The 57,671-nt window shown below is 36.2% G+C and carries 58 protein-coding genes (1 of these 58 only partly in view); 41 read left to right on the forward strand and 17 right to left on the reverse strand.

Annotation, left to right across the window (positions count from 1 at the left end; translation table 11 throughout):
• The 7 genes from MKX67_RS11020 to MKX67_RS11050 all read left to right on the forward strand — a co-directional run.
• A protein-coding gene (locus MKX67_RS11020) for a LysM peptidoglycan-binding domain-containing protein (protein ID WP_342489226.1) crosses the window boundary here: on the forward strand, positions 1-494 show its 3' portion. Its footprint begins 454 nt before the window's first position; the window shows 494 of its 948 coding nt (coding positions 455-948); its start codon lies off the left edge, out of view; its stop codon occupies positions 492-494.
• Between the two features lie 180 nt (positions 495-674).
• The gene (locus MKX67_RS11025) at positions 675-1,829 is read left to right on the forward strand and encodes an acyl-CoA dehydrogenase family protein (protein ID WP_322909272.1); all 1,155 of its coding nucleotides are present in this window, start codon (positions 675-677) and stop codon (positions 1,827-1,829) included.
• Positions 1,826-2,908, forward strand: coding sequence for an acyl-CoA dehydrogenase family protein (locus MKX67_RS11030; RefSeq protein ID WP_322909273.1), 1,083 nt, complete (start codon positions 1,826-1,828; stop codon positions 2,906-2,908). Before MKX67_RS11025 ends, MKX67_RS11030 begins: the two co-directional genes overlap by 4 nt.
• Before the next feature lie 13 nt (positions 2,909-2,921).
• Positions 2,922-3,728, forward strand: a complete 807-nt coding sequence (locus MKX67_RS11035; RefSeq protein WP_322909274.1) for an enoyl-CoA hydratase-related protein — start codon at positions 2,922-2,924, stop codon at positions 3,726-3,728.
• 25 nt (positions 3,729-3,753) lie between these two features.
• A complete protein-coding gene (locus tag MKX67_RS11040) occupies positions 3,754-4,941 on the forward strand; it encodes a CaiB/BaiF CoA-transferase family protein (RefSeq protein ID WP_095373413.1) in 1,188 nt (395 codons plus the stop codon).
• A 298-nt stretch (positions 4,942-5,239) separates the two neighbouring features.
• Positions 5,240-6,013, forward strand: coding sequence for a sporulation protein (locus MKX67_RS11045; protein ID WP_342489227.1), 774 nt, complete (start codon positions 5,240-5,242; stop codon positions 6,011-6,013).
• 306 nt (positions 6,014-6,319) lie between these two features.
• The gene (locus MKX67_RS11050) at positions 6,320-7,342 is read left to right on the forward strand and encodes a zinc-binding dehydrogenase (RefSeq protein WP_322909276.1); all 1,023 of its coding nucleotides are present in this window, start codon (positions 6,320-6,322) and stop codon (positions 7,340-7,342) included.
• A 181-nt stretch (positions 7,343-7,523) separates the two neighbouring features.
• Here MKX67_RS11050 and MKX67_RS11055 read toward each other — a convergent pair whose 3' ends face one another.
• The 3 genes from MKX67_RS11055 to MKX67_RS11065 are packed head-to-tail and all read right to left on the reverse strand — an operon-like array spanning position 7,524 to position 10,207.
• A complete protein-coding gene (locus MKX67_RS11055; protein WP_095373410.1) occupies positions 7,524-8,336 on the reverse strand; it encodes an ABC transporter permease in 813 nt (270 codons plus the stop codon).
• Positions 8,337-8,350: 14 nt separating this feature from the next.
• On the reverse strand, positions 8,351-9,151 hold the full coding sequence (locus MKX67_RS11060) for an ABC transporter ATP-binding protein (protein ID WP_307314180.1): 801 nt from the start codon (positions 9,149-9,151) through the stop codon (positions 8,351-8,353).
• 18 nt (positions 9,152-9,169) lie between these two features.
• On the reverse strand, positions 9,170-10,207 hold the full coding sequence (locus MKX67_RS11065; RefSeq protein WP_095373408.1) for an ABC transporter substrate-binding protein: 1,038 nt from the start codon (positions 10,205-10,207) through the stop codon (positions 9,170-9,172).
• Positions 10,208-10,471: 264 nt separating this feature from the next.
• Between MKX67_RS11065 and MKX67_RS11070 the strand changes: the two genes are divergently transcribed.
• Genes MKX67_RS11070 through MKX67_RS11085 form a run of 4 tightly spaced genes read left to right on the forward strand, consistent with a single transcriptional unit; the run spans position 10,472 to position 14,189 of the window.
• Entirely contained in the window at positions 10,472-11,383 is a 912-nt protein-coding gene (locus MKX67_RS11070; RefSeq protein WP_342489228.1) for a DoxX-like family protein, read from the forward strand.
• Positions 11,380-11,970, forward strand: a complete 591-nt coding sequence (locus MKX67_RS11075) for a DUF4166 domain-containing protein (protein ID WP_322909278.1) — start codon at positions 11,380-11,382, stop codon at positions 11,968-11,970. The genes MKX67_RS11070 and MKX67_RS11075 overlap by 4 nt, the downstream gene beginning before the upstream one ends.
• The gene (locus MKX67_RS11080) at positions 11,963-13,570 is read left to right on the forward strand and encodes a YndJ family protein (RefSeq protein ID WP_322909279.1); all 1,608 of its coding nucleotides are present in this window, start codon (positions 11,963-11,965) and stop codon (positions 13,568-13,570) included. Before MKX67_RS11075 ends, MKX67_RS11080 begins: the two co-directional genes overlap by 8 nt.
• Before the next feature lie 52 nt (positions 13,571-13,622).
• Complete coding sequence (locus MKX67_RS11085) at positions 13,623-14,189, forward strand: GNAT family N-acetyltransferase (RefSeq protein WP_322909280.1); 567 nt, start codon at positions 13,623-13,625, stop codon at positions 14,187-14,189.
• 40 nt (positions 14,190-14,229) lie between these two features.
• Here the strand turns inward: MKX67_RS11085 and MKX67_RS11090 are convergent, their stop codons facing one another.
• A complete protein-coding gene (locus MKX67_RS11090; RefSeq protein WP_095373403.1) occupies positions 14,230-14,406 on the reverse strand; it encodes a CsbD family protein in 177 nt (58 codons plus the stop codon).
• A gap of 139 nt (positions 14,407-14,545) precedes the next feature.
• Between MKX67_RS11090 and MKX67_RS11095 the strand changes: the two genes are divergently transcribed.
• The 5 genes from MKX67_RS11095 to MKX67_RS11115 all read left to right on the forward strand — a co-directional run bounded on the left by MKX67_RS11095 (position 14,546) and on the right by MKX67_RS11115 (position 19,353).
• Positions 14,546-15,091 carry a M15 family metallopeptidase gene (locus tag MKX67_RS11095; protein WP_322909674.1) on the forward strand — a complete coding sequence of 182 codons (546 nt, stop codon included), beginning with the start codon at positions 14,546-14,548 and terminating at the stop codon, positions 15,089-15,091.
• A 24-nt stretch (positions 15,092-15,115) separates the two neighbouring features.
• Positions 15,116-15,913 carry a PHP domain-containing protein gene (locus tag MKX67_RS11100; RefSeq protein ID WP_157733994.1) on the forward strand — a complete coding sequence of 266 codons (798 nt, stop codon included), beginning with the start codon at positions 15,116-15,118 and terminating at the stop codon, positions 15,911-15,913.
• Positions 15,914-16,438: 525 nt separating this feature from the next.
• On the forward strand, positions 16,439-17,530 hold the full coding sequence (gene wecB / locus MKX67_RS11105; protein WP_307314169.1) for a UDP-N-acetylglucosamine 2-epimerase (non-hydrolyzing): 1,092 nt from the start codon (positions 16,439-16,441) through the stop codon (positions 17,528-17,530).
• Entirely contained in the window at positions 17,523-18,509 is a 987-nt protein-coding gene (locus MKX67_RS11110; protein ID WP_095373400.1) for a polysaccharide biosynthesis protein, read from the forward strand. Before wecB ends, MKX67_RS11110 begins: the two co-directional genes overlap by 8 nt.
• Positions 18,510-18,540: 31 nt before the next feature.
• Positions 18,541-19,353, forward strand: a complete 813-nt coding sequence (locus MKX67_RS11115) for an SDR family oxidoreductase (protein WP_324837539.1) — start codon at positions 18,541-18,543, stop codon at positions 19,351-19,353.
• A 135-nt stretch (positions 19,354-19,488) separates the two neighbouring features.
• On the opposite strand, the gene MKX67_RS11120 is transcribed toward MKX67_RS11115, so the two are convergent.
• From MKX67_RS11120 to MKX67_RS11135, 4 genes are all read right to left on the reverse strand, one after another.
• Entirely contained in the window at positions 19,489-20,685 is a 1,197-nt protein-coding gene (locus tag MKX67_RS11120) for a glycosyltransferase family 4 protein (RefSeq protein ID WP_341055414.1), read from the reverse strand.
• Positions 20,686-20,707: 22 nt separating this feature from the next.
• A complete protein-coding gene (locus MKX67_RS11125; protein ID WP_095373397.1) occupies positions 20,708-21,625 on the reverse strand; it encodes an NAD-dependent epimerase/dehydratase family protein in 918 nt (305 codons plus the stop codon).
• A gap of 12 nt (positions 21,626-21,637) precedes the next feature.
• Positions 21,638-22,828, reverse strand: coding sequence for a glycosyltransferase family 4 protein (locus MKX67_RS11130; protein WP_095373396.1), 1,191 nt, complete (start codon positions 22,826-22,828; stop codon positions 21,638-21,640).
• 171 nt (positions 22,829-22,999) lie between these two features.
• Positions 23,000-23,440 carry a hypothetical protein gene (locus MKX67_RS11135; RefSeq protein WP_095373395.1) on the reverse strand — a complete coding sequence of 147 codons (441 nt, stop codon included), beginning with the start codon at positions 23,438-23,440 and terminating at the stop codon, positions 23,000-23,002.
• Between the two features lie 167 nt (positions 23,441-23,607).
• Between MKX67_RS11135 and MKX67_RS11140 the strand changes: the two genes are divergently transcribed.
• On the forward strand, positions 23,608-24,525 hold the full coding sequence (locus tag MKX67_RS11140; RefSeq protein ID WP_157733992.1) for an NAD-dependent epimerase/dehydratase family protein: 918 nt from the start codon (positions 23,608-23,610) through the stop codon (positions 24,523-24,525).
• A gap of 2 nt (positions 24,526-24,527) precedes the next feature.
• On the forward strand, positions 24,528-25,241 hold the full coding sequence (locus MKX67_RS11145) for a glycosyltransferase (RefSeq protein ID WP_342489230.1): 714 nt from the start codon (positions 24,528-24,530) through the stop codon (positions 25,239-25,241).
• 443 nt (positions 25,242-25,684) lie between these two features.
• Here the strand turns inward: MKX67_RS11145 and MKX67_RS11150 are convergent, their stop codons facing one another.
• On the reverse strand, positions 25,685-26,767 hold the full coding sequence (locus MKX67_RS11150; RefSeq protein ID WP_095373392.1) for a glycosyltransferase: 1,083 nt from the start codon (positions 26,765-26,767) through the stop codon (positions 25,685-25,687).
• A 108-nt stretch (positions 26,768-26,875) separates the two neighbouring features.
• Here MKX67_RS11150 and MKX67_RS11155 point away from each other — a divergent pair, with 108 nt between their 5' ends.
• The gene (locus MKX67_RS11155) at positions 26,876-27,595 is read left to right on the forward strand and encodes a glycosyltransferase (RefSeq protein WP_342489231.1); all 720 of its coding nucleotides are present in this window, start codon (positions 26,876-26,878) and stop codon (positions 27,593-27,595) included.
• Positions 27,596-27,672: 77 nt separating this feature from the next.
• Here the strand turns inward: MKX67_RS11155 and MKX67_RS11160 are convergent, their stop codons facing one another.
• From MKX67_RS11160 to MKX67_RS11170, 3 genes are all read right to left on the reverse strand, one after another.
• A complete protein-coding gene (locus tag MKX67_RS11160) occupies positions 27,673-28,722 on the reverse strand; it encodes a M42 family metallopeptidase (RefSeq protein WP_342489232.1) in 1,050 nt (349 codons plus the stop codon).
• Positions 28,723-28,797: 75 nt separating this feature from the next.
• Positions 28,798-29,253: a hypothetical protein gene (locus MKX67_RS11165; RefSeq protein WP_307314148.1), complete on the reverse strand. Its 456-nt coding sequence runs from the start codon at positions 29,251-29,253 to the stop codon at positions 28,798-28,800.
• A gap of 47 nt (positions 29,254-29,300) precedes the next feature.
• Positions 29,301-30,395, reverse strand: coding sequence for a glycosyltransferase (locus MKX67_RS11170; protein WP_342489233.1), 1,095 nt, complete (start codon positions 30,393-30,395; stop codon positions 29,301-29,303).
• Positions 30,396-30,550: 155 nt separating this feature from the next.
• On the opposite strand from MKX67_RS11170, the gene MKX67_RS11175 reads away from it, so the two are divergent.
• The 7 genes from MKX67_RS11175 (at position 30,551) to sdaAA (ending at position 36,338) form a co-directional block, all read left to right on the forward strand.
• Positions 30,551-30,850, forward strand: coding sequence for a DUF2642 domain-containing protein (locus tag MKX67_RS11175; protein ID WP_342489234.1), 300 nt, complete (start codon positions 30,551-30,553; stop codon positions 30,848-30,850).
• A 12-nt stretch (positions 30,851-30,862) separates the two neighbouring features.
• A complete protein-coding gene (locus MKX67_RS11180) occupies positions 30,863-31,099 on the forward strand; it encodes a hypothetical protein (protein WP_342489235.1) in 237 nt (78 codons plus the stop codon).
• Positions 31,100-31,278: 179 nt separating this feature from the next.
• On the forward strand, positions 31,279-33,207 hold the full coding sequence (locus MKX67_RS11185; protein WP_342489236.1) for an LTA synthase family protein: 1,929 nt from the start codon (positions 31,279-31,281) through the stop codon (positions 33,205-33,207).
• 95 nt (positions 33,208-33,302) lie between these two features.
• On the forward strand, positions 33,303-33,536 hold the full coding sequence (locus tag MKX67_RS11190) for a group-specific protein (protein ID WP_095373384.1): 234 nt from the start codon (positions 33,303-33,305) through the stop codon (positions 33,534-33,536).
• 519 nt (positions 33,537-34,055) lie between these two features.
• Positions 34,056-34,724: a PAS domain-containing protein gene (locus MKX67_RS11195; protein WP_095373383.1), complete on the forward strand. Its 669-nt coding sequence runs from the start codon at positions 34,056-34,058 to the stop codon at positions 34,722-34,724.
• A 36-nt stretch (positions 34,725-34,760) separates the two neighbouring features.
• Positions 34,761-35,423, forward strand: a complete 663-nt coding sequence (sdaAB, locus tag MKX67_RS11200; RefSeq protein ID WP_095373382.1) for an L-serine ammonia-lyase, iron-sulfur-dependent subunit beta — start codon at positions 34,761-34,763, stop codon at positions 35,421-35,423.
• A 24-nt stretch (positions 35,424-35,447) separates the two neighbouring features.
• Complete coding sequence (gene sdaAA, locus MKX67_RS11205; RefSeq protein WP_322909291.1) at positions 35,448-36,338, forward strand: L-serine ammonia-lyase, iron-sulfur-dependent, subunit alpha; 891 nt, start codon at positions 35,448-35,450, stop codon at positions 36,336-36,338.
• Between the two features lie 339 nt (positions 36,339-36,677).
• On the opposite strand, the gene MKX67_RS11210 is transcribed toward sdaAA, so the two are convergent.
• Both MKX67_RS11210 and MKX67_RS11215 read right to left on the reverse strand, forming a co-directional pair.
• Positions 36,678-38,708: a catalase gene (locus tag MKX67_RS11210; RefSeq protein ID WP_342489237.1), complete on the reverse strand. Its 2,031-nt coding sequence runs from the start codon at positions 38,706-38,708 to the stop codon at positions 36,678-36,680.
• 56 nt (positions 38,709-38,764) lie between these two features.
• Positions 38,765-38,986, reverse strand: coding sequence for a hypothetical protein (locus MKX67_RS11215; RefSeq protein WP_095373379.1), 222 nt, complete (start codon positions 38,984-38,986; stop codon positions 38,765-38,767).
• A gap of 267 nt (positions 38,987-39,253) precedes the next feature.
• Between MKX67_RS11215 and MKX67_RS11220 the strand changes: the two genes are divergently transcribed.
• Positions 39,254-39,529, forward strand: a complete 276-nt coding sequence (locus tag MKX67_RS11220; protein WP_095373378.1) for a hypothetical protein — start codon at positions 39,254-39,256, stop codon at positions 39,527-39,529.
• Between the two features lie 75 nt (positions 39,530-39,604).
• Here MKX67_RS11220 and fetB read toward each other — a convergent pair whose 3' ends face one another.
• On the reverse strand, positions 39,605-40,372 hold the full coding sequence (gene fetB, locus MKX67_RS11225; RefSeq protein WP_095373377.1) for an iron export ABC transporter permease subunit FetB: 768 nt from the start codon (positions 40,370-40,372) through the stop codon (positions 39,605-39,607).
• On the reverse strand, positions 40,369-41,091 hold the full coding sequence (locus tag MKX67_RS11230; RefSeq protein WP_340974756.1) for a phosphate ABC transporter ATP-binding protein: 723 nt from the start codon (positions 41,089-41,091) through the stop codon (positions 40,369-40,371). The genes fetB and MKX67_RS11230 overlap by 4 nt, the downstream gene beginning before the upstream one ends.
• A 257-nt stretch (positions 41,092-41,348) precedes the next feature.
• On the opposite strand from MKX67_RS11230, the gene MKX67_RS11235 reads away from it, so the two are divergent.
• The 12 genes from MKX67_RS11235 to MKX67_RS11290 all read left to right on the forward strand — a co-directional run bounded on the left by MKX67_RS11235 (position 41,349) and on the right by MKX67_RS11290 (position 54,646).
• Entirely contained in the window at positions 41,349-42,413 is a 1,065-nt protein-coding gene (locus MKX67_RS11235; RefSeq protein WP_340974758.1) for a tartrate dehydrogenase, read from the forward strand.
• Between the two features lie 23 nt (positions 42,414-42,436).
• The gene (locus tag MKX67_RS11240; RefSeq protein WP_341058618.1) at positions 42,437-43,294 is read left to right on the forward strand and encodes a CoA ester lyase; all 858 of its coding nucleotides are present in this window, start codon (positions 42,437-42,439) and stop codon (positions 43,292-43,294) included.
• A gap of 169 nt (positions 43,295-43,463) precedes the next feature.
• Positions 43,464-44,129: a GntR family transcriptional regulator gene (locus tag MKX67_RS11245; RefSeq protein ID WP_095373373.1), complete on the forward strand. Its 666-nt coding sequence runs from the start codon at positions 43,464-43,466 to the stop codon at positions 44,127-44,129.
• Positions 44,130-44,220: 91 nt separating this feature from the next.
• On the forward strand, positions 44,221-45,582 hold the full coding sequence (locus MKX67_RS11250) for an MmgE/PrpD family protein (protein WP_342489238.1): 1,362 nt from the start codon (positions 44,221-44,223) through the stop codon (positions 45,580-45,582).
• Positions 45,583-45,584: 2 nt separating this feature from the next.
• Positions 45,585-46,430, forward strand: coding sequence for a fumarate hydratase (locus MKX67_RS11255; RefSeq protein ID WP_095373371.1), 846 nt, complete (start codon positions 45,585-45,587; stop codon positions 46,428-46,430).
• Between the two features lie 11 nt (positions 46,431-46,441).
• Entirely contained in the window at positions 46,442-47,008 is a 567-nt protein-coding gene (locus MKX67_RS11260) for a Fe-S-containing hydro-lyase (protein WP_095373370.1), read from the forward strand.
• Between the two features lie 163 nt (positions 47,009-47,171).
• Positions 47,172-48,386, forward strand: a complete 1,215-nt coding sequence (locus MKX67_RS11265) for an acyl-CoA dehydrogenase family protein (protein WP_340974765.1) — start codon at positions 47,172-47,174, stop codon at positions 48,384-48,386.
• 3 nt (positions 48,387-48,389) lie between these two features.
• Complete coding sequence (locus tag MKX67_RS11270; protein ID WP_307314116.1) at positions 48,390-49,604, forward strand: CaiB/BaiF CoA-transferase family protein; 1,215 nt, start codon at positions 48,390-48,392, stop codon at positions 49,602-49,604.
• Between the two features lie 27 nt (positions 49,605-49,631).
• Positions 49,632-50,693: a TRAP transporter substrate-binding protein DctP gene (gene dctP, locus MKX67_RS11275; RefSeq protein WP_233435258.1), complete on the forward strand. Its 1,062-nt coding sequence runs from the start codon at positions 49,632-49,634 to the stop codon at positions 50,691-50,693.
• A 22-nt stretch (positions 50,694-50,715) separates the two neighbouring features.
• Entirely contained in the window at positions 50,716-51,231 is a 516-nt protein-coding gene (locus MKX67_RS11280; protein WP_095373365.1) for a TRAP transporter small permease, read from the forward strand.
• Positions 51,221-52,525 carry a TRAP transporter large permease gene (locus tag MKX67_RS11285; protein WP_095373364.1) on the forward strand — a complete coding sequence of 435 codons (1,305 nt, stop codon included), beginning with the start codon at positions 51,221-51,223 and terminating at the stop codon, positions 52,523-52,525. The genes MKX67_RS11280 and MKX67_RS11285 overlap by 11 nt, the downstream gene beginning before the upstream one ends.
• A gap of 15 nt (positions 52,526-52,540) precedes the next feature.
• The gene (locus MKX67_RS11290) at positions 52,541-54,646 is read left to right on the forward strand and encodes an acetate--CoA ligase family protein (RefSeq protein WP_342489240.1); all 2,106 of its coding nucleotides are present in this window, start codon (positions 52,541-52,543) and stop codon (positions 54,644-54,646) included.
• A 62-nt stretch (positions 54,647-54,708) separates the two neighbouring features.
• Here MKX67_RS11290 and MKX67_RS11295 read toward each other — a convergent pair whose 3' ends face one another.
• A complete protein-coding gene (locus MKX67_RS11295; RefSeq protein WP_095373362.1) occupies positions 54,709-55,617 on the reverse strand; it encodes a LysR family transcriptional regulator in 909 nt (302 codons plus the stop codon).
• A gap of 157 nt (positions 55,618-55,774) precedes the next feature.
• Here MKX67_RS11295 and MKX67_RS11300 point away from each other — a divergent pair, with 157 nt between their 5' ends.
• Positions 55,775-56,569: an IclR family transcriptional regulator gene (locus MKX67_RS11300; protein ID WP_095373361.1), complete on the forward strand. Its 795-nt coding sequence runs from the start codon at positions 55,775-55,777 to the stop codon at positions 56,567-56,569.
• Positions 56,570-56,740: 171 nt separating this feature from the next.
• Complete coding sequence (gene fabG / locus MKX67_RS11305; RefSeq protein WP_095373360.1) at positions 56,741-57,481, forward strand: 3-oxoacyl-ACP reductase FabG; 741 nt, start codon at positions 56,741-56,743, stop codon at positions 57,479-57,481.
• Positions 57,482-57,671 lie beyond the last annotated feature (190 nt).

The raw sequence follows: 57,671 nt of genomic DNA on the forward strand, positions 1-57,671 counted from the left end.
ATCAGTTATCAGTGGCGCAGTTAAAAAATATGAATAACTTAACAACGGATGTAATCCGTCCAGGTCAGGTATTAAAAGTGATTTCATCTAACTCCTCGGCTGGTGGAAATCAAACTAGTAATAACCAACATTCACAGGTAAATCAATTAATAAAAGAAGCGAAAAAACATATCGGTGTTCCTTATACTTGGGGAGGAAATTCACCGTCTTCAGGGTTTGACTGTAGTGGATTTCTAAAATATGTTTTTAATCAAATCGGTGTTTCCATACCACGAACAGTGGAGACGATTTGGCAAGCGACTACATCTGTTTCATCTCCACAACCAGGTGATATTGTTTTCTTTGAAACGTATAAAAAAGGACCATCACATGCCGGTATTTATTTAGGCAACAATCAATTTATTCATGCTGGAACAAGTACAGGTGTAACAATTGCTGATATGTCTTCAAGTTATTGGAAACCGAAATATTTGGGTGCTAAAACGGCATTATAAAAACTGGATTTAAAAGAGCATTTGGGAGACAGTTCCTAGGTGCTCTTTTTTAGGTTAAAACACTGAATTACTCTGTAAATATTCTAAATATTTAAAATTGACAAAAAAGACTATTTTAAATAAAATATTATATATAGATATATAGTATCGAATACCGATAAAATGAGAGGGTGAAAAGTATTGGTTAAATTAGAAGTGCCAACTGTTCAATTGACATCAGATCAGCAGTCATTTAGAAATGAAGTCCGTGCATTTTTAAGAGAAGAAATACAATCCGGGCATTTTACACCTACATGTGATTCATGGCTAAGTGGAGAATCATCTACTTTTTCGAAAAAGCTAGGTGATAAAGGTTGGATTGGAATGACATGGCCGCAAGTGTATGGTGGAAGTGAAAAGAGCGCCATTGATAGATATATTTTAACAGAGGAGTTGCTTGTAGCAGGTGCACCCGTTGCTGCTCATTGGTTTGCTGATAGACAAACGGGGCCATTGCTTCTAAAATATGGGACGGAAAATCAAAAAAAGACTTTTTTACCGCAAATCACAAAAGGGGAATGTTTCTTTGCTATTGGTTTAAGTGAACCGAATGCTGGCTCTGATTTAGCTGCCATCAAAACTCGGGCAGTACGAACGGATGGCGGCTGGCTACTCACTGGTTCAAAGATATGGTCAAGTGGTGCTCATATCGCTCACTATATGGTCGTACTATGTCGTACATCACCAGAAGATGAAGAAAATCGCCATGATGGTATGAGTCAGTTAATTGTTGATTTACATGTTAATGGTGTGACCATTCGCCCAATCACTTTTTTAACAGGTGAGCATCATTTTAATGAGGTATTTTTTGAAAACGTTTTCGTTCCAGATGAACAAGTGGTCGGTCAAGTCGGGAATGGTTGGAAACAAGGAATGGCAGAACTTGCTTATGAAAGAAGTGGACCAGAGAGAATACTCAGTACATACCCATTATTTTCAGGTGTAATTGATGAACTAAAAAGGATAAATGATCGAGAAGGATTAACAGAAATGCTCTCGCTCCTTCCAGAGCTATGGAGCATTAGAAATTTATCTATTGGTGTGGCAAAGTATCTTGACGAGGGGAAGGATGTTTCATTTATTGCCTCACTTGTTAAAGATAGAGGAACAACTTTTGAAACAAAAGTGGCAGAGACGGTGAGGTTAGTATTGTCTAAGCACCCTGATTTATTAAATAGTAAGTCTATCGGTGAGCTGTATACACAATCTATTTTGCATGGCCCAGGTTTCACTCTAAGAGGGGGAACAACGGAAATCTTACGAGGAATTATTGCCAAAGGGGTTGTATCAGAATGAGTGAAATAAAAGAGTATATTTATGATTCGGCCAGTAAATTTTTGAAGAAACAATCTACACAGGACTTACTTGAAAAGGGACAAAAGGGTTTATTTGATGATGAGTTATGGGCATCCCTAAATGACATGGGTCTAACAGGAGTAAATATACCGGAAGCATATGGTGGAGTGGGTGGAGATTATGAAGATGGTTTTACAGTTATTAGATTAGTTGGTCAATACCCAATTCCTCTACCTTTACCTGAAACTTTAATTAGTAAATGGATTCTGTCACAGTACGAGATGAAGATCACTCATGATCAACCGTTATCATTCCATTTTAATGAACAAAACCCTTTGGAAGTTAGGAAACATAACGGTAACTATATTTTAAGCGGAGAGGCTTTAAATGTACCTTGGGGAAGGGTAGCAAAAGAAATCGTTGCCCTCGCTAAATGTCAAAACGAGTGGATGATGGTCCTCTTACCAGTAAACGAGTCAAAGATACATGAACAGGTGAATCTAGCCGGTGAACCACGTGATTCCTTGATTTTTCATGACATTCATATTGGAGATTCAGCCATCAAAATAATAGAAGATTGTGAGAGTAAGAAAATAGTAGAGCAACTGTATGCATTGGCTAAAGCGGCGATGCTTGCTGGCATTAGTGAACGAGTAGTACAGGAGTGCCTGTCTTATGCAAGTGAGCGTAAACAGTTTGGCAAGAATTTATATCGTTTTCAAGCAGTGCAGCAACATATCTCACTTCTAGTAGGAGAAACCGCTGCTTGCTTAGCTGCTGTTAACAATGCAGTGGAAATGCTTCAGGGTAGCTATGATTCGTTGTCTATCATGTTGACGAAGATAAAGGTGAGTGCCGTTGCAGGCGATATTGCGATGACCGCCCATCAGCTCCATGGAGCTATTGGGATGACATATGAACATACGCTGCATCATTTAACAAAACGGTTATGGTCATGGCGTGATGAAGCTGGAAATGAGCGCTATTGGCAAGGGGAATTAAGCACTTATATAGCACACAGTCCAGTCACTATTTGGTCACTATTAGTGGATAATCACGAAGTTAAATCCATTTTATAAGGAGGTAAAGAAAATGTCTGATTTACATTTTGAGGTAAGAGAAGGAATTGCACAAATTATATTAAACCGCCCAAATGCAATGAATGCGTTTAGTGAGGAAATGCTAGATTTATGGATTGACGCACTACAGACTGTGCGAGATTCTAATGATATACGTGTTGTGATTGTTAAAGGAAATGGAAAAGGTTTTTGTGCTGGTGGAGATATGAAAGAGATGGGCGCAGGCAGGGGATTTTATCGTTCTGATGAAGATCGTGTAACCACTGGTCTTGCAAGAAAAAATTCACTATGGAAAAAGGTACAACGGATCCCTTTATTATTGGAAGAGATTGATCAACCTGTTATTGCACAAATTAATGGAGCGGCATTTGGAGCAGGTCTTGATATGGCATTAATGTGTGATATCCGCATAGCCGCAGAAGGAGCGAAGCTATCTGAAAGTTATACAAAAGTCGGCTTAGTTCCTGGGGATGGTGCTGCTTATTTTCTTCCGAGAATAGTTGGAATAGACAAAGCTTTAGATATGCTTTGGACAGCGAAAGTATTGACGGCTAATGAGGCGAAAGAAATGGGATTGGTCACATTTGTAATTGCTGATGATGAGTTGGAAGGTTTTACAGAGAACTATGCCAAAAAATTAGCAAATGGACCACAAACGGCCATTCGCTTCATTAAAAGAGCTGTCTATCAAAATCAAACAATGAGCCTAAGGTCATCATTAGATATGATTTCTTCGTTTATGGCAATCACAACCGAATTAGAAGATCATCGTGAAGGAGTAAAAGCGGTAACAGAGAAGAGAAAACCGAAATTTCAATGAATGGATGTGAAGGGGGGAGGTAGTCATGGATAGAGCCTTGGATGGAATTAGAGTATTGGATTTATCAAGAGTTTACGCTGCACCGGCTGGTTCAATGATATTAGCTGATTTAGGTGCCGATGTAATTAGAATAGAATCACCTATGGGTACTGATAGCATGCGAGATTGGGGGCCGTTTGTGAATGGTCACAGCAGCTATTATTTTACAGCCAATCGGAATAAACGTTCTATTACCCTTAATTTAAAATCTCATGAAGGATTGACTATTTTTAAGCAGTTAGTAGCGAAAGCTGATATCGTCCTTGAAAACTTTAAAACAGGGACATTGAAAAAGCTTGGTATTGACTTTGATGAATTAAAAAAAATCAATAATAGGATTATACTTTGTTCTGTAACAGGCTTTGGACAAACAGGTCCAATGCGTACAGAACCAGGTTTTGATCCAGTTATTCAAGCGATGAGTGGATTAATGGATGTGACAGGTCACCCTGATGGTGAGCCAACAAAAGTGGGGATTCCAATTGCGGATATTCTTACCTCTAAATATGTCGCTATAGGTATCTTAGCCGCTTTAAGGATGCGAGATAATAATGGTGTGGGTCAGCATATCGACTTATCTTTACTAGATGTGCAAATCAGCTCAATGGCCAATATTGCGAGTGGCTACCTAAATACTGGTATGGAATCTAAAAGATTAGGCAATCAACATAATAATGTTGTTCCCTATCAAGTTTTTGATTGTAAAGACCAACCGCTAATGATTTGTGTAGGAAATAACCATTTGTTTAGACAATTATGCATACTATTAGATAAACCAGAATGGGTAAGTGATCATAGGTTTCAAACAAACGAAAAACGCTTAGAGTATAAAGATATCTTAGTCCCATGGATAGCTGAACAAATGTTAGCAAATACAGCAGACAATTGGTTAGAGAAGTTTTCCCAATACGGTATTCCTGCTGGAAAAGTTAATAGTATTACGCAAGCCTTTAATGATCCGCAAGTAATTGCAAGAGAAACGGTTGGAACAATGTTACATCCAGTGATGGGAGAGGTGAAATTAACGAAAAGTCCTTTACGTTTTTCTGGATTAAACATAAGGTGTGATCTGGCACCACCAATCCTCGGAGAGCATACAAATTTGTTCTTACAAGAGGAATTAGGTTTGGATGAGGGAGAAATAGCAGCATTAAAAAAACAAGGGGTTATATGAGAAAGATTTATATTTTAAAACATTCGTATAATTGAATTGCTCATCTACCTATTCTCATTTGAGTAAAATAACACTTTTTTACCGATGTGTTGGCACCAGAAAGATACTTCATTAGATATTCTATTTTACATGGATGAGAAACTCCTGTTTTTTCTCATCATTCCTTACCAAATTACCTGGCAAATGTGAAGCAGGATATGTGTCGGAAGTAGTAAAAGCCAAGTAAAATATGTGTTGATATCTATCACTACATGGTAAAATATAGATGAGGATGAATATGATGAGGAGGAAGAAATGAATGAGTTTCTTTTCTAAAGTTTTAGCTAGTGTGGGTATAGGTGGCTGTAAAGTGGATACAAAACTTGCAAAAGCATCTTTTGTGCAAGGCGAACAAATCGACGGTGTCATTGCAATCACCGGTGGGAAAATAGATCAACAGATTGAACATTTATATATAGAAGTATGCTGTAAATATGATGTCGAAAATGATGATAATGGGGTAAGCACACAAACAGCAGTTCTGAGTCGCCAATTGATTACACAAAATATAACCGTTTTAGAAGGTGAAGAAAAAGAAGTGCCTTTTTCTTTTCAATTACCTTATGATACACCGATGACTTACGGAAAAACAAAGGTTTGGTTACAGACTTCAGGGGATATTAAGAACGCTATGGACCCTAACGACACAGATTTTATAAAGGTTGAGCCTAATCAATTATCTTCTTCCATTTTACATAGCATGGAGGATATTGGATTTAGGTTAAGAGAAGTAGTATGCGAGGAAGTACCTAGAAGATTAAGAGATAAATATCCGTTTGCTCAAGAGTGGGAATTTGTTCCTGCTAGTGGAGAGTTTCGAGGCCGGTTGGATGAAATAGAATTGATCTTCATGAAGCAAAGTGAAAGTAATGTGGAATTACTCATTGAAGTCGACCGTCGAGCAAGAGACTTTGGCTCCTTTCTTTCAGAATTTATGGAAACAGATGAGACGAAATTAAGGGTCTGTTTGTCTGTAAATGATATCCCTCAAATGGAAGCGAAACTTACAGAGCTTATTCGCAAATATGCTTAAAATGTAACAATATTTACTGGTTATATGCTGGAAGTAAGTAGAATAATAGCCTAATAGAAGCTTAACAAGACAATGATTTTAGCTATTATGTTTATTTATGAATGTGATTTTATGCGAACATATCAGAGGATAATCTTCATTGGATATGTTCGCATTTGTCGTTTCAAGCATATTAAGTCAATCTATAGATGTTCTAATAAATCAGAATTTTTGAATTAATCACTTGGTTTGGTATACTTGTATTATGTTTAATTAAGTAAAATAATTGCTTTACATACAGGAGAGGTTTGGAAAGGGGTAGAATAAATGAAAGCGGTTGTATTAAAAGACAAAATGAAAAAAGGAAATATGATTGCTCCATTATATTATGAAGAAGTAGAGACACCACAGCCCAAAAAAGGTGAAGTGCTCGTGAGATTACATTATGCTGCTGTTAATCGTCGTGATGTATTTATCCGATATGGTGCTTATCCTGGAATCGCGGTTCCTTCTGTTTTAGGTTCTGATGGGGCAGGTGTCATTGCAGCATTAGGTGAAGGGGTTTCAGGTATCGCTCTAGGTAGTGAAGTTGTCATCAATCCAGGGCTTGATTGGGGAGATAACATTGACTATCCTCAAGCTAAACATACAGTACTTGGTGTTCCCTCAAACGGGACTTATGCACAGTATGTGACAGTACCTGCTGAGAATGTGCTACAAAAACCTTCTCATTTAACATTAGAAGAAGCAGCTGCCATTCCATTAGGCGCACTTACAGCATACCGAGCCGTTGTCACAAAAGGTGAGGTCAAACCATCTGATACCGTTATTATTCCGGGTATTGGAGGAGGTGTTGCGACTTTTGCATTACAAATTGCTGTAGCAAAAGGAGCGACGGTCTTTGTTACTTCAAGCAGTGATGAGAAAATTGCTTATGCTAAGGAACTAGGGGCTACTGATGGAGTAAACTACCGCAATGAGGATTGGGTGAAGGAATTAAAAGCACTATCAGGTGGTGCCGATTTAAGTATTGATAGTATTGGTGGATCTACCTTTAATGATCTCATCTATTTGGCTAAACCTGGTAGTAAAATCGTCTCCTTTGGTGCGACATTAGGACCGGTAGAGCAAGTTGTGATGCCAAGAATCTTCTTTAAGCAATTACATATTCTAGGGACAACAATGGGTAGTGCTTCTGAATTTAAATCAGTGATTGATTTCTACGGGGCTCATAAGTTAAAGCCAGTAATTGATGGAGTATATGATCTACAAGATATTGAAAGTGTCCATGAGAAAATGGATAAAGGAAAGGTATTTGGGAAAATGGTTTTAAAAATACCGCATGACTAAGAAGGAAAAATGGTATTAAACATGATTTATCGTTGCCAGGCCAGCTATGAAATTATCATCCACTCATCAAAGATATCAAATCCCAACTGACATGCAAAAATGAAAAACATATAAAATAAATAGCAAAAGGTTGATCTTATCATTACTATAAGTTCAACCTTTTTATGCTGCTTATTGATAATTATTCAGGTTTCCATGAGCTAAATCTTTTTTCAATCAAGCCGATAATGCCGGTGAGAATGACACCAGAAACAGCGATTACAACGACACCTACAAACATTTCCGCAGTTTTTAAATTTTGGCCTGCATGTGTGAGATGATAACCAATACCAGCTGTAGATGCATACATTTCACCAACGACAATTGCGATTAATCCCTGTCCTAGCCCTAAGCGAATACCGTTTAGAAGAAAAGGAACTGTGGAGGGGAGAGCAATCGTTTTAAATATTTGGAATTCAGATGCGGTAAAACTACGAGCTGCTTTAATTAAGTTTTGATCTAGAGTGGACATGGCCTTTTGTGCACTCATGACAATAGGAAAAAATGCCATTAAAAATACGACGACGATTTTAGATGCCACACCAATCCCAAAAGCAATGATGATTATGGGTAATAATGCAACTTTTGGCGTAACGTATAGAGCGGATACAAATGGACTAATTATACTGTTGAAAATACGATTCCACCCTGCAAATATGCCAATCGGAATCCCTATCGCCATAGCCAGTATAAACCCAAGTGAAAATTCATAAGCACTAACACCTAGATGTTGCCAATACCTAGGATCTGCAAAAAGTGTCGTAGCCGCTTCAACAATTTTAATAGGTGAGCTTATAAATAGTGGGTTAATAAGCTTATAATAAGAAATCAATTCCCAAGAAATTAAAAATAGAATAACGGAAGTTACACTAATCCAGACGGTGCTTTTTTTTGTTTTTATTTTTAGCGATTTATTTTTCACTGGAATGGTGGATGTCATTTCGGTTTTACTCACTGAATGTCTCCTCCTTAGGCGAATCCTTGTTTTGCTGACTCATTTTCTATTAACTGCCAAATACGGTCAACATATTGTAGAAAATGTGGTTCTCTTTTTATCTTCAATTCTCTTGGTCTTACTAAATCAATCGAAATATCTTCTACTAAATGGCCAGGTCTTGCACCAAACACAAAAACGCGATCAGCTAAAAAAACAGCTTCGTCGATTTGATGGGTGATAAAAATACTTGTTTTTTTCGTTTCACTCCATATTCTCACAAGTTCCTGTTGCATAAATTCTCTTGTTTGTGCATCAAGAGCGGAGAATGGTTCATCTAAAAGTAGTAAGGAGGGTTCCACTGTTAAGGCTCTTGCAAGGTTTACTCGTTGTTGCATACCACCAGATAGTTCATGCGGATAATGACTTTCAAATCCTTTGAGGCCAACCATTTCGATATATGTTTTCGCTAGCTCTCTTGTAACAGGACTCAGTCTCTTTTGTAATTCTACCCCATATAAGACGTTGTCCATTACATTTCTCCATGGAAGGAGACTCGGAGATTGAAAGACCATAGAGCGATCTTTCCCAGGTCCGACTATTTTCTTATTATCTAAAAGAATGGACCCATTACTCGGTTCAATAAAACCGATCACAGTATTTAAGAAAGTTGTTTTTCCACAACCTGATGGACCGACAATACAAATAAATTCTCCTTCTTGAATGGCGAGGTTAATATTTTTTAAAGCAGTTACCTCTTGACCGGTTTTATGGTTCATATAAGTGACATCGAGGAATTGACTTTGCAGTTTAGGTATTGATTGTGTATCTTTCATCGTACCCTTCCTTTCCTATTATTTTGGGAAAGCCTCTTTTAAGTAACGATTTGTCCAAAGTTTTTCTTCAGCCGTATCATGAGTTTGGCTTACACCAGAAATTTCACTTAATTCAACTAAAGGGTCTTGTGCGTGATCCCATGCAGCTTGAGTCATTTCACCATACCCGACATAGGTTGGTTTTAATGAAGTGAGTGATTTTTCTAATATTTCTTGATCAACTCCTTCAAAATACCCTGTAATTAATCCAGCAGCTTCACCTGGATTGTCCCGAGTAAATTCAATCGCTTTTCCTAATGCCCTTACAACTTTTGTAGTAAGTTCAGGGTTGTCTTCGATATAGTCTCTTTTCGCAAAAACAATCTCCCAAGCTAGTTCAGCGTACATTTCTTCTTCACTTAGTTCGAGTGCAAGTGAACCACCATCTTCTGCTTCAACCAGTGCAGAGAATGGAGGTGACGCAATTCCACCATCAATAATACCTTCTTGCATTCCACCGACTTTTGATCCTGTTCCTTCCATTTTTACTGTTTCAAGGGTCGATTGATCTTGTCCATACTTTTCCATTAAATAACGTAAATAAACATCGCCGGAATCTCCCACTTGATTAGAGCCAATTTTTGCACCAGCTAATGCTTTTACTTTCTCCTCAACAGTGGATTCCTTTGTTATGCCTTTTTCTTTCATAAAGGCTTCAGACAGCGCTACTTCATATGTGAGAGCAGAATTTAATCCTTGGATGGCTACAAGGTCTTCTCCTGCCTCAATGGCAGATAACATGGCACGTGGTGCAGCTAGCGCAAATTGTGTATCTCCTGAAAGAATAGTCGCTGTTACTTGGGAACCACCACCACCTGAAGCAATATTTGCCTCGATCCCTTCGTCTTCAAAATATCCATTTTCAATTGCCACATAGAGAGGGGCGAAGGAAAGAATTCGTGCTGGCTCTGCAAAAGTAAGTGCGGTCTTCCCATCCTCTGTAGTAGAAGAAGCATTTCCACAAGCTGTCAGAAGGAGCAGTGTTGACAGTAATAAAGTGAATAAAGTGCTTTTCATGTTAATTCCTCCTTTGTTTTATATATAATACATAGTTTTAAATATACAAAAAATATTTGATTAATGTCAATATTATTTGAATATTTTATTTATTTTGATGAGTTCGATATATCTTTTGCCGATTCTAGAGTAGAAAGATAGTCGAAGGAGAATTTCGTCTTTTAATCTAATTAAAGAATCCTATGTATGAATTGATTATTCTCCAACATTTGGTGATTCAACCGTTTATTATCAGTTATAATGGTAAATAAGGGAGGTGGGTTGATGAAGCCTAAACCGATTTATGTGGAGATTGATATCTATCGTGCGCTAGATGACGTTTGGACATACACACAAGAACCTACTAAGCATGTGGAATGGGATATCAGGTTCTCAAGCATTCACTATGAAGAAATACTGGATGATGATGTACAAACTTTTACATATAAGCGAAATATCCCACCACTTTTAGAAATAATAGGATGGGGGAAAACAAAAGGTAGCGTAGATAGGGATGGAAAAAAGACTTCATCGCTTCATTTCGGTACCGATTATTCGTTTTCGCCAATAAGGGAAGGTAGAGGATACTGGAAATATGAACCTAAAGGAGAAAATAAGACATTATTTATTACCCAATATGACTATGATGTCCCATTAGGTAAGTTTGGTATGTTGCTAGATAACTATTTTTTCCGACCTTTATTAGGATGGTCAACGGCCCTTAGTTTCGATGTATTGCGAAGATGGTTAGAAAAAGGGGAAAGTCCTCAGACGCAATATCGAAATTTTATCATTCACTGGATAGTTACTTTTCTATTTGCTTTTATATGGATCTATCACGGTTTGGTTCCTAAATTGATTACACAACATCCCCTAGAGGTGCAAATGATTACTGATGTATTGCCAGTCTCATATGCGCATGCGAAAATATTGACGGTAATAGCTGGTGTAGGTGAGATTGCCTTTGGCTTGAGCTTTTTATTTATTCAGCGAAAAGGGAAGCTGTTTATAATAGCCCTCTTGCTTTTATTTGCTTTAGGCATAGCGGCAATTGTCGGAATTCCATCTTTAATGACTGCCCCCTTTAATCCTTTTACGTTTAACACTAGTTTAATTATACTTGCCCTGATTGGGTGGTTAAGTTCGGCTCATCTACCGTCTGCTAAAAATTGTAGGAGAGTGAAAAAGCGTAAATGACTATGTATGAGCAAGTATTAGGTGAACATTTTGAAAGATTACATAAGAGAATGCAGCAAAGATACCGTTTCAAAGAGGCAACTTTTATAGGAAAAGGGAAAATGGACATGATTGAAAATAAATGGTGGCTACGCCCTTTTTTATATTTAGCGACAAAAAGACGTTTAATGTTCCCTGAACATGGTAAAAATATTCCGTTTGAAGTGAAAAATACGTTGAATATAGAAAAAAACGAAGTGTATTGGGAGCGGAAGTTTTTCATTGGTGGGAAAGTACGTTTTTTTGATGCAAACATGAGGTGGAATGAACAGACGAGAGAAGTGGATGATTTTTTAGGATATCCGTCCCCTTTATACTCATCACTATGTTTTCAAGTACAACCTTGTGGTGGTCTAAAGATTGTGTCGGGTCGGCAAAAGTTGCTTATTGGTAAACACGAGGTAGAGATTCCCTCTTTCTTTCAAGTGAAAGCAGAGGTGTATGAACAATTTGATGAGAAAATTGGCCGGTTTCGAATTAAAGTAAAAGTAATGAATCGGTTTTTAGGTACATTGTTTACATATGAAGGGACTTTTATTGATGAATAGACAGAAGAAAACATTACTTCTCCTATACATCATTTTATTTATTATCACACTTATCGTATCAATCGATAGTGGCTATTTTTTACTTTTGACCGTAGCACAAATGATTTATGTCCCGACAATGATCTTGCTTATTGTTGAGAAAGGGGATTGGATAGACAGATTCGGATGGCTATTCATTACAATTGGTGTCCTTTCGATTTTTATACTAACGGTTTTCACTTCAGTTGAGACCAATTGGATTTTCTCTACAATTTACCTGTTTTATACGGTTTTCATATGTTTTTATGGGGTATGCCGCTTTCTAAACCGAGGTTTCACTCTCTTTGAAGAATTTTTGATTGATGTTGGCTTGATTTATTTAGCAATTGGAGGATTATGGACATTTGCTCATTATAATGGAATTGATACTGGTTTTTCACCAATGATTACTTGGTTAACGAGTATCCATTTTCATTATGCTTCTTTTTTATTACCGGTTTTTGCTGGTTTTTTAGGACGCGTACTAAAAGGGAAGCGAAGGGGTTTTTATTACTGTAGCACAGCCGTCCTTATTGCACCGCTTCTTCTTGCAATTGGCATTGCTGTTTCTTATTGGTTAGAAGTAGTATCCGTCGTTCTTTATATATATGGAATCTATGGACTGATTTATTATGCATTAAGTGCACGAATTCATAGATTGTTTTACAAATCCTTAGCTGTCATTTCATTTGCTTCCTTAGGTGTAACCATTTTATTTTCTGTTGCCTATATCATAAGTCGATTTGGTGGAAATGAAGGGATTACTATTCCTTTTATGCTTCAATTTCATGGTATAACGAATAGTGTCTTTTTTGCTTTATGTGGTTGCTTAGCTTGGTTTTTTATCCGACCCCAAAGTCGTTTCGTTAAGCATAATATCCCATTGAGTCATGTGAGAGGTGGCATGATGGTTGGTGAAGAAGTTTTAACTAAAGTGAAAGACAATAGACAAGTAGAGGGACTTGTTGAAGAACTACAAAGTTATTCATCCCGTTCGATTCCAAAACCATACCGAGATTTTTATGAACATACAAGCGAGTTTCGCTTGTATGCAACTGTACATTGGGCTAAATGGTTTAAACCATTTGCTTTCTGTTATTACCAAGTGAGCCGCTTCGTTAAACAAATCCATTTACCCCTCCATAGCAATAAAATAGAAATGAACGGTGAGTTGGTATCGGTCTCATCTAAAGTCGATGGGCGAACAAATCCCCGAGCGTGGGTGAGAAAAATAAACAATGACGTTTGCTTTATTGCTTTATATGCAGCACATGAACATTTAGGGAAAAAATATATGAATATAAGTCTACCCCTTCCTTTCTCTGCTATGACCGGTATTCTTTCACTGAAGATGGATAAAGAGAACTTAGTATTAACTAGTTTTCAAGAAAATGAGCAGTCGCATGAAGGGATATATTTTCAATGGAGAAATGACTTCTTCCGTTTGCCATTAAATGAAAAATTTACGATGTTTGTTTCAAAAGATGGCAAGTTAATGGCGAATCATCATATGTGGATATTCGGAATCTCTTTTCTATTTATCTCCTATGAGATTGAAAATAGGCAGGAAAAAAATACTTAGAGTAGAATTATATTAGCATGATTAAATGATAGGTTGCTAAGGAGTGCCTTAAATGGGAGAGATGTTAATAAAAGGATTTCGGATGTTAGATGGGAAGAAATTTTATATACGACATGCTGAAAGCTCGGATGCCAATGAGTTGCTACTGTTTACTAAGGATGTCATAGAGCAATCTCCCTATTTATTGATTGAGCCCAATGAATATCAAGTTTCCTTCAAACAGCAACAGCAAAAGGTTCAGCAAGTACTTGAAGATCCAAGTAAGTTATTGTTAATTGCTGTTTTTGGAGAGGAGATTATTGGCAGGTTAGATTTTAGTGTAGCCAGTCGCAAGAAAATTGCGCATACAGGAACTTTCGGGATGAGTGTGAGTCAATTTTTTCGTGGAAAAGGGGTAGGAAAAGCGTTACTTTCAAGTTTACTTTTATGGGGGAGACAACACCCAAAAGTAGAAAAAATAGAGTTAGAAGTGCTGGCTGAAAATAAAGCTGCTATCCACTTGTATGAGAGTGCTGGTTTTGCAGTTGAAGGTGTTAAAAGGCAGGCAGTGAAAAATCGTTTTAATGAGTATGATGATCTCATCTTAATGAGCTATTTTTTCGATAATAGCAGCATGTAAAGAAGAAAAAAGGTGATGAAAGGAATCATCACCTTTTTTCTTACTTTTGTTTGTTAAAAGCTTCCTTCACATCGCCGAACTTTTCTTTAACTGTTCCTTTCACTTGATCCATCTTACCTTCAGATTTTTTTGATGTATTATTTGTACTATCACCATATTCTTCTTTCATTTTTCCTTTTACTTTATCTTTAAAACCATCCATTTGCTCTTTATTCATTTGTACCACTCCTTTTGAAGTTTGTTACATTTATTCCCTTTATCAAAAAACTGAAACCTTTTTCTTCGATTATTCGTTTATGAAACTGATAAACTATTGAAAAGAGACAACTTTGTGTGGGGGAAAAGAAAAGGTGAAGATGGTGAAAGTTTTTAGGGCGTTTGTATTTGTGCTCATATTAATTATTATTCTATTATTATTTATCCAATATTTATTTGGTTCATTATTTAAGTATAAAGATGTACCTTTACCAGTTGAGGTTCATCCCGAAGTAAGAGCTAAGACAGAACAGCTAATCACATCATTAGAAGACAAAGGAATCAATATATTGATTACAGATGATTATCGCAGTTTACATGAACAAGATGAGCTGTATGCAAAAGGGCGAACTGAAGAAGGACAGATTGTCACACATGCCAAAGGTGGAGAATCTTATCATAATTATGGGTTAGCTGTTGATTTTGCACTAGTCACAAAAGGTGGAGAGGTTGTATGGGATATGACATATGATGGGAATGGAAATGGCCAAGCTGACTGGGATGAAGTAGTTGCAGAAGCGAAAAAGTTAGGATTTGAATGGGGTGGGGATTGGCAGCATTTTAAAGATTACCCGCATCTGCAATATGACTTTGGTTTATCGATTAATGAATTACAAAGGGGGAAAAGACCACCAGAAGAAGAATAATTATCGTTAAGGGAGGGATTGAGTGTGTTGGATATTGCTGCTGTAACTAAAGAGGAAGGTTTTGATCTGCATTTGCATACGACTGCCTCAGATGGTGAACTAACACCTCTTGAGTTAATGCAATATGCTGTTGAAAAAAGATTAAAGACTATCAGTATTACAGATCACGATACGATTAATGGTGTGGAAGAGGCATATAGCATCTCCCACAATCTCCCTATTCAACTTATTAGAGGGATTGAGCTATCATCATCATATAAAGACAGAAGAATTGATATATTAGGTTACGGTATTCACCCAACTAATCATCTTAAAAAAAAGCTTGCATTAATTTTTGAAAATCGGTTAGATCGTGCCAACAAGATGTTAAAACTGTTAAACTCTTATGGCGTGCATATTAATATGAGAGATATTAGAAAACAGATGGTAGGAGAGCTTATTTGTCGTCCCCATATTGCCATGGCTATAGTTGAAAAGGGCTATGCATCGTGTAAGATTGATGCTTTTCGGCGATACATCAGTGATGATAGCCCAACGCATGTTCCACTCGATACGATGTCTGCGGAAGAGGCGATTGCCACTATTCATGAGGCTGGTGGACATGCTGTGCTAGCTCATCCCCGGCTCATAAAAGATGACCAATTAGTGTTAGAATTACTGCATTTAGGTCTCGATGGTATTGAAGTTTGGCATCGCAGGCATACGAGTAAAGATGTGAAAAAATACAAAAGAATGGCAAAAAAATATGAGATTCTGCAAACAGGCGGATCAGATTTTCATACATACGCCCACTATTTGGGTGAATTTGGTTATAAACGATAATGGAATTATGGAGGTTTGTCATGCCTATTTGTCAACATTGCCATCACAAGTGGAGTTGGATGCAAACATTTAAAAGGCTATTTACTATTAGAAGGGCAATAAAGTGTATGTATTGCGGTGAAAATCAATATCAAAGTGTAAGGTCAAGAAAAGTTACTTTCTTTTTACCGCTCGTTTCCTCATTTATGATCGCTTTTATTTATCTTTTTAACCCTTCGCAAACCATTGTATATCTATTCAGTGGCTTCATATTTATCCTTATTTGTCTTGTCATGCCTTTTTTTATCCGATTCATTAAGGATGATGATGTAATGTAATTTTGCTTGCTATGATGATATGGTAAATACCATTGCATCATAGCTTTTTTTCATTATATATACTCCACTGCCTTCGCCCCTTTTAGGTATATGTTTCAATTTTATCTTTCAAAGACTTGCCTATAGCAAAGTCGAGATACAAGCATAAATTAATATTAGATAAAAAAAGTGCTATGGTCTAGTAATGGAAAGGAAAGGGAGTGAAGGGATGAAGATCATGACAATTTTGGGGACAAGGCCAGAAATTATTCGCTTAAGTTTAATCATAAAAAAACTCGATCAATTAATTGATGAACATCTTATTGTACACACTGGTCAGAATTTTACAAACGAATTAAGCGATATCTTTTTTAAAGAACTAGGCTTAAGACAACCTGATTATATATTAGCATCAAAACAGCAATCACTAGGGAAACAATTAGCCAAAATGTATAGCGAGCTAGAAGGTATATTACAAGATGAGGCACCAGATAAAATTCTCGTATTAGGAGACACCAATAGTGGACTCAGTGCTATTTTAGCTGAGCGCATGGGAATTCCAGTATACCATATGGAGGCAGGAAATCGTTGTTATGATTTAGAAGTGCCTGAAGAGAAAAACCGCCGTGTAATTGATGCGATTTCAACAGTTAACCTTCCTTATACACCAGGAAGTAAAGAAAACCTATTAAGAGAAGGGATTGCCCCACAAAGAATTTATACTTCAGGCAATCCGATTAATGAAGTCATCCAACACTATTCGGTCCAAATTAATCAAAGTAATATCTTAACCTCATTATCACTACAAAAAGGAAATTATTTGTTACTTACTGCACATAGAGCTGAAAATGTCGACCATCAAGAAAGGCTGCTTGAGATATTAAATGGCGTTAATCAAGTAGCTGACCATTTTAATAAACGTGTCATTTGCAGTATTCATCCCCGCACAAAATCCAAAATCGATCACCTTACCGATTTCGTTTTACATCCATTAGTCGAATTCCATCAGCCATTTGGTTTTTTTGATTTTGTACAGCTTGAGAAAAATGCTTTCTGTGTATTAACGGATAGTGGAACAGTCCAAGAGGAGTGCTGTTTATTCTATATTCCAACTGTAACGATCCGCCATACAACAGAAAGACCTGAAACATTAGCCTGTGGAAGTAATATGATTTCTGGTATTGATGCAGAAAGAATACTTTCCTGTGCAAAAATAATGACGAGTCAGCCGACAAGTTGGAAATTGCCTGAAGGCTACGAAGCAGAGGATGTTTCAGATAAAGTAATCAAACTACTATTAGGGGGACTGACAGTTGTTTAAAGATAAAATCATCTTAGTAACCGGCGGAACAGGGTCATGGGGCTATGAACTCGTCGAGCAATTACTTTTCTTACAACCGAAAGAGATAAGAATACTATCTAGAAATGAGTCTAATCAATTTTCAATGAAAGAAGCATTTGATCATCATCCTTCATTACATTTTTTAATTGGAGATATAAAAGAAAAAGATGCAATGATTGAAGCAACACAAGGAGTACATTATGTTTTCCATCTTGCGGCACTTAAGCATGTTCCTGTATGTGAAGACCAACCGATTGAGGCATTAAAATCCAATGTAATTGGAACACAAAATGTCATAGATGCAGCGATTATTAATAAAGTAGAAAGAGTTGTATATATATCCACAGATAAAGCTTCTAACCCGTCGAACTTCTACGGTTTATCTAAAGCGATGGGGGAGAAATTGATTATCCATGCCAATACATTAAACTCGGCTACAAAGTTTGTTTGTATAAGAGGCGGAAACGTACTTGGTACAAATGGAAGTGTCATTCATGTGTTTAAGAGACAAATACAAGAAAAGGGAAAGGTAGGTATCACCGATCCAAGAATGACAAGATTTTTCTTAACAGTAGAGGAAGCAATTAAATTGGTATTTAAAGCAACTTTTGAAAGTATCGGTGGTGAAACATTTGTAATGAAAATGCCTGCATGCAAAATTACTGATCTCGCTGACTTATTAATTGAGGCATCAGGAAAACCGAATATTGGAACAGAAATTCTTGGAGTAAGACCAGGAGAAAAAATCCATGAACTTTTACTATCAGATTATGAAAGTACAATGACCGTCACTTATGATGATGAATACTATGTTATCCTACCCTCTATTCATATCGATGGTTTGAAGGCTTATTATAAAGATTATCAACCGATTAATCTAGAAGAATATAATTCTGGTCAATCGTTAATGGATAAAGAGGAGCTGAGGAAGATGTTGAAGAAGGGCGGGTTTATTTAAAATGAAATTATTAATTTTGGGAGGGAAGGGCATGGCAGGTCACATGCTTGCCTCCTATTTTCATGCGTATTCAACCTTTGACGTCTACACAACTTCAAGAGGACATTCAGAAAGTGATCATCAACTATATTTAGATGTGACCCGTACAACAGATGTCGAAGCGGTTATAGATAAAGTACAACCAGATATCGTTATAAATTGTGTTGGTATCTTAAACGAGCATGCGAGCGCTAATACAAAGCTTGCCTTTCAAGTGAATAGTCTGCTGCCACAAGCGTTGGCAGGTATTATGGAAAAAAGGGGCGGTCGTCTCATCCATATTAGTACTGACTGTGTGTTTTTAGGCGATAAGGGTGGATATACTGAAGAAGACATAACAGATGGTACATCTATTTATGCGCAATCGAAACAATTAGGTGAAGTATCTTCACCTCCCCATTTAACTGTAAGAACATCAATTATAGGTCCGGAGTTAAAGCAGGACGGTATTGGCCTATTCTTATGGTTTATGGAACAAACAGGTACCATAAAAGGTTTCAGTAATGTGTATTGGAATGGCGTAACAACTTTAGAATTAGCGAAAGCGATTCATCAAATGATCCAGGAGGATATACAAGGACTGTATCATTTAGGTATGCCTCAAGCTGTTTCAAAATATGAGCTCTTATCTTTAATAAAAGAAGTATTTCACAAAGATGATATATCGATTATCTCTGATGATGTAGAAAAGTTAGATCGTACAGTGCAAACGGTAAGGAAAGATTTTTCCTATCTATTCCCAACATATAAAGAAATGCTTATTGAGCTTAAAGCAGAGATGGAAAGAATGAAGGAAAGAGAATAATTGTCATCAACTATAAGGAAAAACTGCACCTCTGATGGTTAGACGCATGACCTAACAATTGGAGGTGCAGTTCTTTCTTAAATTATTCGCATTTAGATTTTTAGCGAATCAAACCGGATTGATCGTTTTTTTAATTCAATTATTCATCTGTTTTTTCTGTATCGCCTGATGATAGAGGGGGAGTACTAGTTTAATGGCGTTAGCTAACGACCAGTGACTAGTAGCAAACTCAAATGCTTTCGTACCTATACTTCTTCTGACCATATCCTCATGTAGTAAGAAAGCCATTTTTTCGGCTAGTTTCTTTGAGTCTCCTATCGGTGTAAGAAATCCTGTTACGCCATCTTCAATCATTTCAGGTATGCCTCCTACATCACTAGCGATAATAGCTAATCCTGATAGTTGTGCTTCGATAATTGATAAAGGCTGGTTTTCTGAGAGTGTTGGTAAAATGAATAGATCAGCTTGTTGTAATAGAGAGGGGACATCATTTCTTTCTCCTAAAAAGAGAATTTGATTTCTTAAATGATAATCATTCGTTAGTTTTTGTAGATGCTGTTTTTCTTCGCCATCACCAATGATCCAACAAACCCAGTCATTATTTTGTTCTTTCAAATATGACAACGCGGTGATCAAATACTGTACACCTTTTGCTTTAATGAGTCTACCTGTATATATGAATAGTTTCTGTCTTTTTTTTCTTTTTCTAATATGGTTTGCAGGTTTTGCAGCTCGTAATAAGAAATCATCAATATCAAACCCATAGTGAAGGACAGTTAGTTGATGACTCTCGATGTGAATATCATTACATAAAATATTTTTCATCCATTCATTAGCTACAATAGTGGTATAACCTGCCATTCCACCGATGTATTCTAAATTCTTAAAATACGATAAATTCTCCAGTTTTGATGAAGGGTCTTGGAAAAACTGTTCTTTTATTTCTTTTGTCAGGGATCCATGTATAGTTGTAATGAGAGCAGGGTGTTTGAGTTTTAAGTGATCAATTGCCCGGGCTGCAATAACGTCTTGTGCATGTATGATATGATATGCTTCCAAATCCAATTGAGCAGCTGCCTTCTCATATTCCTTGCTTTGATAAGCGGTATATTTAACAATTAATTCATCAGGCGGAAGTTCTGTATGAGGAAACGTTGTAATCGGAATACTAATATCTTTATTAATAATAATGACATGACGGTTTTGTGTATTAAACCCCATTAGATCTACCTCATGACCTTGTGCCTCAAGCCCTTTTCTTAACTGAATCATATAATTCCACACTCCCCCTAAGTGAGGAATCGCCCAATACGTAGCTAATAGAATCTTCATAAAAAAGCTCCTTTACATTAAGTTAGCTTTTGTTTTTCATAAATTGATAGGTTTGTAGTAAGCCCTCGTCGATAGAATGGTTTGGTATCCAATTGAGTTTCTGTTTGATTTTTTCTCGGGAAAGGCAGCTATCTTTTATATCTCCTTGGCGACTTGTAACATATTGTTTCTTTATCGGCTTGGAATGAATATGCGAGAGTTTTTCAATGATTTGATTAACTGAAGTCTTTAAACCTGTGCTCACATGAAAGGTATCATTTGAGACTTGTTTACTAGCAGACACATTTGCCAGAACGATATCGTCAACAAATATAAAATCTCGCGTTTGTTCACCATTACCATGGATATTAAGTGATTCTCCGGATAAAATCTTTTGAAGGAAAACAGCAATAACACCACCTTCTCCTTTTGGTGTTTGTCTAGGACCATACACATTGCCATAGCGTAATATCGTATAGGGTAATTGATATAAATGGTGGTAGAGGCGGATATAATTTTCTGCTGCATATTTTGACATACCGTAGTAGGAGATTGGTTGAGTGGAATCTGTTTCGTGAATAATATCCTCTGATGATTCTCCGTAAACAGCTGAGGTAGAGGAGAATATAAATTGTTTTACTTTTGCTTGTACACTAGCTTCTAGTAGATTGATTGTACCAACGATATTAATATCTGCATCTGCAGTTGGATATTTGATAGATTTTGTTACATCTGCTTGAGCAGCAAGATGGAAAACAAGATCAGGTTTTATGTTAGAAAAATGTTGCTTTATTTTGTCACTTCTTATATCACAATCAAGAACGATTGACTCAGGGTGGATATTTTTATTTGTGCTAGATGAGAAGTTATCAATCACATATACTTTAGCTCCTTCTTTTACAAAATAGTCTACTAAATGTGAACCAATAAATCCTGCTCCTCCACTAATAACAATATTCATGCTTCTTCCTCCCTATGTTTGCTTTGTCTTCAAGGCTTTTTCGTAAACGGCAATAACACAATCAATGGCTGGGGCTAAACGCCAGTAATCATGTGCGAAATGTTTGGCACGCATACCGAGATTATTCAAGAATGCTGGCTCTTGTAAGAGATAAGCAATCGTTTCATAAAGGGGGTAGGCGTTTTTTGGAGGTACTAGCATGCCTGTCATTCCATGTTGAATCATCTCGGGGACACCACCGACTTGACTAGCGATAATGGCTTTCCCAGAAATTTGTGCTTCAATAACTGATAAAGGCTGGTTCTCAATTAACGTTGGTAAAATAAGCATATCTGACTGTTGCAGTAAGGCAGGGACATCGTCTCGTTGCCCTAGAAAGACAATATCTTTCTCTAATCGTGCTTCTTTAACAAGTTTTTTCAATTCGTTCTCTTCAGGACCGTTCCCTACCAGCCAACATACCCAATCACGTCTTTTTTTCTTAAGCATTGAAAGTGCTTCAATAAGAAACCTCACTCCCTTGAATGGTGTGAACCTCCCTGTGAAAATAATCACTTTTTTATTCCGTGGTTTTTTTATATTGGTTGTTTCCTTAGCGCTAGCAGTAAAAGCTTCAATATCATAGCCATAGTGTAAAATGTTTAATTGCTGACTCGATACACCGAATTGGGAGATCAACTTTTCATACATCCATTGGTTTGCCACAATCGTACAATCGCTTGCTTCGGCTCCTTGTTTTTCAAGTTGACAGAAATATTGAACACCTTCGATGGAGCGATTTTCTATTTGCCCATGATAATGGGCATCAATAATTTCTTGAGCTACACATCCATGCATTGTAGTAACTGATGCAGTGTGAGGGTGTTTTAATCGATTGACTGCGATAGAAGAGAAAATATCTTGGGCATGTATGACATTATATTCGCTAAGGTCAATTTGTTTGAAACAATTTATATATATGTCTAATAAGGAAGAATAAGAGCCAATAATTGGATCATTACTCTCAGCCATAGGTGGTTGTCCAGCGGGTGTAGGGATAAAAATATTACGATTAATGACCGCAAGTGCTTTATGACCTTGAGTAAAGCCAATGATATCTACTGTATGACCAAGTAGTTCATATCTATTCTTTAGTTGGTTCATATATTTCCATACGCCACCAACATGCGGAATTTGCCAAAAGGTTGCAAATAAAATCCTCATATGTTCCTCTCCTTTTTGATTGTCCACATACTATGTATATGCAGTGCGCTATAATCGGTTATAGACGGGTATACCTGCTAAATATCATAAATAGAATAGCTCTGTTCAAATTAAAACGCGGACAAAACATGTTAAAAACATATATTGTCCGTGTTTTGCGTCATTCAAGAATTAATCAGAATAGGCAGCTGCATAAAATGTTTCTGGTCCTGTTCGTGTTGGAAATAACACTACCCCGCCTCCTACATTGATTGTTGCGCGATAAATTGGAAAAGTCGTTGAATCAATTGGGTTGTAATCAGCACCATTGAAAGATAATACAGTAGTTGAAGCTACTCCGAGACCTGCAACTGCTAATGATTGTGTGGCTGAATAAATGAGGCTTGGGGTACCGTTCACCACACGATATACGTTGACGACAATCGGTGTTAACACTGTAGCTAATGAAGTGAAGGCGGCACTGATAGAAAATGTTACACGTGGATTAGCACCAGCACCTGCTAAATTCAAGCCTAATGTACCGAATAATGCTGGTGTAGCTGTTACAGGTATACTAATCTGACCATTAGCTGTTGAGTTTTGTGAACTTTGTGAATCTAAAAATGTTCCCATAATGTTCACCTCCTTTGCTTGTCAGTTAGTAATACATTATGTGAATGAAGTGTAAGGTGCTTGGACAAGTTTCACCATTTTTTTAACGAATTGAGCCCGAAACAAATAGACAAACTCTTCATATGCTATTTAGTAAGTTGTTCGAATTGGAGAGTGAGAGGGGCAATATGGGTAAAGGGAAAACAATCCTTATTACTGGTGCTGGTGGGTTTACGGGTCGGCATGCATGTGATTTCTTTCATAAACAAGGTTATCAAGTATATGCATTAATGAGGAATCAACCAATATTATCATTACCATATAATATAATTATTTGTGATTTATTATCGCTTGAACAAATTGAAGAAGCAGTAAATGTCAGTAAGCCTGATTATATTTTACATTTAGCTGGGAGATGTAGTGTTACTGATTCATGGGAACATCCAGTAGATGTATTAAGTGTTAATACGATGGCAACAGCCAAATTAATAGACGAAGCTAGAAAGCATGTGAAACACTGTCGCATTCTTATACCGGGTTCTGCCTTAGAGTTTGAACCCAATCAAATAGAGACGCTGAAAAACCCTTATAGTCTTAGTAAAACAATACAAGTCATACTGGCAAAGTCCTGGATTCAGCTCTTTGAAAGCCAAGTCATCTTAGCCAAACCTACGAATTTAATTGGGCCAGGAAATTCGACGGGGATTTGTGCCATTTTAGGTCAACGAATCGCAGAAATAGAAGCAATGCATTCTCATGATAAGGAAGAAGCTATTGAGATTGCTGTCAATGCTACAAGAGATTTTCTCGATGTAAGAGATGCTATAAAGGCTTACGAATTGTTGTTAAGAAAAGGAAAAGTTGGTGAAGTGTACGAGATTTGTTCTGAAACATCTTACACACTTCTTGAAGTGATGGCTATTTACAAATCTCTTACAAATGAAAATATTCATTTTGAAGAAGTGGAAGAGTTACGACCATCTTATGTCGCATCAATGAGTGCACAAAGATTAAGAGAATTAGGTTGGGTGAGAGACTACACGTTAAAAGAATCTTTAAATGATGTGTTAACTCACTTTAGGAATAAGATAAAGAAGGATGTGTAAATATGGAGCCACTAGTTTCGGTCGTTATTCCTTTTTATAATTGCCAATATGTCGATCAAGCAATTGAAAGTGTATTACAACAAACGTATCAAAATATTGAATTAATTGTTGTCGATGATGGTTCAACTGAATACGTACATTTAGTGCAAGCGTATAAAGATAAACTAACCTATCTTTATCAAAGAAATAAAGGGACAGCAGCTGCATTAAATACGGGAATAAAAGCTGCTAAAGGTAAATATATTGCCTGGTTAAGTGCCGATGATTTATTTGAACATGAAAAGATTGAAAAACAAGTAGATTTTATGGAAGATCGTCTAGAGGATATGAGTTTTACAAACTATGATATCATCAATGAAAATAATGAAGTTTTGATGAAAAACTTAACGATTAATTTTCTATCTACCGGTCATATTTATGAAACATTTTTATACTACAATCCTGTTAACGGGTGCACAGTTATGATAAAGAAAGATGTATTTAATGAAGTGGGCTATTTTAATCCTCAATATAAATATACCCAAGACTATGATATGTGGTTAAGAGTGGTCCTTGCCAAAACTTCAATAGCATTTATTAATGAAAGTCTAACAAAATATCGTTCTCATAGTAATTCAACATCAGCTAAAAATCAGCCGGCAATGAAACTGGAAATACGTAAACTCGAAGCCATTTATCGTAAAAAATTGAGGAAACACTTAAAAAAGTTGATATAAAAATGATACTAGTTTTTATAAATAGTGACCTAGATGAATACATGCCAAATGAACACTCCGAATATGGAGTGTTTTCTTTTTTGCATAAAACTTTGTGCGTTCTAATTGTTCAACTGATAGAGATGCTAAAAAAATGACTGCCGATTAGGTAAACTAAAAAAGACGAATACATCAATGGAAGTTAAGATTCCAAGTTATACCAATCGAGTAAAAACAGAATTGAGCAGTGTAGTGTACTGCTCAATTCATTTCCTAATGTATGATTTATTACAATCTACTTGTTTCAATTCCTTAAAGAGGCTACTGAATAAATAAAATAGTTAAATGAGTAGTTGCAACGTATACCTTATAAGATGACATGACGTTTCAATTAGAAAAAAACAGCATAGTAAGAGATTTGCTATGAGAATTTTTTAGTTGTTTTTCCGTTCATAAAACATATTTCAGTTACTTACTGGTAATGTACTTGTCATCATTTTCTTGAAATTCTGAGCATAAAGCGAGGGGGCAAAGTTCGTTTTTACATGGGATACTGCGTTATTAATAATTGTCTGTCTGAGCGTCTGGTTTTGAATCAGCTCTATTCCTTCTTTAACAGCTTCTTTTGGGTTGCCAATTTCATAGTATTTGCCGGTAACATTATGAGTAACAGCTGTTCTTATACCGCTAGAGTCAGTTGTGAGTATCGGACATCTACAGCTCATCGCTTCTAATGCTGTTAATGGGGCACCTTCTATTTTTGATGTCGAACAAAGAAATCCACCAGAATCACTAATAATGGAAAAGTAGTCAGCCATTTTCTCATTAGGAATATTCGGTAATAAATTGATGTTTTTTTCTAAATGATACTTTTTCATCACCTTAAAAAAATCCTCTCTATCTTCGGGTAAAGATAGTGTGGGATCTTCAAAAAGGTAGACTTGTAGCTGATTACGTAGTTTCCTTTTGAGTAGAAAACAAATGTTCAAAAATTCCTGCCAGTTTTTATTATCCTCGATTCGACCAACCCAACCAATAATTGGTTGGACAAAACTTTTGCCAGTCGCTTTATAGTTAAAGTGACTGCAATCAAAGCAATTATTAAATTCATACTTAGGCACATTTGGGAACATCTCACTTAATAATGTGGAAATATGGGGAGTTCTTGGATTAAGAAAACCATCAATATCATTCTCTGCTAATGTTTTACCAATAGAAAAACCATATCTTGTTTGTTGTATCGACCCATAACCTTGGATTTCAACAAAGATTTTACCTTTGTATCCACTTTTTTTGATAGCAGGCACCATTTTAAAATCAGAAGTAATGACAATGGCGTCATATTGATGTTTCTTTATAAGGTTAATAATTTCTTCTTCATCATTTTTAATAAATACAGGATTATAGTGTTCATTTAAATAATTTCTACGGTTTTCATAGTATAGAAAATGACAAGTGATTCCAACGTCCTTTAAAGCAATACTTCTTTGTCGATTTAAGGTTTCGACTCCTCCACTTGGTACATAGAATATAAATAATACTTTCAAGATGTACTCCTCCTATCACATTTATCCTCTAATATTATGAATATGCTTAAGTCTCACATGTGGTTTGGACAATACGTCTAGAAAGAAAGAACGGAGTGCATTTAATTTATGGATAAAGTTTCAGTAGTCATCCCTTTTTATAATTGCCGGTATATTGGTGAGGCAATTGAAAGTCTGCTTGCACAGACATATGGAAATATCGAGATTATTGTCATCGATGATGGGTCCACATTACATCTTGATAAACTTGAACCATATAAAAAACAGGTTACTTATGTAAGGAAGGAAAATGGAGGCACAGCTACAGCTCTCAATGCTGGAATTCAAATTGCAACAGGTAAATATTTTTGTTGGCTTAGTGCCGATGATAGCTATAAGCCAACAAAAATAGAAAAACAAGTAAAGTATATGGAAACATATGGCGTAAGAGCTTGTTATACCGGCTGTGAGACAATTGGGAAGAGTGATTCACAGATAGATGCTTATTTTAATCAAACCTATTCATTGCGAAGTCACTTTTTAAAAGCTTTATTAAATAGCTGTTTTATTCACGGTTGTACAGTTATGCTGCATATGGATTTATTACGCGAAGTTGGTCCATTAGATGTTAGTTATCGATATACACATGATTATGAGATGTGGCTGCGGGTTGGCCTAAGTGAGGAATTTTACTATCTTTCTGAAAAGTTAGTGAATTATCGTGTGCATGAAGAAATGGGGACAGTGCGTCATCAAAGAGAGATAAAGCAAGAAGTTCTCTTTATAAAGAGACAGTATCGAAATAAAGTATTAAAGAAAATCTCAGAGTTAAGAAGGGATGGGCATTAGGAAATAAATATACCTGCCGTCAAACGATAAGTTTTTGGCAGGTATGGTTTTATAAATTGCATATTGGATGTAAAGCTTTAACCCACTAGTTCTGACAGTAAATAATAATAAAGTAAGTCGTAAGTTTGGCGAATACTCTTTTCATGCGTGCGCTCAAAAGCGTGGGAGGAATCGATACCTGGTCCTATTAATCCGTGAATAATATCAAATCCAGCTCTAATAGCGGCAGATGCATCGGAACCGTAGTATGGATAAATATCCACTTTATAACCGATTTGATGTTCTTCTGCGAGAGCGACTAAATGTTTACGCAATTGATAATGATAAGGCCCACTAGAATCCTTCGCACAAATAGAAACCGTATATTCATCAGTTGCCTGTCCATCACCGATCGCTCCCATATCCACAGCTAAATACTCTACTGTTTCGTCAGTGATATTTGAATTGCCTCCATAACCAATTTCTTCATTATTTGAAATGAGGAAATGAGTTGTATAAGGTAATTCAATACGAGCAGTAACGATTTCTTTAATTAACTGCAGTAAAATAGCTACACTTGCTTTATCATCCAAATGTCTAGATTTGATAAATCCAGCGTTGGTTATTTCCACTCGTGGATCAAATGAAACAAAATCTCCTACGGCAATTCCTAGTTTTTTAACGTCTTCAATGGAGTGTATTTCTTCATCTAAACGTACTTCCATATTATTTATATTTCTTTCCGCTGTCCCAGCATCTTTATATACGTGAACAGAGGTCTGATGCATGAGAATCGTACCAGTATATTTTTTTCCATCTGACGATTCTATCTGACAGTACTCGCCTTCAATAGAGTTATAACGAAACCCACCAATCAGATCAATTTTTAATCTGCCACTCGGTTTAATTTCCTTTACAATGGCTCCTAATGTGTCCACATGTGCAGTTAACATCCTATGTTGGGAATTGTCTTTGCCAGTAATTGTTGCGATAAGAGCACCTTTGCGGTTTTTTCGTGTTTGTACTCCAAGTTCACGCAAGTATTCCTCAACGAATGAAATTACTTCATATGTATTCCCTGATGGACTAGGGATGGAAACTAAATCTTTTAATAATTGCAGTGTTTCTTTCGTTTGAAAGTTAGTCAAATTTTGTGTGCCTCCTATATGTTTAATTGTCTATTATTATACGCCTTTTTTGTGTGCCTGAACATGCCAGGCTGTTTATTGCTTTTGTGATTGAGATTCTCTTTTTTTAAGCTCTTGTATGGCAAGTATTTTTAGTGAAAGAATTTCTTCTTCACTAAAATGCTTATTAACGGTATCCATTAATTCTTCTTTATCTTTCTCCGTTAACCCTTGTTTTAGTTTTGTAGAAAAATCCTTGATGTCTTGATTGCTGAAGGTTTGCGTTACTTTAGTCATGGCTTCTGATCTCGTTTTTATTGGTAAGTCCGTTTTACTTAAGTTCATTGTTGCAAGCTCGACTTTTTCATTTATATATGGCTGGATTGTAGGGTCGTTTAATAATTTTTGCATGTCTTCTTCTTGAAGCGTGTCAGCCAGTTTTGAAGCTGCTTGATAAGTTACTCCCTCTAGCACCGCAAAACAAATAAGTATGGCGGTGAAAACCGTTGTTAAACTTATGAAAGAAATGAATATGATTTTCTTTCTAGGCATGGGGAGCTTGCACCTCCTTTTTTCGTTTCTTTTAGCATATTTTAACATTAATTGAGGATGTTTACGTACAAACTCGTTAAATCTTTTGTGATTTTCTCAATGTTAAAGTCTTTTAATAATGCTTGACGAATTTCTTTCATTTCTACAAGGTTTTTTTCATAAGTCATTAATTGGAGGATGTCATTTTTGATATTCCGTTGATGAATAGGTTGATCTGCCTGATGATCAGCAAAATGGCCATATTTCATCTTTTCCCAGTTTTCTTTTGTCACAATTCCACTATAACCTTTTGCTCCTGCTGCTATAACAGGGACTTCGCAGCATATCGCTTCCATTGCTGTTCTTCCGGTTCCTACAACCGCATTAACGGAATAGTAAAAGGGACGTAAATCTTGTTGTGAGCCTAATAAATGAACGTAGGGTGTTGCTCTTTTCCGATTCATCGCTTTAATCATATTATGAATTTGTTTCGTTCTAAAACCTTCCCCAGCAACAAGTGCGTATAGGTTTGGTTGTCTCAATTCTGCAATGGATTTTAACAGCCGCATGCAAATATCTGCTTTATCAAATTCGAGCCGGCTGGCATAAAAGACGACAAATCCTGTTTCTGGGATATGAAGGTTTTTTCTTACAGTTATATCAGATTGATAAAAATAATCATCTCCATCAATGCCATTTGGGATGAAAATAGATGACAGATTATATTGTTGAACCAATTGCTCTTGAACTAATTGGCTAACAGTAATGATTTGATTACATTTTGGCAGTATTTTTAATAACTCATCTTTTCTATTATATAGGCCATGAAGGGTGTAGACATAGGGGATGTTATGTTTTTGTGCCATATGAAGTAACAAAATACCTGAATATACTTGATGACAATGAATGAGATCAATTTGATGGTTATGAATGATTTCTTCTATTTTTGCTTGCAATTCAGTAGTTTTTTTGTCAAAGGTGGTCGGAATAGTAACCTCATAGACAGGAATGTTCTCTTGCTTAAAATTGTCTCCTAATACGCCCGGTCTCCCGATGACAATAATCGTATAACCCATCCGCTTTAATGCTTTACTAATTGTAAATATATAAGTCACTGTTCCGTTTGCTCCTAAGTGATCAGCTACCATTAATATGGATTTCACCTAAACACATCCAATCATGTTTTTTTACATTATATGTGGGGCGTTAAAGGAATTGTTAGAAAAAAGGCGTTTGTACTGGGAAACTCGTCCATTCAGTTTGAGGAAAACAACATAAGATAGTTAGTGATTAAGGAGTGAAGGGAGGGTATTACAATATGTTATGTACTGACTCTAAGAAAAAATATCGTCATCAAGGTGGTAAGAAAAAAGAATGGAAAGAGTGTTGTGGAAGACCATCTCAGAACATTGAAACTGGCGATGACTTCTGTAATTTCGAAGGTTTAAGGAATGAGTTAAGACGTTTAGTGGGTTCTTTTGTAGAAAAAGAAACTACTGGTGGTCCAGTTGAAGGTGTATTAGCAGCAGTTAGACAAGATTATGCCGTTGTTACTGACGGGACTTCAACATACTTCGTACCATTTAAAAATATTCAATCTGTTGTCAAATTAGGATAAGGAGGGGTTTAAATGTCTAGAGGGGTTTCAAATTTTGCCTCTACACTGGAAGAAGAATGTACTAACTACATTGGCCGTACGGTCACAGTAGTAAGTAACTTTACTTCTCAAACAGGCGTCCTGTTACGTGTAGAAGATGGTTCACTTGTGTTAGCTCGTGTCATATCTGGATATTATTCTAACGAAACGGACGAGATTATTATCCCGTTATGTAATGTAAGTTATATGGAGTTATCAGGAGTTTATTGATGACTTAGAGCCTTCGAAGGTCTTTACCTTTGAAGGCTTTCTCATTTTATTTGTGTAGCAAGACGATATCAAAAAGCTTCATTTTTGAAACTTTATTATTTTTGTCTTCGTCTTCAATAGGAGCAAGCCTATATCATATTGCATTTATACTTATAAAAGAACGTGAAAGAGGTTTTATAATGGAAGAAAAAAGCCATAAATATATTTCATTTCATACGATTTTTCTCATTACATTAAGTAGTTTTGTTATGAAGCTCTTGATTACATATTGCACACAGTTTCGAATGAGTATTGAGCTGGGAACGCAAATGATTATATTAGCTACACATATTTTAAGTTCTGCTAGCTTATTTTTTATCTTGTATATATTTAATAAACGTAAACAAATGATTTATTTACTTATCATGGATCTTTTTTTAACCATTATTCTTTATGTAAATGTTGTATACTATCGATTCTTCAATGATTTCATTACAATACCAGTCTTAATGCAAACAAGAACAAATGGGGGGCAATTAAGTAATAGTGCCTTCGCCCTCATACAGCCATTAGATATTCTCTTTTTTTTAGATTTGATCGTGTTGGTCGTCCTTTTAACCGTATTTAAAGTTAAGATTGTTGGACATCGAAGCATGAAAATGGCATTGCTAGGTCTTTTCTTAGGAATAATGATGGTTATAGGAAATGTCATTTTAGCAGAAAAGGATCGACCGGGGTTATTTCAGCGCTCATTTGATCGCACCTATATAGTCAAGTATTTAGGGTTATACAATTTCACACTTTTTGACATTTATCAAAATATACATGCGACTAGTGAAAGAGCAATGGCAGATAGCGAAGATGTGGCAAAGATTAAAAAAGAAATTCAAGATCGCTATGTTTCGCCTTCTCAGGATTATTTTCAATTGGCGCAAAATCGCAATGTGATAGTAGTCTCAATGGAATCATTACAAGATTTTGTAATCAATATGAAAATAGAAGGGAAGGAAGTCACACCTTTTCTCAATTCTTTAGTAGAAGATGAGGAGACGTTTTATTTCGATCAAATCTATAATCAAACGGGTCAAGGTAAAACATCGGATGCTGAGTTCATTCTTGATAATTCTTTATATGGCATGCCGCAAGGATCAGCCTATGTAAATAAAGCGCAAAATACCTTTCAATCTACACCAGGAATATTAAAGGAATATGGTTATACATCTGCTTCCTTTCATGGGAATTATAAAACATTTTGGAATCGGAATGAAATGTATCGTTCTCAAGGCTATGACCGTTTCTATGATGCATCATATTATGATATGAATGAGAGAAATACGAAGAATTATGGATTGAAAGATAAACCTTTTTTTGAAGAGTCGATGCCAATATTACAGGGATTACCTGAACCTTTTTACGCAAAATTTATTACATTATCCAATCATTTTCCTTTTGAAATGGACGAATGGGATACAAATTTCCCACAAGCTAATACAAATGATAAGGTTGTTAATCAGTATTTCCAATCAGCAAATTACTTAGATTCCGCATTATCTAAGTTTTTCACAGGTTTGAAAAAGAGTGGATTGTATGACCGTTCTATTATTGTCCTTTATGGTGATCACTACGGAATTTCAGAGAATCATAATGAAGCGATGGCAGAGATTATCGGTAAAGAAATTACACCATTCGAAAGTTTAAAACTACAACAAGTCCCCGTCTTTATTCATATCCCTGGAGTGAAAACAGGTGATTATCCTCAACCTATCGGTGGACAATTGGATATTAGGCCTACACTTCTACATTTATTAGGGGTTGAAACCAATCAGTATTTAGGTCTAGGAACAGATTTATTAGCCGATGGTCATATCGAACTTACACCATTGCGAAATGGTGATTTTGTCTCGAATGATATAAGTATGATTAATCAGCGTTATTATGATAGTAAAAGCGGTAAAATGATATCGTATGAGGAGGAGTTTGATCAACTGACACAAGCAGCGAGAGAAAAACTTGATCTTTCAGATGAAATATTAACAAAAGATTTATTAAGGTTTTATCATCCAGCAGGGTTTACCCCTATCAATCGTGAGGACTATCAATATGTTCAAGACGATGAAGCGGAAAGTTAAAGTATTGAATGTGAACTTCAGGTTAAAATATAGCAAATAACTTATATTCAATGTTATACTTCATACATTGAAAAATTGATTAAGGGGGATAAAAGATGAGCGAATGCAAATTAGATCACACAATGACTGATGTAAAAAATAAGTATATAGATCAGCAATCGTATTTGCCTAAGGATTTGCATGCAAAGTTCGACCTTTTTTTCCAAGAAGAACATAGCCAAGAAATCCTAAACGATGTATTTCATTTATTAAAGAAATACGATTTAGCTGATGAAGAGGAGCAAGACACGAGAAATAATCGTCTTCATTTAGTCTTAAGAAATGTTTGATGATAAAGCGAGAGGACTTTTGTTCTTTCGCTTTTCATTTGTTGTTTTTTGGGTCGATGTGTGTAGCATGATTTGAAAGTATTTTAAAGTTGCTCTCATAAATTTAATCCAAGCTGAAACCCTCACAAAATAAAAAAAGCAGTTTTCCACTTCCAAGAAGAGTCCCAAACTATGAGCGTTGGCAAAATTAAACAAAAAAACTCTGCTCACGTACGAAAAGTGAGTGATTTTGATGTTAGACGTGGGGATACGTTGACACGTAACAAGTAAATGCCCCCTTCTTTCTCGAGTGAATTGTGGATATAATCTATTCTCATATAAACTTACATAATAGCTATTTTAGACTCACTGTTTAATTTGTTGTTCTTAGTTTATAGTTCTTTCAGAATGATTTTACAAAAAAATTGTATGCATTAAAAAAATATTTTAATTATAGTTTATGTGTGTTATGATGATTAGGATTTGAAATACAACCATTTTGAAAACGGTTTCATTCGAAGAGTATAGGATGTGACAAAGATGAAAAAGAAGGATCAACATATATTTGACTTTGCTATTAGAACGGCAGATATGCTTGTGAAAATGTTTGGCCCTCATTGTGAAGTAGGTGTTCATGATTTCGCAGATTTTAAGAAATCGCTTATACATCTTGCCGGTAATGTAACTGGTCGTTCAATTGGTGCTCCAATTACGGATTTAGTTTTGAACGAATTAGCAAAGGGTAACCATGAGGCAGAGGATCTTGCCAACTATAAAACGCAGACACCAAAAGGAAATGTAATGAAATCATCGACCGTTTTCTTACGAGATGAACATAATAAAATTATTGGCGCGCTATGTATGAACTACGATATAAGCTTGATGATGCAATTTGGTGGTGTCCTTGAAACGTTAACAAACTTTAATGAAGAAGATACAAAGGATGAAACTTTCTTTACATCCGTACAGGATATTGTTCACGAAATGGTAGAACAAGTCCTTCAACCGTTTAAAAAGGCACCTGCAAGTATGACGATTGATGAAAAAATTGAGGCAGTGAAAAGGTTAGAGGAAAAAGGAACCTTCTTAATTAAAGGAGCCAATGAATATGTTGCTTCTATTTTAGGAGTTTCTAAGTTTACTATTTATAATTATTTACAAAAGATAAAAGTGATGAATGAGAATGAGAACACACATGAGTATGTATAAGATAAAGAGTCAGTTAATGATAAAGGAGCATAAGATATGAAATATAGATCAGCATTTGATATTATCGGCCCAGTTATGATCGGACCTTCTAGCTCACATACAGCTGGAGCTGCTCGAATTGGAAGGGTAGCTCGGACCTTATTTGGCAGACAGCCTTCTAAAGCGGAAATATATCTTTATGGTTCATTTGCGAAAACGTATAAGGGACATGGAACAGATGTGGCAATTGTAGGGGGAATTCTTGATTACGATACGTATGATGAACGCATCCCTGGATCGCTTCAATTAGCCGAGCAACTGGGAATGGAAATCGTGTTTTCTGTTGAAGAAGCAGTTGTCGATCATCCAAATACTGTGCGCATTAAATTGTTCGATGATGATAAAGAAATGGAGCTAGTTGGTATTTCCATTGGTGGAGGCTCTATTGAAATAATTGAATTAAATTCATTTGCGCTTAAACTTACAGGTGAACACCCCGCTATCTTAGTGGTCCATAATGACCAATTTGGTGTGATTTCAAAAGTTACTTACCTTTTAGCACAACATGAAATAAACATCGGTCATATGGAAGTGTCAAGAAAAGAAAAAGGGAAAATGGCTTTAATGGTCATTGAAGTTGACCAAAATATTGATCAAAACTTAATGGACGAAATTGCTCAGTTACCACATATCACTCAAGTCATCAAGATGGTGGATTAATGACAGCATGTAGGAGGGATGTATATGTTATTTAAGAACGCGGCAGAATTAGTAGAAATTGCAGACAAAGAGCAAATTAAAATTGCAGAAGTGATGATTCGCCAAGAAGTTGAAGTATCCGGGCGCGCACGTGAAGATATTATTGCCCAAATGGATCGTAATCTTACCGTTATGGAACAAGCAGTAGAGAGAGGTTTAAATGGTGTAACTTCCGTTTCTGGGTTAACAGGAGGAGACGCGGTTTTATTACAAAAATATATAAAAAGTGGAAAAGCACTTTCTGGTCATACACTGCTAGATGCTGTTAGCAAAGCTGTTGCTACAAATGAAGTAAATGCAGCAATGGGAACTATTTGTGCCACACCAACAGCGGGTTCCGCAGGCGTTGTACCTGGAACGTTGTTTGCTGTTAAGGATGTACTTAACCCAACAAGAGAGGAAATGATTGAATTCTTATTTACATCCGCAGCTTTTGGCTTTATTGTTGCCAATAATGCATCCATTTCCGGAGCAGCTGGTGGCTGCCAAGCAGAGGTGGGTTCAGCGAGTGGGATGGCAGCTGCAGCTATTACAGAAATGGCAGGCGGTTCACCTTCTCAAGCAGCACATGCGATGGCGATTACTTTAAAAAATATGCTCGGTTTAGTATGTGATCCTGTAGCTGGTTTGGTAGAAGTCCCTTGTGTGAAAAGAAATGCAATGGGTGCTTCAAATGCGATGACAGCTGCTGACATGGCATTAGCAGGTATCACAAGTAGAATTCCATGTGATGAAGTAATTGATGCCATGTATCGTATTGGTCAAACGATGCCTTCTGCGTTAAGAGAAACGGCTGAAGGTGGGTTAGCTGCTACACCAACAGGTAGAAGGTTAGAAAAAGAGATTTTTGGGAACAAAGCAAAAGCAGGTAAATAATATGAAATAGTACTTAAATGAACATTCTTGCTTCGTGTCTATACGATTCAAGAGTGTTTCTTTTTTTGATTGTTTAGGTAAAAGTTGTAGCTTTACGGCTAATAAGGGATGAGGTATGGGAGAAAGAAGTAGAGCAAAGAGCGCTAGGTATTCTTTTTATCAAAATCGAATGAAAAAGTCTTAAAATAGTGCTTATCTTTCAATACGATAGGCGTTCAAACGTTCATCTTTTTCACAGATTACAATTAAGTACAGACATAGCATAAGAGAAGACCACTACAATAGTGGTCTAATGTAAAATGGGTGCCAAAGGTAGTTGATCCTTGTGTATTTTGTCTATTATCCTCGTTCCCAAAACCTTTGTTTACCTACATTTTGTATATAAGTTTTAAAAGGGCCATTTGTGATTGTTACTCCAGGTTTATTAATAATACCAACTTCTTGGATTAAGTACATGCCACTTCGAGAAGAGCCGATCGGTTTATAATGATTATATTGTTCAATTATATAGCTCTTTGCTTTTTGATTAAAGTGAGGTGTAGCTCCTCTTCCAGATACGACAAATAGACTGTCATAAACCAGTGGAGAGCCTGTTAAAAAGGAATCGTCGACTTGAAGCGTACTACCATCAGTTCCATTCAATGTTTCCTGTGTTTCACTAATAATGAACGGGCGAGTTTTTGCTGCGAGTAGCTGTTGTAATAATGGACGTACAATAGCTGCATCATATTGGTCAGCTACGATGATCCCCACCTTTAAAGTAGCTGGCGAAAAAGTTGTGTTTGCCATACTAAGTGCTTTAGAGGACGCAGTTTCCGATGATTCTTTCACATTTGGTGGCTCAACACCAATTTTATGTGCCACGGATGTGGCAAGATCGTGGCTAATATGACCAATGAGGTTGACTACATTTTGTCTGACCATTTTACTTTTTACTTTACCTAATTCAAAGCTAAAAGCTAAGAAAATATGATTCCTTTCAACATCACTCATACTATTCCAAAATAACCTCGCCTGAGAAAAGTGGTCTGTAAAACTTGGAGCAGTTTTTCGAACTTTCATGCCTTCAACTTGAGAAGGATATGTGAGGAATCCTCCTCTTGCTGGGGGTACTTCATAAGGTGTATTGTTTTGCAAGGAATTATTGTGATAAGCGACTTTATCCTTATCGATAATATATCTGGCTGCTCCATCTCGTTGGTTGTTATGAAATGGACAAACAGGACGATTAATAGGAATTTGCTGAAAATTTGTTCCTACACGATATATTTGTGTATCTGAATAGGAAAAAATACGCGTTTGTAGTAGGGGGTCATTAGAGAAGTCAATGCCACGAACAATGCTACCAGGGTGAAGAGCAACTTGTTCTGTTTCGGCAAATACATTATCTACATTTCGATTCAATGTCATTTTACCTATTTTCCGTACGGGAACAAGCTCTTCTGGCCATAATTTAGTCGCATCTAGAATATCAAAGCCGAAATTAAATTCGTCTTCTTCATTTATGACTTGTATGCCTAATTCATACTCAGCAAAGTGACCTTCTTCGATATTTTCCCATAAATCTCTGCGGTGAAAATCGGCATCAGCTCCGCCAAGTTTTTGTGCTTCATCCCAAATTAACGAGTGCAGGCCGAGTACAGGCTTCCAATGAAATTTAACAAATCTCGCTTCGTTATTTTTATTAACCAGTCTAAATGTATGGACGCCGAAGCCCTCCATCGTTCTAAAGCTACGGGGAATTGTCCGGTCAGACATAATCCACATCATCATTGCTGCAGATTCTTCATTGCTAGAAATGAAGTCCCAAAAAGTGTCGTGAGCTGTTTGACCTTGTGGAATTTCATTATGCGGTTCAGGTTTTACTGCATGAATGAGATCTGGAAATTTAATACCGTCTTGAATAAAGAAGATGGGAATATTATTCCCTACCAGGTCAAAATTACCTTCTTCTGTATAAAATTTTGTTGCAAATCCCCGTACATCTCGGTTCGTTTCATTTACCCCTCTAGAGCCCGCCACCTGAGAAAAACGGACGAATACTGGTGTTTCTAAACTAGGATCTTGAAGAAAATGAGCCATTGTTATATCTTCTAACGATTCATATACACGAAAAACCCCATGGGCAGCAAATCCCCTCGCGTGAACTACTCTCTCAGGAATACGCTCTCTATCAAAATGAGCCATTTTATCCTGAAATATAAAATCCTCCATCAAGGTGGGACCGCGTTCACCAGCTGTTAGAGTATTTTCGTCATTCGCAATTTTTACCCCTTCATTAGTTGTTAACGGTTGATTTTTATTTTCACGAATGAATGCTTCTAATTGTTTCGTTTTTTTATTTTCTGGCTTTTTGCCTTCTCGCTCCACTACAGTCACCTCCATTATCAAAGGTATGATGACGGTAAAAAAGTATGTATAAAATTTTATGATATACGCTTTTGATGGTCTTTCACGGCAATTAATATCCCTTTATTAATCCAATAATTGAAGTTTTCTGGCGGGAAAACGCCACGTCTTTGTGAAGACCCCATTTCAATAATAATACTACTATCACTTACATCCAAAACCTTCAAAGATTTTGACAAACATAAGTTCGGTAAAAAACCATCTTTAATTTTAAACTCCATATTCTTTTTAATAGCCATGTAGATTCGCCTCCATTTGAAATGATGCATTAATGCGATAGACTAGGCTTTCATTCGCCTAATCTTTTAGATAATACAGAACTTATATAAATCGTATCTTAAAAACCTTTTAAATGTTTATTTTCCTTTGCTGTTTACTTGGATTGTTCAATTATAATGTAACCAATTTTCATGAGGTTTATCCTTTTATAAGAGTATTTCAGCAATGATGAAGAATAATAGAAAGAACAATGTTGTTGGTTTAAATATTGAAAGGGGCAATAAGAGATGGAATTTCCCGTCATACATACAAATTTTTGGGATGCTATGATCGCCATTCCCATCGTGATTATCTTTACGCAAATGTTAAAATATTTTCTAGGGATTAGTAAACCTTTTGTACCAACAGTGGCTATACTTATTGGGTTAATTGTATCGATTTTTATTAGTCATAGAGGTGATCTCATTGCAGGGGTCTTTATGGGTTATTTTTATGGTTATGGGGCTATTGGTAGTTACGCTTCCCTTAAAACATCTTTGCTTTATTTTAGAAATAAAAAATAATTCAAAAGGGTATAGAGTTTATTAAAACGAAAAAACACGAACAAATTTCCATTTGTCCGCGTTTTATAAAGGGTATCATTCCGATTTACTTGGCGTATGAGTCACAAATTGCATCCTTTCATTAAACATTGTTGGATACGATAGGAATCCAAGTATAATACTCGTGATAACAGCAGATGAAAGCAACATAAATAGAATCAACAATTGAAACATGACAGCCTGAACAGGATCAGCGCCTGCAATTATTTGTCCACTCATCATCCCAGGTAGTTGTACAAGACCAATCGTTTTTTGACTCTCAATTGTTGGTATTGTACTTGCGCGAATACTAGTCATTAACTGGCGATGGATGGCTTGTTTCGGTGTACCCCCCAATGATAGAAAAAGTTCTACTTCTCCTGTTCTGTTTTCAATTTCCGCGGTAAACCGATTAAGAAATAATATTGATAATACCATCGCATTACCAATAATCATTCCACTAATGGGAATCATATATTGCGCAGTTGCTGGAATAATTTTAAGACTAATAAGGACACTTTGGGTCAACACTTCAATAAAGCAGTATGTAAGAATTAGTTTCCATGTAATGCCTTTAATCATCACACCTTTTTTTCTTGCATTATGTACGGCAGCAGTAATAATGAGAATAATCATTAAAAAGATATAGAAAAAGCTTTCTGAATCAAAAACGAATTGCAACACGTAACCGACCGCAAGAAGTTGGATGATTGAGCGAATGGTCGCAATCAAGACATCCTTTTCAAGACCTAGCTTGAATGTTTTAGATAAGAGAATAGGAATAAGAACAAATATTAATGTCAGAGATAATTGGAAAAAAGTCATTTTTCCTCACCACCTTCAAAAAACTGCTTGACCTTATCATTAGAGGATGAAACAATTTCAGAACTTTTTCCATGTGCCGCTAGTTTGCCATCTATAATTACCCACGTCTCATCCCCTATACGTAGTGCTTGATCAAGATTATGAGTAATCCAAACAATGGTTGTTTTCCTCTTTTGATTAATGGATGTAATTAGTTGCTCAACTTCCCTTTGTGAAGTTTGGTCAAGGGCTGATGTAACTTCGTCTAACAATAATATTACTGGTTCATTCAATAATGTCCGCGCGATAGACACCCTTTGTTGTTGCCCTCCAGAAAGGTCTGTTGCTTTGCGGTGAAGAAATTCTTCATTCAATCCAATCAAATTAAGCATTTCAATCGCCTTTTCTTTTGACAACTTTTCTCCATTGAGGGTTAGCGGCAACGATAAATTATCATAGACATCCCCGTCTATCATAATGGCTTTTTGCAGAACTATTCCTACATTACGACGTAAAACTGTTGGTGTAATGGTCAAAATATCCTCACCATGAATGAAAATGTCTCCAGATGAGGCTGATTTCATCCCATTACATAAATGAAAGAGTGTAGATTTGCCCGAGCCTGATGGACCGACAACGGTCGTTATATTCCCCGATGAAATAGTACCAGTTATGTCTTTAATAATTGATAATGAATCAGTGTGATAATGTACATTTTGAAATGAAATTGCTGTATGCAAATATAACCACCCTTTTAAATTTATGATAAATCTTTATGTACAATCTTAGTATATCCTAAAGGATGAGATTGGTTAGATATTTAAAACATTCTTGCTTAAAATGCCGAAGAAATAACTTGATGTTCTTTAAAATAAAGCGCTCTGACGGTTACTTAGTATAAAGACTTCACTTAATATTGGAAAAAAGAAAAGGATTTATTAAAGGAAGTAAAGAAAAGAAAATATATAACAATGACAACATAGAGGAGGTAAAAATGATGAAAAGATATGAATTAGCAGTGATTCCTGGTGATGGTATCGGGAAAGAGGTTGTACCTTCTGCCGTAAAAGTGCTCCAAACAGCAGCGACTTTACATGGTGGTATTCAATTAGAGACAACTGAACTTCCATGGGGGTGCGACTATTATCTCAAACATGGCAAAATGATGAGTGATGACGGTCTAGAGCGACTAAAGAATTTTGATGCGATTTTTTTAGGGGCAGTAGGAGATCCGAACAAAGTTCCCGATCATATTTCATTATGGGGGTTACTCATTCACATTAGGAGAGAATTTGAGCAGACCATTAATATCCGGCCAGCCAAATTATTCAAAGGGCTAACCTCCCCTCTCGTTGATCCAGGGGCATTTAATTTTCTAGTTGTACGTGAAAATAGTGAGGGCGAGTATAGTGAATCTGGTGGGAGAATACATAAAGAAACAGACGAAATCGCTATCCAAAACGCCATTTTTACGAGAAAAGCAACGGAAAGAGTAATGGATTATGCGTTTAAGCAAGCTGTTCTTCGTAAGGGTCATGTCACTTCAGCTACGAAATCTAACGGTATTGTCCATTCGATGCCATTTTGGGATGAAGTGTTTAATGATGTGAGTAAGCGCTATACAGGAGTGCGTACATCATCTGTGCATATTGATGCACTAGCTGCTTTTTTTGTTACCAAACCGAGCGATTTCGATGTCATCGTTGCTAGTAATCTTTTTGGAGATATTTTAACTGATATTGGTGGAGCGATTATGGGGAGTATTGGTATAGCCCCTGCAGGAAACATCAATATAAATGGGAAATATCCGTCCATGTTTGAGCCTGTACATGGTTCAGCGCCAGATATTTATGGTAAAGGAATAGCCAATCCAATCGGGCAAATATGGACGGCTGCGTTAATGTTAGATCATTTAGGTGAAATCGCACTAGCTAGAGAGGTCTTACGAGCAATGGAAGAAGTTACTGATGCAGGGATAAAGACGAGAGATATTGGCGGAAATGCTACGACTGATGAAGTGACAAATAAAATTTGTCTTCAATTACAAAATAATATTGGCTGAATGTAGGAGGTTGAGGATATTTGATGAATCAAATGTTTAGTTTTTTATTCGTACCTGCGATTTCTACCAAGATGGTAAATAAGGCTTTAACAATTAATCAATCGGCCACCATACTAGACTTAGAGGATTCTGTTGCCCATTCCAAAAAGCATGTAGCCAGAGAGAAGGTCTCTGGTTATATGAGTGAACTTAATGAATGGGATAGGCAAAGGGTATATATTAGGATTAATGATAGTGAAAGTCCGTATTTTTATCATGATCTCCAATTAGTTAAAGTATGTAAGCCACGAGGACTATTTATCCCAAAAGCAGAAGATAAAAACATGATAAAGGAGATAGCAACTTATTTGGCAGATGAATCGATAGCTCTTATTCCCTTAATCGAAACGGCAAAAGGGATACATTATTCATTTGACATTGCCACTGCAACAGAAACCGTTGAAAGACTGGCTTTTGGTGCGGTTGATTATTGTTTAGATACAAATATTGAGGTAGGAGAGGGGAGGGAAGAGTTATTATACGCACGTTCACAATTAGTAAACGCTTCAGCAGCAGCTAAAATACTACCCCCTATTGATTCTGTGTTCCTTCATTTAGAGAATAGCAATGATCTCATTAAAGAAACAACCCATGGCAGGAAAATAGGCTTTGCTGGTAAATTAGCGATTCATCCAAATCAAGTCGTACGAATCAATGATGTGTATCATCAAGAGAATAACAACCGTATTCATGAAGCGAAAGAAGTGATTAGACTGTTTGAAGACGCTGAGAAAGAGGGAAAAGCATCAATTAATGTGAATGGGCGTTTAGTGGATTATCCCGTTTATAAACAGGCTAAGAAATTACTACAGATAAATAGTGAGTGTAATGAATCAAGGTGATGACACTTTCATATTGTGAACTGTAAAATGTTTGATACGCTAGTATTAGCTGACCCCTTTTCGGCGAACACTTAGTTTTACTACTCTTTAAATAAATTTCAGAAAAGTATAGACAATTTTAATTGGATTTTGTATCCTGTTTTAAAAGGGAGTAAAGGGTGAGTGATCATTGACGATTGATGTTGATTTGAAATTAGATAATCGCGATACACTGCATTTAAAAGTATGTAACGTTCTCCGAGAAGCAATTATAAAAGGTCAGTTTAAACCTGGTGAACGATTAAAACAATCAGATTTAGCAGAAAAACTTGGTGTCAGTAGAATGCCGATTAGAGAAGCATTGAGAAAATTAGAATCTGAAGGTTTAATTACCCTAGTACCACATAAAGGAGCTATTGTTAAAACGATTCATTTATCAGATTTACAAGAGGTGTACACCTTAAGAGCACAGTTAGAGAAGATGGCTTTTATCCAAAGTGCAAAGCTGCTTACAGATACTGAAATCACGAGATTAATAGATCTTGTACATTTGATGGAAGATAGTGAAGATGTAGATGAATTTATTGAAAGAAATATAGAATTCCATCAATTATTATTAAAGCACTGCCATTGGGAGAGATTAAATGGTTTTATTGACACACTATGGAATGGGCTACCACAACAAACACCACATTTTATTACAGGTCAGACGGCTACATCAAATGAAGAGCATCGGGAGATTATCAAAGCGATAAGAGAGAAAAGATTTGAGCATGCAGGTGAGATTTTGTCTCATCATATTTTAAGAACAGGTGAATCACTTATTCACAGTTTAAAAAATGAAAGAATGAAATAAATATTGATTCATCAGGAAGGCAGCACGAATTTTTCAGAGCTGCCTTATCTTTTGCAAACGTTTACTTTAACGAAGGAAGGAAGAATGGACAATGGCTTTAACGGAAAAAATTTCAGAATATATAGTTAATTTAGACTATCAAGATTTACCAAAAGATGTGATTGAGTTTACGAAAGTATGTATTTTAGATTGGTACGGTTCAGCAATAGCAGGAATAGATGAACCACCAGTGGTTGCATTAAAAGAGACGTTATTTGAAATGGGAGGGAATGAACAGGCAACCCTTATTTCCGGTGAAAGGACTTCTCTTGCAAATGCTGCCATGATTCATAGTGCTGCTAGCCATATAGTGGAGTTAGATGATATTCATAAAGGATCGATTATTCATGCAGCAACAGTTGTGATTCCTGCTGCTTTATCTGTGTGTGAAGCGTATGACTTATCAATAGAAGAATTAATTACGAGTATCGTCATCGGCTATGAAGTTTGTTATCGTATCGGTGAAGCGGTTACGCCTAGTCATTATTATTATTGGCATAATACTGCAACATGTGGCACTTTCGGAGCAGCAGCTGCAGCAGCGAAGTTATTAGGGCTTAATAAACAACAAATCGTTCATGCTTTGGGAAATGCAGGGACACAGGCAGCGGGGTTATGGGAATTTATTGAAGATGGAGCCAATTCAAAACAGCTTCATACTGCAAAGGCATCCTATAATGGTGTACTTGCAGCACTCCTTGCTAAAAAAGGCTTTACAGGTGCCTCAAAGATATTAGAAGGTGATCGTGGTTTTTTCAAGGCAATGAGTGATTCGTACAACGAACAAAAGATTATTGAAGGACTCGGTGAGCAGTTTAAAATAATGGAAAATGGTTTTAAGCTTTATGCTTCCTGTCGTCATACCCATCCGAGTATGGACTGTGTGCATACATTGATGAACAAACATTTAATTGACTCTACTAAAATTGAAAAAATCCTCATAGAAACCTATCAAACGGTATTAGATATAACAGATAATCCCAAACCTCGTTCCATTTATGCAGCAAAATTTAGTGTACAATTCTGTGTTAGCTTAATTGCCCTTAAAGGCAGCGCTTTTCTACAAGACTTTAATGAAAGAACATTAAATAATAGTGAAATTAGAGAAATGATGAATAAAGTACGAGTAGCATCAACAAAGGATTTTACGGATGCCTATCCAGAACAATGGGGTGCAAAGGTAACTATTGTCTTAAGTAATAAAGAAAGTTATAGCGTCGCAACTGAATTTCCAAAAGGAGACCCAGAGAATCCTGCCAGTAAAAAACAAATGGTTGAGAAGTTCCAGTCATTAGTGGCTCATAAGATCACAGATGTAGATTATAGAGTAGATGATATATACAATATTGAAAATTTAAAAATAAAGGATTGGCTACTGGCAAATAGCCCAATTGAAAATGGAAATGAGGCTTGATGATGAAAGTGATTGCTTATGACCATATAGTGGAACAAGTAGCGAAGCTTTGTCAGGAAGCGAACTTTGCCCTTGGCGAAGACGTTATTTCTGCTTTTCGACAAGCGGTAGAAACAGAAAGGTCACCAATTGGAAAAGATATACTGTTAGATTTAATTGAAAATGCGAATATCGCTACAGAAAACCGTGTGCCTATGTGTCAGGATACAGGTGTTTCCGTTTTTATAGTTGAATTAGGCCAAGACTGTTTGATTAAAGGTGGAACAATTACAAGTGCCATTAATGAGGGTGTAATGAAAGGATATAAAGACGGGTATTTACGGCATTCTATCGTCAATAATCCCCTGACAAGAGATAAATCTGCAACATATAACAGCCCTGCCATTATTCATATTGAAATGAAAGCCGGAGATCAACTCGTTATCCATATGTCGGCAAAAGGGGGAGGGAGTGAGAATATGAGTGCACTTAAAATGTTAACCCCAGCAGATGGTATCGAAGGCGTAAAAGAGTTCATCTTAACAACCGTTGAAAATGCAGGACCTAATGCTTGTCCACCTTTAGTTGTTGGAATTGGAATTGGTGGGAATTTTGAACGCTGCGCTTATTTAGCTAAAAAATCATTGTTTAGACCGATTGGTCAACATCATCAGTCTCCAATAGTTGCCCAATTAGAAAAAGATTTAATGAAGAACATAAATGAAATGGGGATTGGTCCTCAAGGCTTAGGTGGCGATACAACTGCCATAGATGTAAAAATCGAGTTAGAACCATGTCATATCGCTGCACTTCCTGTGGCTGTTAATTTAAATTGTCATGCGTCAAGACATAAAGAATTGAGAATGTGAGGCTGATAGAATTGGAAAAAAAGCAGTTAACTTTACCCTTAAAACCAGAAGAGTTGGAAACATTAAGGGCAGGACAGCAAGTCGAATTATCAGGCTTAATATATACAGCAAGAGACGCAGCCCATAAAAAAATTTATGATCTTTTATCTCAACAAGAAACGGTTCCATTCACGGTAGAAAATGCTTTTATTTATTACGTTGGTCCGACCCCAGCAAAACCTGACCAAGTGATTGGCTCCGCTGGTCCAACTACTAGTAGTAGAATGGATAAATATACACCATTATTATTAGAGCATGGCTTAAAAGGAATGATTGGAAAAGGATATCGAAATGAAGAAGTAAAGGAAAGTATAAAAAGAAACAAAGCCGTTTATTTAGCAGCAATAGGGGGCACCGGCGCACTTCTTTCTACGGCTATTAGAGAGGCTGAGGTTGTGGCATTTCCTGAGTTAGGTCCGGAGGCAGTATACAAGCTCACAGTAGAAAATTTTCCAGTTACAGTTATTATCGATTCTTTAGGTAATGACTGGTATATACAAGCAAGAGAGAAGTTTCAACAAAAAAGATCAACTCTATAATTATTAATTACTATTTTTAAAGGACAAAGTCTCATATGTCTATCAATTGTATCCATTATCCCAAATAAATTATCTGTTTTATTAATAAAATATTGAATATTATTAATATATATAATAGTATAATTAATAAATTCAGAAAATTCTAATTAGGTGGTGGGGATAGATGGAGTTCGAATACACAAATGAAAACCAACAAGTCTTACAAATGGTAAAGGAGTTTGTCCGAAAAGAAGTGTCACCTCATATTAAATATTATGAGAAAAATCAATTATTCCCGAAAGATATTTTTGAAAAAATGGGCAATCTAGGTTTTTTTGGTGCTTGTTTTCCTGAGCGATATGGTGGGTCTGAATTAGGTTTTCTTAATTTAGCTATCATTGCTGAAGAAATATCGAAAGCACATCCATCGTTAGGTTATGCCTTTAATATGCAAGCAATGACCTGCCCTTTTACAATCTTAAATTGGGGAAATAAGCAGCAAATTGAAAAATATGTCCCTTCTCTAATAAAGGCAGAGAAAATTGGTATGTTCGCTCTTACTGAATCTGGTGGTGGCTCAGACCCTGCTGGAGCAATGAAGACAACGGCTGTTTTAGATGGTGATGAGTACGTGCTGAATGGATCAAAAATGTGGATTACTTTTGCTAACGAGGCAGATGTAGGTGTGTTGTTTGCGAGAACAAATCCAGAAGCTGGTCATAATGGCATTTCTGCATTTATTATTGAGACTAATGTACCAGGGTTTTATGCAAAACCAATCGAAATCAGTTCTCTAGGATATATGACAAGAAGCTGTGAAGTATTTTTAGAGGATTATCGAATCTCCAAAAGTCAATTATTAGGTAAAGAGGGAGAAGGCTTTAAAATTGCGATGAACGCGCTTGATTATGGACGCTTAACTGTTTCTTCACGATTGGTTGGTATTGCTCAAGGTTGTATTGATGAGTCGATATCTTATGCAAACGAACGAGAAGTGAGTGGTGTACCAATTGGTCAATATCAAATGATTCAACATTTGATTGCGGATATGGTAGTAGAAACAGAGGCTGCAAGATTGCTTACGTATAAAAGCGCTTACTTAAAAGATAAAGGCGAAGCGGCGACTAGACAAAGTGCATACGCAAAATATTTTGCTTCAGAAGTAGCTACCAAAGCTGCAAGAAGTGCGTTAGAGATATTTGGTGGCAATGGTATAGCAGATGAATATCCGATTATGAAGTATGTAAACTATGCGAATATGCTTCACTTTGGTGAAGGGTCGGCAAATATACAACGTATACTGATTGCTAATGATGCCTTAGGGGAAAAGGATGCTAATCGTCATCATATCGAAAGAAAGTATTCTTTAAGTAGTGATATTAAAAAGGTGAGGGTGTAGTCGATGAGTGATAGGCAACCACTTGAAGGCGTAAAAGTATTGGATTTATCTCGTGTTTATGCAGGACCTGGGGGTTCAATGATACTAGCAGATTTAGGTGCTGATGTCATCAGAATAGAGGCACCGAATGGTACTGATAGTATGAGAGATTGGGTCCCTTTCATAGGTGGAGAAAGTACGTATTATTTTACCGCTAATCGTAATAAAAAATCAGTAGAGTTGGATTTGAAAAACCAAAAAGGGAAGGATATCTTTTTAAAGCTCGTACAAGAGGCAGATATTGTCTTAGAGAACTTTAAAACAGGTACTTTGAAAAAGTTAGGTCTCGACCTACAACAACTTAAAAAGGTAAAAAAAGATATTATATTATGTTCGGTTACCGGATATGGGCAAACGGGACCGTATAAAGGGGAACCGGGATTTGATCCTGTTATGCAAGCGATAGGTGGTTTAATGGATGTTACTGGACTTCCAGAGGGAGACGCAACAAGAGTGGGACTTCCACTAGTCGATATTATGACGTCACAATATGTAACAATAGCGATTCTCGCAGCTTTAAGACAAAGAGATCAAACAGGAAAGGAACAATCTATTGATCTATCCCTATTTGAAGTACAATTAAGTGCACTTGCCAATGTAGCAAGTAGTTATTTAAATGCAGGTACAGTTTCAACAAGAGTTGGCAATGATCATAGTTATATTGTTCCTTATCAAGTATTTAAATGCAGTGACCGTCCATTAATGGTTTGTTGTGGTAATGATAAATTATTTGCGAATTTTTGCGTTGTTTTAGATCGTGAAGAATGGATTGGGGACGAGAGGTTTAAAACGAATCAAGCTAGAGTAACTAACCGTGAAGTGTTAACAAATAGAATCGCAGATATGATGATAACCAAAACGGCAGATGAATGGTTCACTCAATTATCACAAGTAGGTGTTCCAGCTGGACCAGTAAATAATATCGAACAAGTTTTTCAACATCCTCAAGTTGAGGCGAGAGAGGTTGTAGAAGAAGTTTCCCATGTAAAGCTTGGACATATTAAATTGGTGAAAAGTCCACTTAAAAATTCTACTCTAAATGTTAAAACAAAAGCAGGGCCACCTGTTTTAGGACAGCATACAGAAGAACTTCTACATGCATTAGGGTATCAAAAATTAGAGATTGATCAATTGAGAAAAGAGGGAGTTATTGGTTCGTTAGCCGAGCGGAAAATGTGATTATGAACAATAATGGAGGTGTTTCCAATGAAAAAGGTTCTTCTATTGACTTTATTTTTTGTATGTATTTTATTAAATGGCTGTAGTCAACAGACATCCAATGAAAGCGCTTCCGATGAAGTGTATGTGATGGATATAAATAATTGGCAGCCATCTACACATCACTATGCTTATAATGCGTGGGAGCCATGGAAAAAGATGGTGGAAGAAAAGACGAATGGAAGAGTTAAAGTCAATATTTATCATGGGAGTGCCTTAGGAAAGTCTAGCTCCGTTTACCAAGATATAAAAGGAGGGCTCTATGATGTGAGTCTTCTCGTAACGAACTATTTTTATGATACACCTTTTTTTCCTTATACAATCGGTAGTTTACCTTTTGCATTACAAGGACCTGTTGAGGCAAACAAGGTTTTAAGTAAATTCGAAGATCGATTTGCAGACAAAGGGTTAGATAATGTCATCCTTATGCCACCAACCTCAACAGATGCCTATGATTTATTTTCTACAACTCCTATTCACACAATGGAAGATTTACAGAATAAAAAAATGAGAATGAGCGGAAAAGGCGAAAATGCCTTTATTCAATCATTAGGAGGAACACCCGTATCGATCACATCTGAAGGCATATACGAAGGATTAGAAAAGGGGATGATTGATACCGCATTTTATACACCTATTGGCGGTGAAGCAGTAAGGTATTATGAACCTGCCCCTTATATTACACAAATGTCAGTACTCGTAAACCCACTCATTCCTGTAATGAATAAAAACTTCTATGATCAGCTCCCACCAGATTTACAAAAATTATTTACAGAAGAATTGAATCCTGCATTATCAGAAATGTTTACAAAGAGTTATGTTACAGAGTTAGCTGCTTCTAATGAGCAGCTAGAAAAAGCAGTTGAAAAAAGAGGCGAATATATTAAACTTTCAACAGAAGAAGACATTAAGTACCGTGAAGCAGGTAAAGGTGCTTGGGAGTTATGGATAGAAGATGCAAATAAACGTGGATTTGATGGAGATGAAATGGTAGAAGCTTTTTTTGAAATTCTCCGTGAAGAAGATTACCCTTTACCATTTGAAAATTAAAACAGTTAAGGTGGTGGAATGCATGAGAAAGCTTGAAGAAGTCATACACTTTTTAACTGCAATAACAAAATATATTGCGTTAGCAACGATGACACTGATGATGATATTTATTACCTTTGCTGTGTTTAGTCGGATGTTATTTTCACCTATTATTGGTGATATCGAAATTGTTCAGTTAGGTATGGTAGTGCTAATCATGTGTGGTTTGGCTTATACAGAACAAGTTAACGGACATATTACAATAGATATTATTACAAGCAGACTTTCATATAAGTGGCAACGCGTATTAGAGATATTTGGCGCATTTCTTACATTTATTATTACCATCCTCATTGCCTATATTTATCTTCATGTCGGGATCTTTCATCAACTAACAATGCCTATATCTACAACTCTTTTAGAAATTCCTTTTTACCCCTTTGATTATATCATTACAATCGGTTTTCTCATGTGGGGAGCTGAGGCTTTTCTAAGAATGCTCAAGCTCATCCTTTCATTAAATCATGAAAATATAGGAGGTGATGAACATGCCGGTTGAATGGTTTGGTGTTATCGTTATTTTGATCATGTTTGTTTTAATGTTTTTTAAAGTACCCATTGCAATCGCAATGGTCGTACCAGCTGTACTAGGAATCTTTTATTTGAAAGGTTGGACGGCATTAGCCACAGTTGTTGAAACAGTGACATGGGATCATAGTTTTAGTTATACGTTAAGCACTATCCCTATGTTTGTTCTAATGGGAGAACTATTATTTATCTGTGGAATTAGTACAGAGCTCTTTAATACTTTCAGACTTTGGCTTAGTAGATTAAGAGGTGGACTTGGGATGGCGACAATTGCATCTTCTGCTGTTTTTGCGGCCGCTTCAGGTTCAAGCCTAGCAAATACTGCCACAATGGGTGTCATTGCATCGAAGGAAATGCTAAAGGCTGGTTATAACAAATCATTAACCGGAGGAACGATTGTCGCAGGAGGAACATTGGGTGTGCTCATTCCACCGAGTACATTGTTTATTCTATATGGGATGATGACTGAACAATCTATCGGACAGCTTTTAGTTGCGGGCATTATACCGGGGATTATTCTTATCATTTTATATATGATCACCGTTTATGTAGTTGTATCTTTAAAGCCAGAATTAGCACCGATGATTCATACAGAGGTGAAATGGAAGGATCGTTTCATCGCATTGAAATCTACAATATGGATTATTTTGTTATTTGGCATTGTGATTGGGGGTATGTATATCGGATGGTTTAACCCAACTGAAGCAGCAGGGATTGGGGCATTCTTTACGTTTATTTTTGCATTAATCAGAAGGAAATTAACGATTCAGTCATTTGTTAAAGCATTATCTGCTACTTTAAAAACAACAGGATTTTTATTTGCCATAATTATTATGGCATTTATCTTAAATTACTTCTTAACAATTACAAGATTGCCTTTTCTATTAGCGGATATTTTCGAATCTATCTCAGTTCCCCCTTTTCTATTATTTGTGCTTATTATTCTTATGTACATTTTATTAGGAATGGTAATGGATGCTCTTGCTATGGTTGTTGTTACATTACCGATTATTCTACCGATCATTCTAGCGATGGATATGAATTTAATTTGGTTCGGTGTCATTATTGTTTTGGTGATGGAAATGGCAATGATCACACCTCCTGTTGGGATGAATTGTTTTGTGCTAAGAGGATCAGCCCCAGACCTTACTTTAGAACAAATTTTTAAAGGAACAAGTTTATTTTTAATTCCCATTTTCCTATTAATTATTATTCTTTATCTTTTTCCTGATATTGCTCTGTTTCTACCTAAAAATATGTATTAAGAGGAAGGTGAAAATATGTTTACGAGTGACGACCTTAAACCAATGTTAGAACCAAACGCAGTAGCTATTATAGGAGCTAGTGGAGACAAAACGAAAATCAGCTATAAACCAATAGCGAATTTAAAAGAGGTAGGCTATCAAGGTGAAGTTTATCTTGTAAATCCAAAATATGAAGAGATATTAGGTTTTCCATGCTATCAGAAGATAGAAGAACTACCTGAATATATTGACTTAGCATTGATTTGTGTAGCTGCTAAAAGTGTATTATCTATTATTAAACAATTACATGCGAAGAAGGTAAAAAGTATTTTGATTTTTAGTTCTGGATTTACAGAAATAGGTGGAGAAGGAGTGAAGTTAGAGGAAGAGATAAGGGAGTATTCAAAAGGAAACCATTTGCCGATTTGCGGTCCAAATTCTCTCGGGTTATTTAACTTAAATAAGCAGATGATTGCTTCCTTTTCCAGTTTAAAAGCATGTGATGCTGCAGCGATTGCATTTGTTACACAAAGCGGAGCAATGGGTTCTTTAACTCATACATTAGCAACTGAAATGGGTATCGGATTTCAAGCTTTTGTATCTAGCGGAAATGAAAGCACGGTTGATTTCTTTGAGTATATTGATTATTTTGCTAAAAGTCCTGACATAAAAGTCATTGGTGGATATTTAGAGGGAGCAAGAAATATAACTAAAATGAATCGTGCAATAAAGGCTAGTCATGAAAATAATAAACCAATAGTATTAATGAAAGTTGGTACGTCAGTTATCGGGGCGGATGCGGCTAGTTCGCATACTGCATCATTAGCAGGTAATGCGAAGATTTATCAATCTTATTTTGCTGCAAACAATGTGGTTCTTGTTGATGATGAGGAAGAATTAATTGATACATTATCACTGTTTCATTATGCTAAAAATATCTCTAAAGACGGAGGGGCGGTTATCGTCACACAATCAGGTGGTGCAGGCATAATGATGGCTGACCAATGTGAACGTAAAGGAATGAAACTTGCCACTTTAGAAGCAGAAACGAAAGAGAGATTATCACAAACTCTTCCAGCTTTTGCTTCTATTAAAAACCCAGTTGATATGACGGCACAAGTGAATCAAAATCCTCAACAAATACTTGATACTCTATCTGTGCTAGTTGAAGCAATTGAAGTGCAAACCATCGTGCTTTATATTCAAATGACGGATCATTTATTTACACCTATTATCGACAAACTCAGTAAGTTGATTAAACAAGCTAATAAGCCCGTTGTTGTTTGTTGGTCTGGAATACAGGAAGAAACAAAAAAGGCAGTCTTTAAGGAAAAAAGTATTCCTTGGATTCCTACACCAACACGGACCATTAATGCCCTAGCACATGTCGTAAATTACTATACGGCAGAAAAGCAAGCTTACGATCAAACGAGAAAAGAAATTCGTAAGCAGACACCCATGATCGTAAATGAAAAACTAAATGAATGGGAAGGAAAGCAACTATTACAATCGATTGGTATAAAAGTGCCTAAAGGTTCTTTTGTTCGTAATCAAGAAGGTCTGCATGAGCATAGTCTTCCTTTTCCTCTTGTCTTAAAAGGAGTTTCGAAGGAGATCACTCATAAATCAGACTATCAGTTGGTTCAAACAAACATCAACAGTCAACAAGAGTTACTGCAATTTTATGAAGGGATGATTAATAGGATAAAGCATCATCATATCGAACATCTTATCGAAGGGATGATGATTGAAGAAATGGCAGATGAGGGAATTGAGGTGATTATTGGAGCAATTGACGACCCTACATTTGGACCGACAATCATGTTTGGTATCGGTGGGGTATTTACGGAAGTGCTTGAGGATGTTGTTTTCTTGCCTGCACCAATTACAGAGAGCCAAGCGTTACAAATGATTGCTTCTATTAAGGCATTTCCACTTCTAAATGGAGTGAGGGGAAAACCTAAGTCAGATATAAAAGCATTGGCATTAACGATACAAACTTTATCCGAATTTTGTTTATCTCATCAAGGGGAATGGAGAGAAATGGAATTTAATCCGATCCTTGTCCATAAAGAAGGTAATGGTGTTACCGCGGTTGACGCCGTCATTGTTGGGAAAAAACAAGCAGAGATATATAGTTGATTCACTTACCCTTATTAATGAGACAAAGTGCAGAGACCTCATTAATAAGGGGGTTTATATACTTAAATCAAATAGGGCTTCTGTTCAGTTACAAACGATAAAAACTTCTGTATTCCTCCAGCAATTACGGTATCTTGATGGTAAACAAGGTGAGAGTGACGATACAAATGCAGGTTATCACTTATTGGAATGATTTGGAGCTTACCATTTTCAATCTCTTCTTGTACCGAAATACTTGGCAAGAAAGAAATCCCGAGATTGATCTCGATCATTTTTTTCGTTGCATTGATGTCGTTAAGCTCCATTCCTGTTTTCATATGGAAACCATAGGAAAAAAGCTTTTGTTCAATTTGTGCCCAGTAGTTTGACTCTTTCCCATAAACAATGAAGGTTTCATCAGCTAAGTCACTTAAATGAGGACTTGGAATATTTGTTAAACGATTGCTAGCTGAGGCAACGAGTACAATGGGATCTTGTCCAATATGATGGCTGACTAAATCTTCTTCTATAAACTCTTTTTGAGCGGAACGTGCAATGGCGAAATGCACTTCACGATGATAAAGCATATCGATCATTTTAGGTGTAAAAGCGGTATGTAGTATGATTTCAATTGTAGGATAGGAAATATGAAAGCTTTCTAAAATTTTTGGTAAGATCCAGTAACAAAATGAATCGGAAGTCACTAGAGAGAGGGAACCTTTATACCCTTCTTTATATTGAGTGAGTGATTTTTCGGCTTCTTTTACTAATGAAAGAATTTGTGTGGAATAGGGATAAAGAATCTTTCCGGCATCTGTTAAGTTACCTAATGATTTATTTTTACGATTGAATAATTGCAGCCCTAATTGGTCTTCTAAAGATTTGATTTGAGAGCTAACTGTTGGTTGTGAGATACATAGTTCCTCAGCAGCTTTAGAAAAGTTATTATGTTTATATACTGATAGAAATACTTCTAATTGTTTAATATCCATTCTATTAACGCTCCTCACATGTTTTCCTGCTCCCACTATTTTACCATATAGATATCAGATAATTTATATCATTCAAAAAAACAATCTTTATTTCATTGACAAAAAAATTTTTTGTATATAAAATTACTGAAAAAAGGATAATGAAGGGGTAGAAAAGATGGATGAGCATGTAAAGAAGGCGAAAAGAAAATATAATGTACCTGCAGTTGACAGTGCATTTAAAATCCTTACATTATTGAGTCGAAAAAAGTTTAGTAAAAGTAACTTAACTGAAATTGCAAATGCCTTATCATTAACCCCAACCACATGTTACCGCATACTGCAAAAGTTAGAAGAGCTATCCGTTGTACGTTATGATCAAAGCTCTAAAAGATATAGTCTTGGCCCCTATTTAGTTGTTTTAGGAGAAAGAGCGAAAGAGAATATTCTAGATTTATCTGTTATAATGCCGTACTTGGAAAGATTAACAGAAGAAACTGGATTAACGAGTTTCCTAGTCAATCGAATTGGTGAGAAAAAATCGACCATTATTGCTAAGGTAGAAGCAGAACAATTTGGTATAAATGTATCAGTAGGTAGACATTTCTCAATTGTAGATGGGGCTTATGGTAAGTGTTTGTTAGCTAATCTAAGGCGAGAAGAAGCAAAACGTTTAATTGATTATAATGATGGTCTTCGTCCTTTAACGGAAAAAGAAATGAAAGAATTATTAGCAGAGTTAGAAATGATAAAAATAAAGGGATTTGCCATTTCACATGGAGAATATATTGATGGTTTAATTGGCATTGCTGCACCAATTTTTAATAATACAAATACAGTGGAGATGTCCATTTCTTTAGTCGGCTTAACCAGTCAGTTGCAAGGAGCGGAAGCGGAAAGAATTGGTGAACTAATAAAGGGAATTGCGAATGAAATTACAATTAAATTAGGCGGAGAACGCCCATTAGTCTAATTAGAAAAGACATTATTATTCAATCAGAAAATAGGGAGTAATAATGTCTTTTTTGCTGAGAATAATCGAATATAGTTAAATAATCTTAATTTTCTAATTTTTTATTGACAAAAAATTTTTTAATATATAAAATCTTAATTAATATCATATTTTTGAAATGGAGGTAGTTTCATGGATTTAAAGAATAAAGTAGCGATAGTTACTGGCGCTGGGAAGGGAATCGGTAGAGAGATTAGTCTTTTATTAGCTCAACATGGCGCCCAAATAGTCGTTGGTGACTTGAATGTAGAGGCATGTGAATCTGTCGTGAATGAAATTGAAAAGGTTGGATCAAGGGGATTAGCAGTTAAAGTAGATGTTGCCAAAAAAGAAAGTGTTGACGAGCTTTTCTCTAAGACAATTAGTCATTTTGGTGATATAGATGTGCTTGTTAATAATGCAGGAATTACACGTGATGCAATGCTTCATAAAATGACAGAAGAGCAATTTGACCAAGTGATTCAAGTACATATGAAAGGGACATTCTTATGTATGCAAGCTGCTGCACTTCATATGAGAAAACAAGAAAAGGGAAAGATTGTTAATATCTCATCCATTGCCGGTAAGGTTGGTAATATGGGGCAAGTGAATTATGCTGGCGCTAAGGCTGGAATTGTTGGCATGACGAAAGCTGCAGCAAAAGAATTAGCTAAATTCCAGGTCAATGTGAACGCCATTCAACCTGGTTTTATTGAAACAGATATGACCAAAGCCATTCCTGACAAGTTAAAGGAGTTGAAAATAGCAGAAATACCGATGCAAAAAGTAGGTCAACCGCTTGATATCGCTAAAGCTGTCGTTTTCTTAAGCTCTAATTATGCTGACTATATCACTGGGAACGTAATTGAAGTAACTGGTGGCAGATATATGTAAGCGATTGCAAAATATGAAAAATATATCGATTCATTTTTAATCTCTCTTCTAAAATCTACAAAATGATCTAACAACATCCTCAACCAAGATACATCCTGAAATACTCGCTGTTAACTTCTTTGTAAAAGACCAAACCCAATAAAAAATATATTTCTACCAATCTATTAGGTATTACTGCTTTCATAAGGAT

The sequence above is a fragment of the Cytobacillus sp. FSL W7-1323 genome (genome assembly GCF_038595015.1).
Lineage (GTDB): Bacteria > Bacillota > Bacilli > Bacillales > Cytobacillaceae > Cytobacillus > Cytobacillus kochii.

Bases quoted from the DNA above. Each gene is read 5' to 3' on its own strand.
- MKX67_RS11030 (WP_322909273.1), top strand. From the start codon at position 1,826: ATGAGTGAAATAAAAGAGTATATTTATGATTCGGCCAGTAAATTTTTG.
- MKX67_RS11035 (WP_322909274.1), top strand. From the start codon at position 2,922: ATGTCTGATTTACATTTTGAGGTAAGAGAAGGAATTGCACAAATTATA.
- MKX67_RS11040 (WP_095373413.1), top strand. From the start codon at position 3,754: ATGGATAGAGCCTTGGATGGAATTAGAGTATTGGATTTATCAAGAGTT.
- MKX67_RS11045 (WP_342489227.1), top strand. From the start codon at position 5,240: ATGAGTTTCTTTTCTAAAGTTTTAGCTAGTGTGGGTATAGGTGGCTGT.
- MKX67_RS11050 (WP_322909276.1), top strand. From the start codon at position 6,320: ATGAAAGCGGTTGTATTAAAAGACAAAATGAAAAAAGGAAATATGATT.
- MKX67_RS11060 (WP_307314180.1), bottom strand. From the start codon at position 9,151: ATGAAAGATACACAATCAATACCTAAACTGCAAAGTCAATTCCTCGAT.
- MKX67_RS11065 (WP_095373408.1), bottom strand. From the start codon at position 10,207: ATGAAAAGCACTTTATTCACTTTATTACTGTCAACACTGCTCCTTCTG.
- MKX67_RS11070 (WP_342489228.1), top strand. From the start codon at position 10,472: ATGAAGCCTAAACCGATTTATGTGGAGATTGATATCTATCGTGCGCTA.
- MKX67_RS11075 (WP_322909278.1), top strand. From the start codon at position 11,380: ATGACTATGTATGAGCAAGTATTAGGTGAACATTTTGAAAGATTACAT.
- MKX67_RS11080 (WP_322909279.1), top strand. From the start codon at position 11,963: ATGAATAGACAGAAGAAAACATTACTTCTCCTATACATCATTTTATTT.
- MKX67_RS11085 (WP_322909280.1), top strand. From the start codon at position 13,623: ATGGGAGAGATGTTAATAAAAGGATTTCGGATGTTAGATGGGAAGAAA.
- MKX67_RS11090 (WP_095373403.1), bottom strand. From the start codon at position 14,406: ATGAATAAAGAGCAAATGGATGGTTTTAAAGATAAAGTAAAAGGAAAA.
- MKX67_RS11095 (WP_322909674.1), top strand. From the start codon at position 14,546: ATGGTGAAAGTTTTTAGGGCGTTTGTATTTGTGCTCATATTAATTATT.
- wecB (WP_307314169.1), top strand. From the start codon at position 16,439: ATGAAGATCATGACAATTTTGGGGACAAGGCCAGAAATTATTCGCTTA.
- MKX67_RS11115 (WP_324837539.1), top strand. From the start codon at position 18,541: ATGGCAGGTCACATGCTTGCCTCCTATTTTCATGCGTATTCAACCTTT.
- MKX67_RS11120 (WP_341055414.1), bottom strand. From the start codon at position 20,685: ATGAAGATTCTATTAGCTACGTATTGGGCGATTCCTCACTTAGGGGGA.
- MKX67_RS11125 (WP_095373397.1), bottom strand. From the start codon at position 21,625: ATGAATATTGTTATTAGTGGAGGAGCAGGATTTATTGGTTCACATTTA.
- MKX67_RS11130 (WP_095373396.1), bottom strand. From the start codon at position 22,828: ATGAGGATTTTATTTGCAACCTTTTGGCAAATTCCGCATGTTGGTGGC.
- MKX67_RS11135 (WP_095373395.1), bottom strand. From the start codon at position 23,440: ATGGGAACATTTTTAGATTCACAAAGTTCACAAAACTCAACAGCTAAT.
- MKX67_RS11140 (WP_157733992.1), top strand. From the start codon at position 23,608: ATGGGTAAAGGGAAAACAATCCTTATTACTGGTGCTGGTGGGTTTACG.
- MKX67_RS11145 (WP_342489230.1), top strand. From the start codon at position 24,528: ATGGAGCCACTAGTTTCGGTCGTTATTCCTTTTTATAATTGCCAATAT.
- MKX67_RS11155 (WP_342489231.1), top strand. From the start codon at position 26,876: ATGGATAAAGTTTCAGTAGTCATCCCTTTTTATAATTGCCGGTATATT.
- MKX67_RS11165 (WP_307314148.1), bottom strand. From the start codon at position 29,253: ATGCCTAGAAAGAAAATCATATTCATTTCTTTCATAAGTTTAACAACG.
- MKX67_RS11175 (WP_342489234.1), top strand. From the start codon at position 30,551: ATGTTATGTACTGACTCTAAGAAAAAATATCGTCATCAAGGTGGTAAG.
- MKX67_RS11180 (WP_342489235.1), top strand. From the start codon at position 30,863: ATGTCTAGAGGGGTTTCAAATTTTGCCTCTACACTGGAAGAAGAATGT.
- MKX67_RS11185 (WP_342489236.1), top strand. From the start codon at position 31,279: ATGGAAGAAAAAAGCCATAAATATATTTCATTTCATACGATTTTTCTC.
- MKX67_RS11190 (WP_095373384.1), top strand. From the start codon at position 33,303: ATGAGCGAATGCAAATTAGATCACACAATGACTGATGTAAAAAATAAG.
- MKX67_RS11195 (WP_095373383.1), top strand. From the start codon at position 34,056: ATGAAAAAGAAGGATCAACATATATTTGACTTTGCTATTAGAACGGCA.
- sdaAB (WP_095373382.1), top strand. From the start codon at position 34,761: ATGAAATATAGATCAGCATTTGATATTATCGGCCCAGTTATGATCGGA.
- sdaAA (WP_322909291.1), top strand. From the start codon at position 35,448: ATGTTATTTAAGAACGCGGCAGAATTAGTAGAAATTGCAGACAAAGAG.
- MKX67_RS11215 (WP_095373379.1), bottom strand. From the start codon at position 38,986: ATGGCTATTAAAAAGAATATGGAGTTTAAAATTAAAGATGGTTTTTTA.
- MKX67_RS11220 (WP_095373378.1), top strand. From the start codon at position 39,254: ATGGAATTTCCCGTCATACATACAAATTTTTGGGATGCTATGATCGCC.
- fetB (WP_095373377.1), bottom strand. From the start codon at position 40,372: ATGACTTTTTTCCAATTATCTCTGACATTAATATTTGTTCTTATTCCT.
- MKX67_RS11235 (WP_340974758.1), top strand. From the start codon at position 41,349: ATGAAAAGATATGAATTAGCAGTGATTCCTGGTGATGGTATCGGGAAA.
- MKX67_RS11240 (WP_341058618.1), top strand. From the start codon at position 42,437: ATGAATCAAATGTTTAGTTTTTTATTCGTACCTGCGATTTCTACCAAG.
- MKX67_RS11250 (WP_342489238.1), top strand. From the start codon at position 44,221: ATGGCTTTAACGGAAAAAATTTCAGAATATATAGTTAATTTAGACTAT.
- MKX67_RS11255 (WP_095373371.1), top strand. From the start codon at position 45,585: ATGAAAGTGATTGCTTATGACCATATAGTGGAACAAGTAGCGAAGCTT.
- MKX67_RS11265 (WP_340974765.1), top strand. From the start codon at position 47,172: ATGGAGTTCGAATACACAAATGAAAACCAACAAGTCTTACAAATGGTA.
- MKX67_RS11270 (WP_307314116.1), top strand. From the start codon at position 48,390: ATGAGTGATAGGCAACCACTTGAAGGCGTAAAAGTATTGGATTTATCT.
- dctP (WP_233435258.1), top strand. From the start codon at position 49,632: ATGAAAAAGGTTCTTCTATTGACTTTATTTTTTGTATGTATTTTATTA.
- MKX67_RS11280 (WP_095373365.1), top strand. From the start codon at position 50,716: ATGAGAAAGCTTGAAGAAGTCATACACTTTTTAACTGCAATAACAAAA.
- MKX67_RS11285 (WP_095373364.1), top strand. From the start codon at position 51,221: ATGCCGGTTGAATGGTTTGGTGTTATCGTTATTTTGATCATGTTTGTT.
- MKX67_RS11290 (WP_342489240.1), top strand. From the start codon at position 52,541: ATGTTTACGAGTGACGACCTTAAACCAATGTTAGAACCAAACGCAGTA.
- MKX67_RS11295 (WP_095373362.1), bottom strand. From the start codon at position 55,617: ATGGATATTAAACAATTAGAAGTATTTCTATCAGTATATAAACATAAT.
- MKX67_RS11300 (WP_095373361.1), top strand. From the start codon at position 55,775: ATGGATGAGCATGTAAAGAAGGCGAAAAGAAAATATAATGTACCTGCA.
- fabG (WP_095373360.1), top strand. From the start codon at position 56,741: ATGGATTTAAAGAATAAAGTAGCGATAGTTACTGGCGCTGGGAAGGGA.